Annotated in this window: 52 protein-coding genes and 2 tRNA genes (1 of these 54 running past the window's edge); 13 read left to right on the top strand and 41 right to left on the bottom strand. The window is 71.6% G+C overall.

Translation table 11 applies throughout. The features are described from left to right. Positions 1–1,337, bottom strand: a 1,337-nt coding sequence (locus tag LO931_RS17520) for an IPT/TIG domain-containing protein (protein ID WP_229055146.1), incomplete at its 3' end; no start/stop codon positions are given. Between the two features lie 101 nt (positions 1,338–1,438). On the opposite strand from LO931_RS17520, the gene LO931_RS17515 reads away from it, so the two are divergent. Both LO931_RS17515 and valS read left to right on the top strand, forming a co-directional pair. Further along, positions 1,439–2,428, top strand: coding sequence for a DUF2332 domain-containing protein (locus LO931_RS17515; RefSeq protein ID WP_229055145.1), 990 nt, complete (start codon positions 1,439–1,441; stop codon positions 2,426–2,428). A 174-nt stretch (positions 2,429–2,602) separates the two neighbouring features. Further along, entirely contained in the window at positions 2,603–5,242 is a 2,640-nt protein-coding gene (valS, locus tag LO931_RS17510; protein ID WP_229055144.1) for a valine--tRNA ligase, read from the top strand. 24 nt (positions 5,243–5,266) lie between these two features. On the opposite strand, the gene LO931_RS17505 is transcribed toward valS, so the two are convergent. From LO931_RS17505 to LO931_RS17460, 10 genes are all read right to left on the bottom strand, one after another. Continuing rightward, a complete protein-coding gene (locus LO931_RS17505; protein WP_229055143.1) occupies positions 5,267–6,439 on the bottom strand; it encodes a trans-acting enoyl reductase family protein in 1,173 nt (390 codons plus the stop codon). A 43-nt stretch (positions 6,440–6,482) separates the two neighbouring features. Then, positions 6,483–7,760 (bottom strand): ATP-dependent Clp protease ATP-binding subunit ClpX, encoded by a 1,278-nt coding sequence (gene clpX, locus LO931_RS17500; protein WP_229055142.1) that lies wholly within the window; start codon positions 7,758–7,760, stop codon positions 6,483–6,485. 89 nt (positions 7,761–7,849) lie between these two features. Beyond that, on the bottom strand, positions 7,850–8,452 hold the full coding sequence (locus LO931_RS17495; RefSeq protein WP_229055141.1) for an ATP-dependent Clp protease proteolytic subunit: 603 nt from the start codon (positions 8,450–8,452) through the stop codon (positions 7,850–7,852). Beyond that, on the bottom strand, positions 8,449–9,036 hold the full coding sequence (locus LO931_RS17490; RefSeq protein WP_229055140.1) for an ATP-dependent Clp protease proteolytic subunit: 588 nt from the start codon (positions 9,034–9,036) through the stop codon (positions 8,449–8,451). Before LO931_RS17490 ends, LO931_RS17495 begins: the two co-directional genes overlap by 4 nt. Before the next feature lie 102 nt (positions 9,037–9,138). After that, positions 9,139–9,612, bottom strand: a complete 474-nt coding sequence (locus LO931_RS17485; protein WP_229055139.1) for an SRPBCC family protein — start codon at positions 9,610–9,612, stop codon at positions 9,139–9,141. A 1-nt stretch (position 9,613) separates the two neighbouring features. Continuing rightward, positions 9,614–10,081 carry an SRPBCC family protein gene (locus tag LO931_RS17480; protein ID WP_229055138.1) on the bottom strand — a complete coding sequence of 156 codons (468 nt, stop codon included), beginning with the start codon at positions 10,079–10,081 and terminating at the stop codon, positions 9,614–9,616. Positions 10,082–10,131: 50 nt separating this feature from the next. Next, positions 10,132–11,385, bottom strand: a complete 1,254-nt coding sequence (locus LO931_RS17475; RefSeq protein ID WP_229055137.1) for a triacylglycerol lipase — start codon at positions 11,383–11,385, stop codon at positions 10,132–10,134. Between the two features lie 145 nt (positions 11,386–11,530). Next, positions 11,531–12,934 carry a trigger factor gene (gene tig / locus LO931_RS17470; RefSeq protein WP_229055136.1) on the bottom strand — a complete coding sequence of 468 codons (1,404 nt, stop codon included), beginning with the start codon at positions 12,932–12,934 and terminating at the stop codon, positions 11,531–11,533. A gap of 175 nt (positions 12,935–13,109) precedes the next feature. Continuing rightward, the gene (locus tag LO931_RS17465; RefSeq protein ID WP_229055135.1) at positions 13,110–14,747 is read right to left on the bottom strand and encodes an alkaline phosphatase; all 1,638 of its coding nucleotides are present in this window, start codon (positions 14,745–14,747) and stop codon (positions 13,110–13,112) included. Positions 14,748–14,832: 85 nt separating this feature from the next. Continuing rightward, positions 14,833–15,876, bottom strand: coding sequence for a hypothetical protein (locus tag LO931_RS17460; RefSeq protein ID WP_229055134.1), 1,044 nt, complete (start codon positions 15,874–15,876; stop codon positions 14,833–14,835). Between the two features lie 76 nt (positions 15,877–15,952). Here LO931_RS17460 and LO931_RS17455 point away from each other — a divergent pair, with 76 nt between their 5' ends. Next, positions 15,953–16,972 (top strand): zinc-binding dehydrogenase, encoded by a 1,020-nt coding sequence (locus LO931_RS17455; RefSeq protein ID WP_229055133.1) that lies wholly within the window; start codon positions 15,953–15,955, stop codon positions 16,970–16,972. An 82-nt stretch (positions 16,973–17,054) separates the two neighbouring features. Here the strand turns inward: LO931_RS17455 and LO931_RS17450 are convergent. Then, positions 17,055–17,128, bottom strand: a tRNA-Pro gene (locus LO931_RS17450). Between the two features lie 81 nt (positions 17,129–17,209). On the opposite strand from LO931_RS17450, the gene LO931_RS17445 reads away from it, so the two are divergent. Further along, positions 17,210–17,286 (top strand) — tRNA-Gly (locus LO931_RS17445). 110 nt (positions 17,287–17,396) lie between these two features. Here the strand turns inward: LO931_RS17445 and LO931_RS17440 are convergent. From LO931_RS17440 to LO931_RS17395, 10 genes are all read right to left on the bottom strand, one after another. Then, positions 17,397–18,968 (bottom strand): sigma-70 family RNA polymerase sigma factor, encoded by a 1,572-nt coding sequence (locus tag LO931_RS17440; RefSeq protein WP_229055132.1) that lies wholly within the window; start codon positions 18,966–18,968, stop codon positions 17,397–17,399. Then, positions 18,965–19,237 (bottom strand): hypothetical protein, encoded by a 273-nt coding sequence (locus LO931_RS17435; protein WP_229055131.1) that lies wholly within the window; start codon positions 19,235–19,237, stop codon positions 18,965–18,967. Before LO931_RS17435 ends, LO931_RS17440 begins: the two co-directional genes overlap by 4 nt. Next, entirely contained in the window at positions 19,224–19,469 is a 246-nt protein-coding gene (locus LO931_RS17430; RefSeq protein ID WP_229055130.1) for a hypothetical protein, read from the bottom strand. The genes LO931_RS17435 and LO931_RS17430 overlap by 14 nt, the downstream gene beginning before the upstream one ends. A gap of 116 nt (positions 19,470–19,585) precedes the next feature. Continuing rightward, positions 19,586–20,689 carry a PP2C family protein-serine/threonine phosphatase gene (locus LO931_RS17425; protein ID WP_229055129.1) on the bottom strand — a complete coding sequence of 368 codons (1,104 nt, stop codon included), beginning with the start codon at positions 20,687–20,689 and terminating at the stop codon, positions 19,586–19,588. After that, positions 20,686–21,522: an Fpg/Nei family DNA glycosylase gene (locus LO931_RS17420; RefSeq protein WP_229055128.1), complete on the bottom strand. Its 837-nt coding sequence runs from the start codon at positions 21,520–21,522 to the stop codon at positions 20,686–20,688. Before LO931_RS17420 ends, LO931_RS17425 begins: the two co-directional genes overlap by 4 nt. Further along, positions 21,515–22,000, bottom strand: a complete 486-nt coding sequence (locus LO931_RS17415) for a ribose-5-phosphate isomerase (protein WP_229055127.1) — start codon at positions 21,998–22,000, stop codon at positions 21,515–21,517. Before LO931_RS17415 ends, LO931_RS17420 begins: the two co-directional genes overlap by 8 nt. Positions 22,001–22,029: 29 nt before the next feature. Further along, a complete protein-coding gene (locus LO931_RS17410; RefSeq protein ID WP_229055126.1) occupies positions 22,030–22,905 on the bottom strand; it encodes an alpha/beta hydrolase in 876 nt (291 codons plus the stop codon). A 10-nt stretch (positions 22,906–22,915) separates the two neighbouring features. After that, the gene (locus tag LO931_RS17405) at positions 22,916–23,521 is read right to left on the bottom strand and encodes a DsbA family protein (RefSeq protein WP_229055125.1); all 606 of its coding nucleotides are present in this window, start codon (positions 23,519–23,521) and stop codon (positions 22,916–22,918) included. A gap of 61 nt (positions 23,522–23,582) precedes the next feature. Next, positions 23,583–24,725, bottom strand: a complete 1,143-nt coding sequence (locus tag LO931_RS17400) for a glutamate--cysteine ligase (RefSeq protein ID WP_229055124.1) — start codon at positions 24,723–24,725, stop codon at positions 23,583–23,585. Between the two features lie 254 nt (positions 24,726–24,979). Next, positions 24,980–26,464 carry an LCP family protein gene (locus tag LO931_RS17395; protein WP_229055123.1) on the bottom strand — a complete coding sequence of 495 codons (1,485 nt, stop codon included), beginning with the start codon at positions 26,462–26,464 and terminating at the stop codon, positions 24,980–24,982. A gap of 162 nt (positions 26,465–26,626) precedes the next feature. Between LO931_RS17395 and LO931_RS17390 the strand changes: the two genes are divergently transcribed. Continuing rightward, positions 26,627–27,757: an LCP family protein gene (locus LO931_RS17390; RefSeq protein WP_229055122.1), complete on the top strand. Its 1,131-nt coding sequence runs from the start codon at positions 26,627–26,629 to the stop codon at positions 27,755–27,757. Positions 27,758–27,801: 44 nt separating this feature from the next. After that, entirely contained in the window at positions 27,802–28,440 is a 639-nt protein-coding gene (locus tag LO931_RS17385; protein ID WP_229055121.1) for an SGNH/GDSL hydrolase family protein, read from the top strand. A gap of 4 nt (positions 28,441–28,444) precedes the next feature. Here LO931_RS17385 and rdgB read toward each other — a convergent pair whose 3' ends face one another. Both rdgB and rph read right to left on the bottom strand, forming a co-directional pair. Continuing rightward, positions 28,445–29,077 carry an RdgB/HAM1 family non-canonical purine NTP pyrophosphatase gene (gene rdgB / locus LO931_RS17380; protein ID WP_229055120.1) on the bottom strand — a complete coding sequence of 211 codons (633 nt, stop codon included), beginning with the start codon at positions 29,075–29,077 and terminating at the stop codon, positions 28,445–28,447. Then, a complete protein-coding gene (gene rph / locus LO931_RS17375; RefSeq protein WP_229055119.1) occupies positions 29,074–29,796 on the bottom strand; it encodes a ribonuclease PH in 723 nt (240 codons plus the stop codon). Before rph ends, rdgB begins: the two co-directional genes overlap by 4 nt. 89 nt (positions 29,797–29,885) lie before the next feature. Between rph and LO931_RS17370 the strand changes: the two genes are divergently transcribed. Further along, a complete protein-coding gene (locus LO931_RS17370) occupies positions 29,886–31,952 on the top strand; it encodes an acyltransferase family protein (RefSeq protein ID WP_229055118.1) in 2,067 nt (688 codons plus the stop codon). Between the two features lie 24 nt (positions 31,953–31,976). Here the strand turns inward: LO931_RS17370 and LO931_RS17365 are convergent, their stop codons facing one another. From LO931_RS17365 to clpS, 9 genes are all read right to left on the bottom strand, one after another. Continuing rightward, the gene (locus tag LO931_RS17365; RefSeq protein WP_229055117.1) at positions 31,977–32,735 is read right to left on the bottom strand and encodes an MBL fold metallo-hydrolase; all 759 of its coding nucleotides are present in this window, start codon (positions 32,733–32,735) and stop codon (positions 31,977–31,979) included. Continuing rightward, entirely contained in the window at positions 32,732–33,565 is an 834-nt protein-coding gene (murI, locus tag LO931_RS17360; protein ID WP_229055116.1) for a glutamate racemase, read from the bottom strand. Before murI ends, LO931_RS17365 begins: the two co-directional genes overlap by 4 nt. Before the next feature lie 17 nt (positions 33,566–33,582). Next, positions 33,583–34,560: a ribose-phosphate pyrophosphokinase gene (locus LO931_RS17355; RefSeq protein ID WP_229055115.1), complete on the bottom strand. Its 978-nt coding sequence runs from the start codon at positions 34,558–34,560 to the stop codon at positions 33,583–33,585. A 53-nt stretch (positions 34,561–34,613) separates the two neighbouring features. Continuing rightward, positions 34,614–34,952: a hypothetical protein gene (locus tag LO931_RS17350; protein ID WP_229055114.1), complete on the bottom strand. Its 339-nt coding sequence runs from the start codon at positions 34,950–34,952 to the stop codon at positions 34,614–34,616. Continuing rightward, positions 34,949–35,896 (bottom strand): PLP-dependent cysteine synthase family protein, encoded by a 948-nt coding sequence (locus tag LO931_RS17345; protein WP_229055113.1) that lies wholly within the window; start codon positions 35,894–35,896, stop codon positions 34,949–34,951. The genes LO931_RS17350 and LO931_RS17345 overlap by 4 nt, the downstream gene beginning before the upstream one ends. Beyond that, on the bottom strand, positions 35,893–36,177 hold the full coding sequence (locus LO931_RS17340) for a MoaD/ThiS family protein (protein ID WP_229055112.1): 285 nt from the start codon (positions 36,175–36,177) through the stop codon (positions 35,893–35,895). Before LO931_RS17340 ends, LO931_RS17345 begins: the two co-directional genes overlap by 4 nt. Then, a complete protein-coding gene (locus tag LO931_RS17335) occupies positions 36,177–36,665 on the bottom strand; it encodes a Mov34/MPN/PAD-1 family protein (RefSeq protein ID WP_229055111.1) in 489 nt (162 codons plus the stop codon). Before LO931_RS17335 ends, LO931_RS17340 begins: the two co-directional genes overlap by 1 nt. Positions 36,666–36,732: 67 nt before the next feature. Then, positions 36,733–37,320 (bottom strand): DUF2017 domain-containing protein, encoded by a 588-nt coding sequence (locus tag LO931_RS17330; protein ID WP_229055110.1) that lies wholly within the window; start codon positions 37,318–37,320, stop codon positions 36,733–36,735. Positions 37,321–37,336: 16 nt separating this feature from the next. Further along, complete coding sequence (clpS, locus tag LO931_RS17325; protein ID WP_229055109.1) at positions 37,337–37,642, bottom strand: ATP-dependent Clp protease adapter ClpS; 306 nt, start codon at positions 37,640–37,642, stop codon at positions 37,337–37,339. A 63-nt stretch (positions 37,643–37,705) separates the two neighbouring features. Here clpS and LO931_RS17320 point away from each other — a divergent pair, with 63 nt between their 5' ends. Together LO931_RS17320 and LO931_RS17315 are read left to right on the top strand one after the other, a co-directional pair. Beyond that, positions 37,706–38,989 (top strand): nicotinate phosphoribosyltransferase, encoded by a 1,284-nt coding sequence (locus tag LO931_RS17320; RefSeq protein ID WP_255658005.1) that lies wholly within the window; start codon positions 37,706–37,708, stop codon positions 38,987–38,989. 151 nt (positions 38,990–39,140) lie between these two features. Then, a complete protein-coding gene (locus tag LO931_RS17315) occupies positions 39,141–39,701 on the top strand; it encodes an isochorismatase family protein (RefSeq protein ID WP_304523527.1) in 561 nt (186 codons plus the stop codon). Here LO931_RS17315 and LO931_RS17310 read toward each other — a convergent pair. From LO931_RS17310 to LO931_RS17300, 3 genes are all read right to left on the bottom strand, one after another. Further along, the gene (locus LO931_RS17310; RefSeq protein WP_229055107.1) at positions 39,693–40,589 is read right to left on the bottom strand and encodes an oxygenase MpaB family protein; all 897 of its coding nucleotides are present in this window, start codon (positions 40,587–40,589) and stop codon (positions 39,693–39,695) included. The genes LO931_RS17315 and LO931_RS17310 overlap by 9 nt on opposite strands. 94 nt (positions 40,590–40,683) lie before the next feature. Beyond that, a complete protein-coding gene (locus tag LO931_RS17305) occupies positions 40,684–41,721 on the bottom strand; it encodes an LLM class flavin-dependent oxidoreductase (RefSeq protein WP_229055106.1) in 1,038 nt (345 codons plus the stop codon). A gap of 55 nt (positions 41,722–41,776) precedes the next feature. Continuing rightward, complete coding sequence (locus LO931_RS17300) at positions 41,777–42,331, bottom strand: NADPH-dependent FMN reductase (protein ID WP_229055105.1); 555 nt, start codon at positions 42,329–42,331, stop codon at positions 41,777–41,779. Positions 42,332–42,464: 133 nt separating this feature from the next. Here LO931_RS17300 and LO931_RS17295 point away from each other — a divergent pair, with 133 nt between their 5' ends. Then, positions 42,465–43,067 carry a TetR/AcrR family transcriptional regulator gene (locus LO931_RS17295; RefSeq protein WP_229055104.1) on the top strand — a complete coding sequence of 201 codons (603 nt, stop codon included), beginning with the start codon at positions 42,465–42,467 and terminating at the stop codon, positions 43,065–43,067. 1 nt (position 43,068) lies between these two features. Here the strand turns inward: LO931_RS17295 and LO931_RS17290 are convergent, their stop codons facing one another. The 3 genes from LO931_RS17290 to LO931_RS17280 all read right to left on the bottom strand — a co-directional run bounded on the left by LO931_RS17290 (position 43,069) and on the right by LO931_RS17280 (position 45,663). Beyond that, positions 43,069–44,757, bottom strand: coding sequence for a DEAD/DEAH box helicase (locus tag LO931_RS17290; RefSeq protein WP_229055103.1), 1,689 nt, complete (start codon positions 44,755–44,757; stop codon positions 43,069–43,071). Continuing rightward, on the bottom strand, positions 44,754–45,026 hold the full coding sequence (locus LO931_RS17285; protein ID WP_229055102.1) for a DUF3039 domain-containing protein: 273 nt from the start codon (positions 45,024–45,026) through the stop codon (positions 44,754–44,756). Before LO931_RS17285 ends, LO931_RS17290 begins: the two co-directional genes overlap by 4 nt. A 76-nt stretch (positions 45,027–45,102) precedes the next feature. Beyond that, positions 45,103–45,663, bottom strand: a complete 561-nt coding sequence (locus LO931_RS17280) for a YqgE/AlgH family protein (RefSeq protein ID WP_229055101.1) — start codon at positions 45,661–45,663, stop codon at positions 45,103–45,105. An 18-nt stretch (positions 45,664–45,681) separates the two neighbouring features. Between LO931_RS17280 and LO931_RS17275 the strand changes: the two genes are divergently transcribed. After that, a complete protein-coding gene (locus LO931_RS17275; protein ID WP_229055100.1) occupies positions 45,682–46,494 on the top strand; it encodes a MerR family transcriptional regulator in 813 nt (270 codons plus the stop codon). Between the two features lie 149 nt (positions 46,495–46,643). Here the strand turns inward: LO931_RS17275 and LO931_RS17270 are convergent, their stop codons facing one another. After that, a complete protein-coding gene (locus LO931_RS17270; RefSeq protein ID WP_229055099.1) occupies positions 46,644–47,156 on the bottom strand; it encodes a hypothetical protein in 513 nt (170 codons plus the stop codon). Positions 47,157–47,290: 134 nt separating this feature from the next. Here LO931_RS17270 and LO931_RS17265 point away from each other — a divergent pair, with 134 nt between their 5' ends. Further along, positions 47,291–47,944 (top strand): TetR/AcrR family transcriptional regulator, encoded by a 654-nt coding sequence (locus tag LO931_RS17265; RefSeq protein ID WP_229055098.1) that lies wholly within the window; start codon positions 47,291–47,293, stop codon positions 47,942–47,944. A 32-nt stretch (positions 47,945–47,976) separates the two neighbouring features. Here the strand turns inward: LO931_RS17265 and LO931_RS17260 are convergent, their stop codons facing one another. Beyond that, the gene (locus tag LO931_RS17260) at positions 47,977–48,984 is read right to left on the bottom strand and encodes a DUF3048 domain-containing protein (RefSeq protein WP_229055097.1); all 1,008 of its coding nucleotides are present in this window, start codon (positions 48,982–48,984) and stop codon (positions 47,977–47,979) included. 324 nt (positions 48,985–49,308) lie between these two features. Between LO931_RS17260 and LO931_RS17255 the strand changes: the two genes are divergently transcribed. Continuing rightward, positions 49,309–51,932, top strand: partial view of an ATP-dependent helicase gene (locus LO931_RS17255; RefSeq protein ID WP_229055096.1) — the 5' portion only. Its footprint extends 1,918 nt past the window's final position; only the first 2,624 of its 4,542 coding nucleotides appear in the window; its start codon is at positions 49,309–49,311; its stop codon lies off the right edge, out of view.

Raw genomic sequence — 51,932 nt, 5'->3', positions numbered from 1 at the left:
GTGTAGGTGAAGGTCGAGGTGCTCACCACGGCGCTGGTGCCGGCCGAGGTCGTGACCCGCACCGCCACCGGCCCCGCCGTACCCGTCGGACTGACCGCACGCAGCTGCGTCCCCGACTCGACGGTGAACGACCGCGCGGGAGCCGAGCCGAAGCTCACCGCCGTGACGTTCGCGAAGGACGTCCCCGTGACCACGACCTCGGTGCCGCCCACCGACGGACCTGACGACGGCGCGAGGGAGGAGACCGCCGGAGGCGACGGCGCGGGCGCCGTGTAGGTGAAGGTCGAGGTGCTCACCACGGCGCTGGTGCCGGCCGAGGTCGTGACCCGCACCGCCACCGGCCCCGCCGTACCCGTCGGACTGACCGCACGCAGCCGCGTCGGCGACTCGACCGTGAACGACCGAGCGGGCACCGAACCGAAGGTCACGGCCGTGACGTTCTCGAGCAGCGTCCCGGTGACCACGACCTCGGTGCCCCCGGCGGACGAGCCCGAGGCGGGCGCCAGGGCGGAGACCGTCGGCGGGGCGCACGGGCCCGTGTTCACGACCCGGACCTGGGGCGCCCCCGCCGCCACGTACTCCTGGAAGGTGACGGCTCGGTTCATCGTCGGACCTGCGTACACGACGACGTCGCTGCACGCGTCCTTGGTGAACTGGTCCCCCGGGAAGCGCTGCACCTGCTGCGGCGACGGAAAGTCCTCCCCCGCCCACGCGGCGTAGCTGATCGCCGCACCCTGCCCCGCGGAGATGCTGCTCATGCTCGCGATGCTCGGCGCCCAGGTCAGCTTCTGGTAGCCCCGGTCGGCGCGGGTCTCGTAGGGCTGCGGACCCGACGCCTGCCACTCCGTGAAGCTGAGCTTGCGGGTGACGCCGTCGGCCCCTCGGACGAACAGCTCGGGGGAGGTGGCCCACCGGTGGTAGGTGCTCCCGGCGATGTGCCCGGCGATGCGGGGCGCCGGCGACCCCGCCCGCTGCCACTGGGCCAGGGGCAGCGCCTGCCACAGCCAGGTCGTGGAGTCGTTCGACCAGAAGGTCACGGCGTAGACGGTGCTGGACCACGGGTACTTCACGTAGTCGGTCGGTGCGGCGACCGGGGACTGGTACGCGTAGACGTCGCGCCAGCGTGCGGCGTCGATGCGACGCGCCCCGCCGGTGCCGTTCGGCTCGTAGATCGCGCCGTCGTGCTGCGTGAGGTAGAGGGTGCCGGCCACCACGCTCGGGAGCTGGGCCACCACGGCCGGGGACGTGGGCGCGGCCGCCACCGGAGTGGCCTGCACCGCCGCGAGGGCGGTGGCGGTGAGCATCGCGACCAGCCAGATCACGAGACGACGACGCATGCGAGAGCAGTCCTTGAGGGGCGGAGGAGGCGTCATCGTGTCACGAGGTCGGGACGTCCGTACGAGTTTTGACGAACTGTTCACCGCGGCAGAATGGGCCCATGGACCTCTGGACCGACGTCCGCGACCAGTACCTCCGGTTCGCGGCGGAGGCGAGCGACTCCCCCTGCTTCAGCTCGTGGTCGCGGCACGTCGCCGACGACCCGGAGCTGCTCGCGTGGTTGGGCGTACTGCCACAGGTCAAGCAGCAACCCAATCTCGTGTTCGCCGCGGCGCGCTGGCACGGCGTGCAGGCGCCCGGCCCCTACACCGGCCTGCGGGACGCCCTGCTCGGCGACGACGGCAGCATCGTGGCCACGATCCTCGAGCGCTCCACCCAGACCAACGAGGCGGGCCGCCTGGCCACCCTCGTGCCCGCCCTCGCCGAGGTCTCGGCTCGTGCGGACGACCGCCCGCTCTCCCTGGTCGAGGTCGGCGCGAGCGCCGGTCTGTGTCTCTACCCCGACCGCTGGTCGTACGTCTGGGAGACCGACGAGGGGATCGTCCGGGCCGGCGACGGCCCACCGCTGGCCTGCCGGGTGAGCGGACCGGCGCCCCTGCCCGTCCACGTGCCGCAGGTCGCGGCGCGCCGCGGGATCGACCTCGGTCCGATCGACGTCCGCGACCCGGACGCCACGGCCTGGCTGGCGAACCTGGTGTGGCCCGAGCAGGAGGAGCGGCGGGAGCGGCTGGTGCAGGCCGTGGCGATCACCAGGGCCGATCCGCCGCGGATCGAGCAGGGCGACCTGGTCGAGAACCTGCCGCGCATGGTCGGTGAGGCGGCCGCCGACGGCCCGGTCGTCGTCTTCCACAGCGCCGTGATCGCGTACCTCGACCCGGCGCGGCGCACCGCGTTCGAGGCCGTGATCCGCGACCTGGTCGACGCCAGTGCGTGCCACTGGATCTCCAACGAGGCCGCCGGAGTGCTGCCGTCCGTGACCGCCACGGGCCCCGCCGTCCCACCAGGCCACCCGACCTTCGTGCTCGGCGTCGACGGGCGCGCGGTCGCCTGGACCCACGGCCACGGTCGCTCGCTGCGCTGGCACCCCTGACCCGCTCCCCCGCTTCGGTTGCCCCCGAGACCGCCGGGATCCGGGACGGACGCCGACGCGGTGCTGAGCTCGAGCGCGCGGGAGATCGACCTCTGTGGATTCCTGGGTGAACCCAGGAATCCCGCTTCGAGCGCACGAAGCTTCATGCGCTCGATGCGGGAATCGAGCGGTCTCATGGGAATCCGCGGGCGGGGCGGGGTGGGGCGCCGCCTAGACTCCTCTCTCGTGAACACCCCCGCGAACCGCGTCCCGGAGAAGCCCGTCCTCGAAGGCCTCGAGGAGCGGTGGAGCGGCGTATGGGAGGACCAGGGCACGTTCCGGTTCCACCGTCCCGCCGAGCGCTCCGCGGTGTACTCGATCGACACCCCGCCGCCGACCGTGTCGGGCTCGCTCCACGTGGGGCACGTGTTCAGCTACACGCACACCGACGTCATCGCGCGCTACAAGCGCATGCGCGGCTTCGAGGTGTTCTACCCGATGGGCTGGGACGACAACGGCCTGCCCACCGAGCGACGCGTGCAGAACTTCTACGGCGTGCGCTGCGACCCCACCATCCCGTACGACGCCGACTTCGAGCGTCCTGCCAAGCCGGACCCGAAGAAGCAGGTCCCGATCAGCCGCCGCAACTTCGTCGAGCTCTGCAACGAGCTCGTGGCCGAGGACGAGAAGATCTTCGAGAAGCTGTGGCGAACCCTCGGCCTGAGCGTCGACTGGACCCAGACCTACACGACGATCGGCGACGACGCCCAGACCACGAGCCAGCGCGCGTTCCTGCGCAACGTGGCGCGGGGCGAGGCCTACACGCAGGACGCCCCGACCCTCTGGGACGTCACCTACCAGACGGCCGTGGCCCAGGCCGAGCTCGAGGCGCGCGACTACCCGGGCGCCTACCACCGGGTGGCCTACCACCTCGCCGACGGCACGACGACGCACGTCGAGACGACGCGCCCCGAGCTCACGCCCGCGGCTGTCGCGCTCATCGCGCACCCCGACGACGAGCGATACCGGCACCACTTCGGCACCACGGCGACATCGCCGATCTTCGGCGTCGAGGTGCCGGTGATCGCCAGCACGCTCGCCGACCCCGAGAAGGGCTCCGGCATCGTGCACTGCTGCACCTTCGGTGACCTGACCGACGTGCAGTGGTGGCGCGAGCACCAGCTCCCGAACCGCACCGTGATCGGCCGCGACGGCCGCTTCCTGCGCGAGGTGCCCGAGTGGATCGCGACCGACGCCGGCCGCGACCTCTTCGACGAGGTCGCCGGCAAGACGACGTTCTCGGCCCGCGAGATCATCGTCACCGCCCTGATCGCCAGCGGCGACCTCGATGGCGAGCCCGTGCCGACACAGCGCATGGCGAACTTCTACGAGCGTGGCGACAAGCCGCTCGAGATCGTGTCGACCCGCCAGTGGTACATCGCCAACGGTGGCCGCGACGCCGACCTGCGCGCCGCGCTCGTCAAGCGTGGCGACGAGATCAGCTGGAAGCCCGGCTACATGCAGAGCCGTCTGACCAACTGGATCGAGGGCCTCAACGGCGACTGGCTCGTCAGTCGCCAGCGGTTCTTCGGCATCCCGTTCCCGGTCTGGTACCGGCTCGACGCCGACCTCCAGCCCGACTACGACGACCCGATCTTCGCCGCCGAGGACTCGCTGCCGGTCGACCCGGCCTCCGAGCCCGCACCGGGCTTCGAGGAGTCCCAGCGAGGCGTCGCGGGCGGCTTCATGGCCGATCCCGACGTCCTGGACACCTGGGCCACCTCCTCCCTGACCCCGCAGCTCGTGACCGGCTGGGAGCGCGACCCGGAGCTCTTCGCCGTGACCTACCCGATGGACCTGCGCCCCCAGGGCCACGACATCATCCGCACCTGGTTGTTCAGCTCGGTCGTGCGCGCCCACCAGGAGCTCGGCGGCGTGCCGTGGAGCCACGCGGCGCTCTCCGGCTTCGTGGTCGACCCCGACCGCAAGAAGATGAGCAAGTCCAAGGGCAACGTGGTCGTGCCCGACGAGATCCTCGACAAGTACGGCGCCGACGCCGTGCGCTGGCGTGCCGCCGGCGCACGTCCCGGAGCCGACTCCCCCTTCGACGAGGCGCAGATGAAGGTCGGGCGCCGCCTGGCCATGAAGGTCCTCAACGCCAGCAAGTTCGTGCTCGCCGCGGAGGAGGCCTACGGCCTCGGCGCGGACGCGTCGTTCCTGGACGCCGCGCAGGTCACCGAGCCGCTCGACCTGGCGATGCTCGCGGGGCTGCGGGCCGTCGTCGCCGAGGCCACCACGTTCCTCGAGGACTACGACTACGCCTCGGCCCTCGAGGTCACCGAGAAGTTCTTCTGGGACTTCTGCGACGACTACCTCGAGCTCGTCAAGGAGCGCGCTCGTCGCACGGACGCGGGCGGCACGTCGGCCAAGGCGGCCTTCGTCCTGGCGCTCTCGACGCAGCTCCGCCTTCTCGCCCCGTACCTGCCGTACGTGACCGAGGAGGTCTGGTCCTGGTGGCAGGAGGGCTCGATCCACCGGGCCGGGTGGCCCACGACCGACGAGCTGCCCGACGGTGCCGACGCCGGCGTGCTGCCGGCCGCTGGTCAGGTGCTCGCGGGCATCCGCGGCGCCAAGTCGACCGCCAAGGTCAGCCAGCGCACCGAGGTCACGGCGGCCACCGCCTCCGGCCCTGCTGCGGTGCTCGACCTGGCGGCTCTGGCGCTGGACGACGTCAAGGCCGCGGGCCGCGTGGTCGGCGAGCTCGCGCTCTCCCCCGCCGACGGCGCCACCGAGGTCACCGTCGACGCCACGCTCGCGGAGACGCCGCTTCCCTGACCAGGGTCACCTCAGCTCGAACCGCTAGTGCGGGTCGCCGTGGTGCTCCTCGCAGGTCTGGAACTTCATCGCGTCAGGGTTGAGGCGGTCGATCAGCGCCTGGCCCATCGCGACGGCCGTAGTGGTCTGGCCGCTGACTTGCGGGAGGTCGTCGAAGGCGAGGCTCTTCGCCGCCTCACCCAGGTACTTCGCCGTGCCGCCGTAACCGGGGTCCTTGCCGGTGACCCGCGTGTGGAGCGTGTCGTCGCCCGCGTCGGCGAGGATGTCGAGCTTGAACCACGCCTTCTCGCGCTTCTCGGCGTCCGGGCCGTCGCCCGGGTCCATGCGCGAGAGCAACAGCTTGCGCAGCGGCGGGATCTGCGACGTCACGGCCAGGGCGCCGACACCGACGGCTCCCGCGGCGAGCATCCGGGTCGTGCGGACGTGGGCGAAGTGGCCGTAGGTGAACTCCGGCCCGTACGCGGGCAGGGCGCGCGCCGAGCGCAGCACGATCTGCGGGTCGATCGTGGGCAGCGGCACCGCCCATCCGGTGTCGTGCGGGGCTCGACCGATGCTGCCTGCACCGCGCACCTTCCGGTCCGCCGGTCGCTGCTCGGCGCTCCGGCGCTTCTTGGCCAGCTTGGCCGACTCACGGAAGCTCGAGAACTGGCCGATCGCGGAGTGGAAGGTGCCGCCCGACGGCGAGATGCCGGCCCGCAGGTAGGCATTGACCGTGATCGGCACGTCGTCGGGCAGCTGCTGCACCGTGTAGAGCACGCCGAGGTCGTACGGGATCGAGTCGAACCCGGCCGCGTGCACCAGGCGCGCCCCGGACTCCGAGGCGGTCGCGTGGTGCTTGAGCCACATGTCGTCGACGAACTGCGGTTCGCCCGTGAGGTCGAGGTAGGCGATGCCGGCCTCGGCCGCGGCCTTGACGGCGGGCTCACCGTGCTTGAGGTACGGGCCGACCGTCGTGACGAGGACGCGGGTGCCCTCCGCGACGGCCGCGAGAGAGGCGTCGTCGGTGACGTCGGCCTCCACGATCTCGGGTCGCGCGCCGCCGGAGGCCTCGATGCGGTCAGCGACCGCCTCGAGCTTGCCGCGGCTGCGGCCGGCGATCGTCCACGTGGCGTCGCTCGGCAGCGTCGCACCGAGGTAGTCGGCGGTCAGACCGCCCGTATAACCCGTGGCACCCAGCAGGGTGATGTCGGTGACCATGAGCAGTACCGCCTTCAGTGAGGTGTCGGGGCGACCGGGAAGGCTAGGAGGCCTTCTTCTCCACCTCGTCGCGGGTCAGCACGGTGGGCGCGCTCTCGCCGCGCACGACGGCACCGTCGACCAGCACGCGGGCCGCGTGCTCGTTGCTGGGGACCTCGAACATCGTCTGCTGGAGGACCTCCTCGATGATCGAGCGCAGGCCGCGGGCACCGGTGTCGCGACGCAGCGCGAGCTCGGCCATCTCGCCGATCGCCTCGTCGGTGAACTCCAGCTCGATGTCGTCGATCTCGAACAGACGCTGGTACTGCTTGCTGAGCGCGTTGCGCGGCTCGGTGAGGATGCGCACGAGCGCCTCCTTGTCGAGCTTCTCGACGCTCGCGATGACCGGGAGACGACCGATGAACTCCGGGATGAGCCCGAACTTCAGCAGGTCGGTGGGCTCGACCCGCGAGTACACCTTGGAGGGCTCGACCTTGGCCTTCGTGAGCGACTCGTTGGGATCGGAGTTGAAGCCGACCCCGACCTTGCCCTGGCGGGCCTCGATGATCTCCTCGAGGCCGGCGAACGCCCCGCCCACGATGAACAGCACGTTGGTCGTGTCGATCTGGATGAACTCCTGGTGCGGGTGCTTGCGCCCGCCCTGCGGCGGCACGGAGGCCGTGGTGCCCTCGAGGATCTTCAGCAGCGCCTGCTGCACGCCCTCGCCGGAGACGTCACGCGTGATCGAGGGGTTCTCGCTCTTGCGCGAGATCTTGTCGATCTCGTCGATGTAGATGATGCCCGTCTCGGCCTTCTTGACGTCATAGTCGGCGGCCTGGATGAGCTTCAGCAGGATGTTCTCGACGTCCTCGCCGACGTAGCCGGCCTCGGTCAGCGCCGTGGCGTCGGCGATCGCGAAGGGGACGTTCAGCATGCGGGCGAGGGTCTGGGCGAGGTAGGTCTTGCCGCAGCCCGTCGGGCCCACCATGAGGATGTTGGACTTGGCGAGCTCGACCTGGTCGTCCTTCGAACGGCCGCCGGACTGCTGGGCCTGCACCCGCTTGTAATGGTTGTAGACGGCCGTGGCGAGCGACTTCTTGGCGCCCTCCTGGCCGATGACGTAGCCGTTGAGGAACTCGTAGATCTCGTGCGGCTTGGGCAGCTCGCCCAGGCTCAGCTCGGAGTTCTCGGCGAGCTCTTCCTCGATGATCTCGTTGCAGAGGTCGATGCACTCGTCGCAGATGTAGACACCGGGCCCCGCGATGAGCTTCTTGACCTGCTTCTGGCTCTTTCCGCAGAACGAGCACTTCAGCAGATCGGCCGTTTCACCGATGCGCGCCACGGGGTAGTCCTTTCCTCGGCTGCCGTCCAGCGTAGCCGCGGTCCGGGGTGTTCGCGACGTGCGTCACGTTGCCCCGGACCGCGTGTCGCTCAGACTGCGGGGGTCTTGAGGGTGTCGAGCACCTGGTCGATCAGGCCGTACTCCAGGGCCTGGGCGGCGGTCAGGATCTTGTCGCGGTCGACGTCCTTGCTGACGGCCTCGGGATCCTTGCCCGTGGCGTCGGCGATCATCTTCTCCATGAGGGCCCGCATGCGCAGGATCTCGTTGGCCTGGATCTCCAGGTCGGAGATCTGTCCGCCGGTGCCCTCGGTGTAGGGCTGGTGGATCAGGATGCGGGCATTCGGGAGCGCAAAGCGCTTGCCCGGTGCGCCGGCGGCCAGCAGCACCGCAGCAGCCGAGGCGGCCTGGCCGAGGCAGAACGTCTGGACGTCCGGCTTCAGGTAGCGGATCGTGTCGTAGATGGCCGTCATGGCCGTGAACGAGCCGCCCGGGCTGTTGATGTAGATGCTGATGTCGCGGTCGGGCTCCATGTTCTGCAGGCTCAGGAGCTGGGCGATGACCGCGTTGGCGACGTCGTCGCTGATCGGCGTGCCGAGGAAGATGATGCGGTCCTCGAACAGCTTGGCGAACGGGTCGACGCGACGGAAGCCGTACGACGTGCGCTCTTCCCACTGCGGGATGTAATAGCTCATGACTTCGCCTCCTTGACTTCCTGCGCGTTGGTGACGACCTGGTCGATGAAGCCGTACTCCTTGGCCTGCTCGGCCGTGAACCAGCGGTCACGGTCGGCGTCGAGCTCGATCTGCTCGATGCTCTGACCGGTGTGCACCGACTGGAGCTGGTTGAGCTGCTTCTTCAGCAGGATCGACTGCTCGGCCTGGATCTTGATGTCCGACGCGGAGCCGCCGATGCCGCCCGAGGGCTGGTGCATCATGATGCGCGCGTGCGGCAGGGCCGAACGCTTGCCGGCGGTACCGGCCGCGAGCAGGAACTGGCCCATCGAGGCGGCCAGGCCCATGCCGACCGTCGCGACGTCGTTCGAGATGAACTGCATCGTGTCGTAGATCGCCATGCCGGCGTCGACGGATCCACCCGGGCTGTTGATGTACAGGTAGATGTCGGCGTCGGGGTTCTCGGCGTTGAGCAGCAGCATCTGTGCGCAGATCGCGTTCGCGTTCTCGTTGCGCACCTCCGACCCGAGGAAGACGATGCGCTCCTTGAGCAGGCGCTGGTAGATGTGGCCGTCGAGGTCGGACGGCCCCGCCTGAGCGGACATGCTGGGGGAATCGGACTGTGGGTTCACGTCCTCGACCCTAGACGGCCGAGGGACCCGACACACGCGAGAACACGCCCTGTTCGCCCTCGGCGTACGGGAGGGTCAGGCCTGTTCGACCTCCGCCTTGAGCTGCGCGAGCGTCTCGTTCATGCCCTGCAGGAGCTCGTCGTCGTGCCTCTTCACGCCGCCGAGGAGCAGTCGCGCGGTGACGATCGAGGCGAAGGTCGCCTGGTCGTGGGCGAGCCGGCGACGCTCCGTCACGAGGGTGCCGCCGTCGGCGGTCGGCTCGAGGTCGTAGCTCCAGGTGGCACCTGGGCCGATCACGCGGAACGCCAGGCGACGCTCCGGCACCACCTCGACGTAGCGGCTGACGGTCGGCCAGAGCGCAGCCTTGCGCTTGTTCAGGTTGACGCTGACGGTGCCCTTGCGCAGCGGGGTGCCGATGAAGCCCTGCTTGTAGGTCTCGGCCGAGAAGGCGGCCATGCGGCGCTGGTCGGCGAGCACCTCCCAGACGGCCGACGGAGGGGCGTCGATCTCGATGCTGGCCTCGAACGGGGCCACGTAGGTGCGCGGCACGTCAGGCCGCCGTCCGCTCGGCCTCGGCCTTGATGCGGGCGAGGGTGTCCTCGATGCCGCGCTGCAGGCCGGACTCGAAGTTGTCGGTGCCGCCGAGGACATGCTTGGTGAGGAAGTTCGAGATGTTCGAGACCCCGTTGGGTGCCGTGCGCGACTCGGTGAGGCGTGTGCCCGTCTCGGTGGGCTCGAGCTCGTAGGTCCAGATCGTGCCGTTCTCGGCGATCTTGAGCGCCAGCGCTCGCTCGGGCTCGAAGACCTTGACGTACGAGCGCGTCGGCCACACCTTCCAGCCCTGACGGTTGATGTTGATCGTGCGGGTGCCCTGCGCCACCTCGCCGCCGCGCACGAACATGCGCCGGCACTGCGGGCTCCACTCCCCCATGCGCTTCAGGTCCGACACGATCGCCCACACCGCGGCGGGCGGAGCGGCGACGTCGACGTTGGCAGTGATGATGTCACGGTTGGCCATGCCGGGAACCTACTGGAAACCGGCTTCACATACCAGCGGTATGTGGCGGGTCACGCCTCGCCGGCGACGATGGCGCGCCGCTCTCGCGACGCCGCCTTGACCCACTCCACGAGCCAGTCGCCCACCTGCGGGTGGTTCAGCAGGGCGAAGTGGTGCGCGCTCGGGATGTACTCGAAGCGGGCGCCGTCGACGATCGGTCCGGAGCGTCCGATGCCGGCGGCCGAGGAGAAGTGCACCAGCAGGTCACCGAGCACCGTGCTCAACGGGTGCCGCTGGCTGGCCCCCATCGTGGCGACCACGAAGTGGTACTCAGCGTGTGCGAGCGGGGCGGCCGCGATGCGGTCGAGGCCCCAGCGGGCCGTGAGGTCCTGGCCCTCCCACTCGTCGGCGCTGATGTAGCCGTGGCGCAGGTCGACGATGCCGGCCGACCGGGAGTCGAGCAGGTGCCCGAACGGGCGCGACTCCGGCAGGAAGCGCAGCACGCGCGACCCGGCGTGCACGGCCTTCTCGAGCACGGCGCCACCGTGAGGCGTGCCGAGGCACACGACGTCGCGGACGAGCCCGGTCCAGGTGCCGCCCGTCGCGGTCGCGTGGTTGGTGGCGGCGCGGGCCACGAGACCGCCCATGGAGTGGCCCACGAGGGTCAGGCGGGTCACGCGGACGGGCCAGGAGTCCACGAGCTGGCGCAGCAGGGCGTCCAGGTGCTTGCCGTTCTCGGAGATGTGCAGGCCCGTGTTGTAGCGCAGGAAGACGGGCGTGCCGTCGGTCTCGGCCGTGATGCGCTCGGCGTAGGAGGTGCCGTGGGCCCGCCGGCCCTGGTTCCAGGACTCGTCGTCCTCGCACAGCCCGTGCAGGAACACGACGACGTGGCTCGAGGCGTCGCGGAACGCCTCGGCGAGCGGCCACCCGTTCGCCGGCACGTCCATGCCGTCGACGCGCACGGCCATCGTGATGGCCTGGGGGTCGTCGAGGCGACGCAGCTCGTCACCGACGAGGCCGTTCACGGCGGCGACGACACCGCGGCCGAGCCTGGACGACTCGACAGGACGGCCGACGCCGCGCGCCGACAGGGCGCGCACCGAGCCGCTGGAGACCCGCAGGACGCCGCTGATCGCCCCGTAGATCGAGGTGGCGACAGCGTCGTGCAGGGACTCCGGAACGCGCCCGCCGACGATGCGCGTGGCTCGGAAGGCTCGCTGGGCGACCGCGCGATGCACGTCGCGCACGGTGCCGACGACGAGCCGGTCGCCGTACTCGAGTGCCAGGGCGGCGACATCGGTCGTGCGGGCGGGCTCGGTGGGCATGTCACTCAGTGTGACAACTGCGTGGTCGCCTTGCCAACCGTCTCACGGCGCGTCGTTGGTCACGGACCACCGGAGGCGGGGGCGCGACGCAGGACGGGCGCCCGACCCGGAGGTCGAGCGCCCGTGCGGCGTGGTGCGGAAGAGGTCAGGCCTTGTCGGCCGACTCGTCCTCGGTCTCGGAGTCGGCCTCAGCAGCCTCGGCCTCGTCGGCCTCGGACTTCAGCGAACCGTCGGCCTGGAGGGCCTTGAGGTCGACCGTGGCACCGGACGTGGTGGTGACCGTGGCGCCCTCGACGAGCGAGGCGAGCGCCTTGCCGCGCAGGACCTCGCTGACCATCTCGGGCACGTGGTTGTGCTCCATGATGTGCTGGATGTAGGAGTTCGGGTCCTCGCCGGACTGCTGCGCGCGGCGCATGATGTGCTGCGTCAGCTCGTTGTCGTCCAGGCCGATCTCGTCGGTCGTGACGATCTGGTCGAGCACGAACTGCGACACGATCGAGTCGCGGACCGACTTCTCGAGCTCGGCCTCGAACTCGTCGGCGGTCTGCTCCTGGTCGTCGAGGTACTGCTCGAACGCGACCCCCGACATCGCGAGCTGCTGCTCGATCTGCTGACGGCGGGCCGTGATCTCCTCGGCGACGAGGTTCTCGGGCAGCGGCGCGTCGACCTGCTGGATGATCTCGTCGAGCACCAGGTCGCGGGCCGCGGCGGCCTGCTCCATGCGCTTGCCGCGCGTGATGCGCTCGCGCAGGTCGGCACGGAGCTCGTCGACGGTGTCGAACTCCGACGCCATCTGCACGAACTCCTCGTCGAGCTCGGGGAGCTCGGTCTGCTTGACCTCGGTGACCGTGACGGTGACGTCGACCTCGGTGTCCTTCAGCTCGCCACCGACCAGGGTCGTGGCGAAGGTCGCGGTGGAGCCGGGCTCCAGGCCGGTGACGGCCTCGTCGAGGCCGTCGAGCATCTCGGCGCCACCGACGCGGTAGGGCAGGCCCTCGGCCGTGGCGTCCTCGATCTCGGCGCCGTCCTTGTGGGCGGCCGAGAGGTCGATCGTGACCTGGTCGCCGGCAGCGGCGGCGCGCTCGACGCCGGTGTAGGTGGCGAAGCGCTCGCGGAGCGCCTCGAGCTGCTCGTCGATGTCGGCGTCCGTGACCTCGGCGTCCTCGACCTCGACCGCGATGGACGACAGGTCGGGCAGGGCGATCTCGGGGCGGACGTCGACCTCGGCGGTGACCTCGATGTCCTCGCCGTCGGCGAACTTGCTCAGGTCGATCTCGGGCTGGCCGAGCGGCTGCAGGTCCGTCTCGACGAGCGCCTGGCGGTACCAGTCGGGCAGCGCCGCGTTGATCGCCTCGTCGAGGACGACACCGCGACCGACGCGCTGGTCGACGACCGCTGCCGGGACCTTGCCGCGGCGGAAGCCGGGGACCTGGATCTGCGAGCCGATGGACTTGTAGGCCTTGTCGAGAGCGGGCTTGAACTCCTCGAACGGCACCTCGATGGTGAGCTTGACCCGGGTCGGGCTCAGGTTCTCGGTGGTGCTCTTCACGTGGATGACTCCTGCGGTGGACGACTCTGTGTGGGTGACGCGGTGCTGCATGACTTCGAACTGCATGACGCTGGTGGCTGGTGCTGTGCGAACAGCCGAGCCCGCGGACATCCTCACGCGGGCCAGCGACCAGTCTACGGGCCCGGCGTTCGAGGCCCGCACGCAGGTCGCGGGGTCAGACCGTCTGGATCCGCGACGATCCGGCGGTCAGCGTCCGCGTGGCCAGCCGGCGGGTCGATGCCGTCGCGTCGGCGCGGTCGCTGATGGCCCACCACTCCATCCGGGCGCCCGCGTCGTCGACCTCGAGCACGCAGTACCCGTGGTCGTCGAGGTTGACGAAGCGGACGTGCGGGTTGAGGTCGACGATCGACTCCTCCATCGCGACCGAGACCGATCGCGGAGGGGTCCCCATGTAGTCGTCGACGTTGTTGCTGGTGACCGACGCGCACACGAACTCGGCCGCGACCGGCGCACCCCCGCTGCCGCGGATCTCGTTCGCCCAGGCGGTGTGGACGTCGCCGCTCAGGAACACGACGTCGTCGATCGCCTGCTCCTCGATGCGTTGCAGGAGCGCCCGCCGCTGCACGGGGTAGCCGTCCCACGTGTCGGTGTTCGCCTCCGCGGGTCCCCACGACATGGGGTCGGTCGTCGTGACGAGTGCGAGCTGCTGGCCGCGGGGGCGCTGCGGCATCAGCATGGGCGCGACCATGACGGGATTGCCGATGAGCTTCCACCGCGCCTCGGAGGACTCGAGCTCCGAGACCAACCAGTCGAACTGCTCCGCGCCGGTCATCTGGCGGTCGGCCGCGTCGGTGGCGGGGTCGTCGGCGTCGACCCGCTCGTCGCGGTAGCCCCGCAGGTCGAGCATCAGCAGGTCCACGAGTCCGCCGAAGCGGATCCGGCGGTAGATGCGGTTGCCGTCACCGACGACCGCGGTGCCGCCGAGTCGCACCGGCATCCACTCGTCGTAGGCGCGCTGCGCCGACCAGACCCGCTCGTCGAAGCTGCCCTCCTCGGGCTGGTGCTCGAACGCGCCGCCCGGGTACCAGCCGTCGGCGACCTCGTGGTCGTCCCAGGTGACGATGAACGGCACCTGCGCGTGGAGCTGCTGAAGGTCCGGATCGGTCTTGTACTGACCGTGCCGGATCCGGTAGTCGGCCAGGGTCACCGTCTCGTGCGGCGGCTGGTGCCCCCGGACGTCGACCCAGTCGTACCCGTAGGAGTACTTGCCGTTCTCGTACTCGTAGATGTAGTCACCGAGGTGGATCACGGCGTCGAGGTCGCCCCGCTCGGCCAGGTGGCGGTAGGCGCTGAACCACCCGGCCTGCCAGTTCGCGCAGGAGACCACGCCGAAACGCAGGGAGCCCGCGTCCGCGTGGTTGGCCGGCGTCGTGGTGGTACGCCCGATCGGCGAGACGTCGGTGCCGCTCGTGAACCGGTAGTAGTAGGTCTGGCCCGGCAGCAGCCCCGTGACGTCGAGCTTGACGGTGTGGTCGCTCCGCGGATCGGTCGTGACGGTTCCGGACGTGACGACCTCGGTGAGCTCCTCGTCGGCCGCGACCTCCCAGAGCACCTCGGCGGGCTCACCCAGGCCGGAGCCGGGCACCGCCTCGATCGTCGGCGTCACCCGCGTCCAGATCACGACGGCGTCGGTCGTCGGGTCTCCGGAGGCCACGCCGTGCTGGAAGCGGTGGTGGCGGTAGCCCGTCGCGGGTGACGGGAAGGCGGCTGGTCCCACGACGCCGGCGACGGCGGCGAGACTCATGCCGCCGATCAGGACCTGGCGACGTGACGGGGCCTCGAGGCGCTGCACACGTCCATTGCGTCAGCCGAGCCGCACCGGACGGTGCCGCTCGGGTGAACGTCACCCGACCGTCCCGGCAAGAGTTGGTGGCTGGTCAGGCGCGGGCCTGGGGCAGGTCCTGGACGTTGCCCAGCAGCATCTGGACCAGGAGGACGGGCCGCTGCTCCCCCGGGAAGGTCAGGTCGACGACCACGACGGACCCGTCGGCACTCACGTCCCCGACCGTCAGCAGGTCGGACCAGGGCTGGCCCGACAGGGACGTGTCGTCGGTGAAGTAGGCCTCGACGTCGGCCACCGCGGACTCGGCCTCCTCGTCGCCGGGGTACCCCAGCACCAGGCGGGCGACGACCTCGTCACCGTCGACGGCGTACGCCGCCCCGTTCGTCGAGGGGCCCGCCCCTCCGAGGACGGTGCGCACGGCGATGCCGGCGACCGGATCGATGTCGTCGAGCGCGGTCAGCACCTGGTCGAGGTCGTCGTCGACCAGCGACCCGTCGGCGTCGGCGGCACCTCGCGCCAGCTCCTCGGTCGCGGCGATCGCGACACCGTTCTCCGTGGTCGCGAGTCGCAGGGCCTCGCCCAGCGGACGCGCGGCCGTGCGGTCCTGCAGGTCCACCTCGAGCTCCTCGCCGCCGAGCGCCCAGATCCCGTCGTCCGGCTCACCGATCGCCTCGGTCAGCTCCGACTCCCCGTGGTCGCCGTCGAGCACGGCCACGCGGTAGGGCGGGGCGGCCACCTCGGCGTACCGCGTGGTGCTCCACAGCGAGACGCCCAGCTCGTCCTCGAGCTCCTGGTGCCGGTTGAGGTTGACCTCCTGCAGCACCCCCGGGAGGACGATCGGGACGCCCTCGGTCCCGCCCGAGAGCGACCAGTCGAGCAGGCTCGGGAGGTCGCCGTCGGTGGGCGTGTCGACGCCGTTCGCGTCGGCGATGGCCTCGACGTCCCCGAAGGTGATGGTCAGCGTGTCGGCGTCCGGGAGCTCCGGCAGCGTCCGCACCAGCCCGACGAGGCTGTCGTCGGCCGGAAGGTCGGTCTCCGTGTTCTCGCTCGGGCCCGGGTCCGGGTCGTCGGGGTCTCCGCCACACCCGGCGAGCAGCACGGACAGCAGAGCCACGGACACGATCCCCCGACGAGTCATGCCTCCGGACCCTAGCGCCCCGGTTCGGGCGCGAACGACAAAGCGTATAGTTGAAGAAGTGATTACTTATGCGCGCGTGTCCGGCCCCTCCGAGGTCTCCTTCGAGACCGAGACCCCGGCGCAGCTTGCGCCGGACGCCGTCGAGGTGTCCATCACCTACTGCGGCATCTGCGCGACCGACACCCACAACTGGACCTCCGGCGGCGCCGTGCCGCCCGCCGTGTTCGGCCACGAGTGGACCGGCACGATCGCGCGACTCGGCTCCGCGGTCGACGACCTCGTGATCGGCCAGCGCGTCATCGCGTGCGTCGGCCCGGCCTGCGGCAGCTGCGCCATGTGCCGCGCCGGGCACGCCGACCACTGCGACACCGCCTTCGCGGAGGCCAACGGCGTCACCCCCGACTCCCCCGCCCACGGCGGGTTCGCCGACGCGGTCGTCGTCTCCCGGCGGCGCGTCATGCCCGTGCTGCCCGGGCTCTCCGACGTCGAAGCCGCGCTGGTCGAGCCGACCGCCGTCACCTTCCACGCCGTCCGCCGCGTGGCCCAGAAGCTGGGCGCGGTCGTCGTGGTGCAGGGCGCCGGACCGATCGGTCTCCTCGCCGCGCAGCACGCCCGGCACGCGGGAGCCGGCGTTGTCATGGTCGTCGAGCCGAACCCCGAGCGCCGCCGCGCAGCGACCGAGCTGGGCTTCACCGAGGTGCACGAGCCCGGCGACGCGTTCCGTGCGCAGCTGCTCAGCCTGACCGACGACCTCGGGGCCGACGTGCTCTACGAGTGCACCGGCGCGGCCGGCCTCTTCCAGTCGTCGGCCGAGCTGGTGCGCCGCGGCGGCACGCTGGCGCTGCTCGGCTTCCCGATGACGACCTCCGAGGTCAGCTACGGCGACTGGCAGATCCGCGAGCTCACGGTCATAGGCTCGCTCGCCTACAACCACGAGGACTTCCTCGGCGCCCAGCGTGCGATCGCGGACGGCTCGGTCAGCGTCGAGGGCCTGCACACCGGCACGATCGGGCTGAGCGAGCTCGAGACGCTGTTCACCGAGCTCGACGGCGGCGCGACCAGCCACGCCAAGGTGCTCGTCGACCCCCGCCTCTGACCCAGGCCCCACCAGATGTGTGCGCTTGCCGACCTTCAGGAGCCTGTCGGAGGCCGGCAAGCGCACACATCGTGAGGCAGGGTCGGGATGACAGGATTTGAACCTGCGACCCTCCGCTCCCAAAGCGGATGCGCTACCAAGCTGCGCTACATCCCGTGGTCCCGGCGAGTCTAGTTCCGCCGCGGCTCGGCCGGCGGACGGGCTGTGGCATCATGGTCTCGCCGCGCAAGCGGCATCGCGGATGTAACTCAATTGGCTAGAGTCTCTGCCTTCCAAGCAGAATGTTGCGGGTTCGAGTCCCGTCGTCCGCTCCACGCCGAAGGCGTCCCCTGGACCTTCGGACTCATGGGCCCACCCGACGCGCCGAAGGCGCCCGCTGGGGACCGTCGTCCGCTCCACGCCGAAGGCGTCCCTTGGACCTTTCTCAGTCGAGGTCGATCGTGGCCGAGTCGTTCGTGCGGTCGGCGCCGGCCGCGTCGACCAGGGTGACCGTGAGGGTCGCACCCGGGTCGTGCAGGACGTCGAAGGTCAGCACGTCGGTCGTCGTCTCCAGCATGCTCGGGTCGCCGCCGAGCATGAGCACGAGCTGCATCGTCGGGTACACCAGGAGCGCGTCCACGCCAGCGCCCTCGAGCTGCACCTGGGAGCCCTCGGGCACGTCGCGCAGCGGGATCGAGACCAGCGACCAGCGTTCCAGGTCGGGGTCGGGGTCCGGCGTCACCGTGATGCCCGCGGTGTCGATGCCGGCGTCGTCCTGAGCGGTCGGCCCCACCGGGTCGACCGGGGTCTCGGGCGAGGAGGGCACCGGACCCTCAGCAGGCGGCGGGAGGGTCTCGGTCGGCATCGGCACCACACCCGGCCCCGACGGCGGCGCCGGTGTCTGCGGGCCCACCGACGGTGCCGCGGCCGGCGGCGGACTCGCTGCCGGCGCGATGACGTCCTCGCCCGGCGGTCCGGCGATCTCGACGTCGACCGGCCGGTCGTCGAGCGCCCGCTCGCCGACGACGCTGGCGAGGCCGAGCACGGCGAGCACGGCGACGGCCACGACGGCGACGGCCAGACCACCGCCCGACGCGGTACCCGCCGCACCGACGGCCGCACCCACGCCGGCGGCCCCGGCACCCACGGCACCGGCCGCGCCCGCAGCCCCCGGAACCAGCCCGGCCACGGTCTCGAGGACGCTGGCGTCACCCACCAGGAGACCGCCGACGCGCTCCCGGCCGGCGACGATCGCCAGGGCGATGGCCGGCAGCAGCAGGGCACCGAGGCGCATCGACATCCCCTCGAGCTCACGCACCGCCTCGCGGCACTCGGCACACCCCTCCAGGTGCGACTCGACGCGCCGGACGCTGCGCCCGGAGGCCCGCCCACGCACGTAGGCGGCGAGGAGCGGCATGATCTCGAGGCACTCGGGGTTCTCGCGCACACCGAGGTGCTCGGTCAGGTAGGCCTGCCGCAGCCCCTCGCGCGCCCGCTTGACGAGGGCGGCCACACCGTTGGGGCTCAGTCCGAACAACCGGCCGATCTCGTCGTAGGAGACCTCGTCGACGCTCGCGAGCCAGAGCACCGACTGCCAGCGACGGGGCAGCGACGCGAAGGCCGCGCCGATGACCCCGGCCTCGGCCCGCGCGGTGGCGCCGTCGTCGACCGAGAGCAGGGGCTCGAGCCGCTCCTCGTCGTCGACCCACACGTGCCGCACATTGGCCCGCAGGTGGTCGACCCAGACGCTGTTGATCGTGGCCGACATGTAGGCCCGGAAGGTCGTGCGCGGTCCGGCGCCCCGGCGCAGCAGCGAGAGGATGCGCACGAACGCCTCGGCGACGAGCTCGGGGGCCATGTCGGTGCCGCCGAGCCGACGTGCCATCGCGGTAGCGACCCCGTGATGGCGCTCGTACAGGGTCTCGAACGCCGCGTCGGCGTCAGCGCGCTGCTCGCGCACCCGGGTGAGCAGCGTGGCGTCGTCGAGCAGCGCGAGCTCGGTGCGCTCGTCGTTCACGCACCCACCTCGCGGGCGTCGATGGGGGCGACCAGGTAGACGACCGAGTCGGACTCGGCGGTCGCCGACGCCGAGCGTCGCTCGTTCTCCGCGGCCACCACCGCGGAGAACCCGTCGGAGTAGGGACCGAGCAGCGTGATGCGGTTGCTGGCCCGACAACGGCAGACCACGACGTGCGGCTGGTCGATCTCACCGACCATCGTCTGCACCAGACGCTCGCGCAGCTGCTCGAACCGGGGGCGCGACCTCGGGTCGTCAGGCCTCGCCACGACGACCCCCTCCACCGTCGGCAGCGAGGAGGGTCAGGGCGAGGCGCTCGTCGGCGAGACCCCGCAGGAGCACGACCAGCAGCACGAGGAACAGCACCGTCGAGACCAGCAGCCCCAGCACCACCACGACCGCGATGCAGGAGACCGCGCCGTCGCCGTCACGCTGCGTGGTCGCCGTGCCCGCCTCCGCGCCGTGAACACGCGGCTCGAGCGTCTCCCCGAGATCTGCCATGACTTCCCTTCCCCCAGGCGGCCGGACTGCGGCCACACCTACTGAGACGGGAAACCCGCGGGTCGATGACGCGATTCGCGAAAGATAACTTTTCCGACCGGCGGCCCGCGGGGCGGTCAGGCGCGGCGGTCGAGAATCAGCACGGCGCGGTCGTCGCCGCCCTCGGTGACGAGCGAGAGGATGCGCTTCGGAGCGCTCTCGAGACCCGACCCCGCGATCGTGCCCGCGGTCTCGCGGAGCCACTCGATGCCCGCGCCGAGGTCGCGGGTGCGCGACTCCACGACGCCGTCGGTGTAGAACATCAGCGCGTCGCCGAGGTCGAGACGGCCGGTCGTCTGGTGGAACTCGGGGCGCTCCGCGATGCCGAGCGCCAGGCCGCGAGCGCCGTCGATGACCCACTCCCCCGTGACCGCGTCCCACCGCATCGCCGGGGGGTGCCCGGCGTTGAGGATCGAGTACTCCCCCGTCTCGAGGTCGACGAGCACGTGCACGGCGGTCGCGAAGCCCTCGTCCCAGTGCTGGCGGAGCAGGAAGTCGTTCGCCGCGGCGAACAGGCCGATCGGGGGCAGCGCACCGATCAGGCCGCCCAGGGCCCCGGCGAGCTGCAGCGACTGGGACCCGGCACTGACCCCCTTGCCGCAGACGTCGACCAGCACCATCTCGAGCTGACGCTCGTCCTTCGACAGGTTCGCGACGAGGAAGTCACCTGCGAAGTTGATGCCGCTCGCGGTCTTCATCGCCGACTGGCTGCGCCACTGGTCCGGGAGCGGAGGCACCTTGCTCTGCGACTGCAACCGGTCGCGCAGGTCGACGAGCATCGCCTGACCCAGGGGTCCCGGCAGGCCTGAGCGCTGACGGCTCGACTGGTAGAGGATGATCGCGATCGAGAGCGCCATGAGCAGGATCGAGGTCGTCCGGGCCGTCGTCAGCGGACCCTGGTCGACGACCGTGATGGCCCCGAACAGCGCGGTGACCGACACGAGCGAGACCAGCGGCCAGAAGCGCAGCAGGAGCGTCCCGAGCAGCAGCGGCACGTAGAAGCCGCTGATCGGCATCCGGTTGTAGTCGTAGAGCGACACGAGCAGGAACGCGACGTCGAGCCCGACGAGCACCGCCAGGACCTTGAGCTGACCCTCGCGGGTGCCGCTGCGCCAGCGCACGACCGTGTCGTTGACGTACTCGCGCACCGCGCGCAGAGCAGCACGGGCCGGACTGATCACGGCCCGACCCTATCCGTCCTCTGGCATGCCGGGCACCAGAACAGGCGACGTGAGTCGAGGTCCTTCGTGGCGACCGGAGTGCCGCACACCCAGCACGGCATCCCGTCGCGCCGGTAGACGTAGACCTCGCCGCCGTGGTCGTCGTCGCGGGGCGGTCGCCCCATGGCCTCGGGCTCGTGCTCGGGTCGGACCGTGTCGATGCGGTTGCGCTCGACGCCGATGCGCATCAGGCCGACCAGGTCGTCCCAGATCGCCTGCCACGTCGCGCGGTCGAGCCGCGAACCGGGGAGCATCGGGTCGACGCCGTGCCGGAACAGCACCTCGGCCCGGTAGACGTTGCCGACGCCGGCCAGGACCGTCTGGTCGAGCAGCAGGGCCGCCACGGGACGTGAGGAGCGGCGGAGCCGGGCGAACGCACGGTCCGGGTCGGCCTCGAGCCGCAGGGGGTCGGGTCCGAGGCGGGCGACGACCGCGTCGACCTCGCCGGGCGTCACGATCTCGCACACGGTGGGGCCCCGGAGGTCGGCCGTGACCGGCGCGCCCGACCTGGCCGATGCCGTCAGGCGCCAGCGCACCTGGCCCACCACGGCGTGCCGCGAGCCGGGCTGCAGCCTGAACGAGCCGTACAGACCCAGGTGCACGTGCACCTGCCACGGGACGTCCTCGACCGAGACGAAGAGGTGCTTGCCCCACGCCTCGGACCGGGCGAGCGTGCGCCCGTCGAGCCGGCCGGCCGCGAACCGACCCTGCGGACTGCTCGAGCGCACCCGACGCCCGGCGAAGGCCTCGGTCAGGTCGTCGGCCAGGCGGTGGAGCGTGTGGCCCTCAGGCACCCGCGTCGGCGCCGGGTCCCTCGGCGAACGCGCCGGTCTTCTCGTAGCCGAGCAGGAGGTCGATGCGGCGCTGGTGGCGCGCCTCGTCGCTCCAGGGGGTGGTCAGGAACGTCTCGACGATCGCCGTCGCCTCCTCGACCGAGTGCATGCGCGCACCGACCGAGACGACCTGGGCGTTGTTGTGCTGACGCGCCAACGAGGCGATCTCGGTGCTCCAGGCGAGCGCGGCCCGGATGCCCTCGACCTTGTTGGCGGCGATCTGCTCGCCGTTGCCCGAGCCGCCGATCACGATGCCCAGCGAGCCCGGTTCGGCGGCGACGGCCTCGGCCGCGGCCACGCAGAACGGCGGGTAGTCGTCGAGCGCGTCGTAGGCGAACGCGCCGTGGTCGACGGGCTCGTAGCCGTTCTCGGCCAGCCAGGTCAGCAGGTGGGTCTTGAGCTCGTATCCGGCGTGATCCGCCGCGACGTGGACGCGCATGGCCCCATCCTGTCAGGGGCCGTGACGGCTCAGGGTCGGTGGGCCTCGAGGAACCCGGCGACCATCGCGACGGTGTCGCGCGAGGCGTCGAAGACCGCCGGTTGGCGCCAGAACCCGTGGACCTGGCCCAGCACCCGCTGGGCCGTGACGGCGACCCCGGCCTCCGCCAGCGCCGTGGCATACGCCTCGCCCTGGGTGCGGAGCGAGTCGTGCTCGGCCGTCACGACGAGCGCCGGCGGCAGGCCCGCGTGCACCGCGCGGAGCGGGGAGACCTCCGGCTGGTCGCCCAGCTCGCCCGGCGCGTAGGCCTCCCAGAACCAGTCCATGCCCCCGCGGTCGAGTGCCGCGTTGTCCTCGTCGGCGAGCAGGGCTCGGCGGTCGGTGGCGGGGTAGACCAGCACCTGCAGGTCGACGGCCCGCGGATCGCGGACCGCCAGACCGGCCACGAGGTTCCCACCCGAGGAGTCGCCGATCGCGGGCAGCCAGCTGGCGTCGACACCGAGGCTCGCGCCGTTCGACCGCAGCCAGCGGGCTGCGGCCTCCACGTCGTCGAGCGGAGCCGGGTACGGATGCTCCGGGGCCAGCCGGTAGCCGACGGAGAGCAGGGCGAACCCCGTCGCGTCGGACAGGTACCGGCAGAAGGCATCGTGCGTCTCGAGGTCGTGCAGCACCCATCCCCCGCCGTGCACGTACAGCGCGACGGGGGCGCCCTCCCTCGGCCGGTAGAGCCGGCTCGGGACGCCGCCGGCGTCGACGTCGGCAACGTGCTCGACGGCCACGCGGTCGGCCGACGGCGGCACGGCGGCCCGCATCTCGGCGCGGACCGCGGCGACCGTCTCGGCCGACATCTCGTCAGGCTCGCCCATCGCCTCCAGGTAGGCGCGGGCCTGGGGATGGAGCGTCATGGGAGGAGCCTCAGCTGAAGTCGAGCTCGCCGTGGCGGGTGCGCTTGAGCTCGAAGAAGTCCGGGAAGCCGGCGAGCAGCCGCGCTCCGTCGAACACCGAGCCGGCGGTCTCGCCCTTGGGGATCGACTGCAGGACGGGACCGAAGAAGGCGATGCCGGCGATCTCGATGACCGGGGTGCCGACCTCCTGGCCGACCTTGTCGATACCAACCTGGTGCGAGGCGCGCACCGCGTCGTCGAGCGAGGCGTCGTCGGCGGCCTCGGCGAGCTCGGCCGGCAGGTCGATCTCGGCCAGGACCTCGGCGAACAGCTCGGGCGAGAACTCCCGCGACTCGTTGTGCTTCTTCGTGCCGATCGACGTGTAGTACTCACGCAGCTTCTCGGCGCCGTGCTGCTGCTCGATCGCGATCGCGAGACGGACCGGGCCCCATCCGCGCTGGATCATCTCCTTGTACTCGTCCGGCACGTCCTTGTCCTCGTTGAGCACCGAGAGGCTCATGACGTGGAAGGTCGTGCGGACGTCGCGCACCTGCTCGACCTCGAGCATCCAGCGGGACGTGATCCAGGCGAAGGGACACAGCGGGTCGAACCAGAAGTCGACGTTCTCGGTGGCCACGGGCACTCCTTGAAGGCAGGTTTGACGGCGAAGAACCGCAGGAGCCGGATCGGCTTCCTGCTCAGGACAACACGGCGCGGCCCGTGCGCATTTCCTCGACCAGGGCCGAGACGACCGAGTCCAGCTCGCCGCCGTGTGCCGCGGCGACGGCGCGCTGGCGCTGGTAGGACGCCCCCCGCTCGACGATGTCGGCGATGCCAGCCAGCTCGGCCGTGCAGCCGAGGTCGTGCGCGACGGGCTCAAGGATCTTCAGCCAGCGGGCGAGGTCGTCGCTCACGTGCTGCTCGTCGGCCTTGCGGTCCAGGATCAGGATCGAGTCCATGCCGTACCGCGCGGCCCGCCACTTGTTCTCCTGCACGAACCACGGCGGCATCGTGGGCAGCTCGCGGCCCGCGTCGAGCTCGCGCGAGAAGTGCTCGACGAGGCAGTGGATCAGGGCCGAGATGCTGAGCACCTCGGTCAGCGTCGGGATGCCGTCGCACACGCGGACCTCGATGGTGCCGAACTTGGGCGAGGGGCGGATGTCCCAGCGGATCTCGTCGAAGATGTCGATCACGCCGGTGTGGAGCATGTCGTCGACGTAGCCCTCGAGCTCGGCCCACGTGTCGAACTGGAAGCCGAGGCCGGCCGTCGGCAGCTGCTGGAACATCAGCGCGCGATTCGAGGCGTAGCCCGTGTCCTTGCCGCCCCAGTAGGGCGATGAGGCGCTGAGCGCGAGAAGGTGGCCGTAGTGGCCGAGGAGCGCCCGGCTGATCGGCAGCACCTTGTCGCGGTCCTCGATGCCGACGTGCACGTGGACGCCGTAGATCAGCATCTGGCGGCCCCACCACTGGGTGCGGTCGATGAGCGTCGCGTAGCGCTCCTTGTCGGTGACCTTCTGCATGTCCCAGCGCGAGAACGGGTGCGTGCCGGCGCACATCAGCTCGACGCGCAGGCGGTCGGTGACGGTGCGGATCAGCTCGATGCTGCGCTCGAGGTCCTGCCCGGCCTGCCCGACCGTGCGCGAGACGCCGGAGACGACCTCGACGGTGTTGACGAGCAGCTCCTGGCGGATGTGCGGGTGCTGCCCACCACCGACCGGGGCCACGGCGTCGAGCACGTACTCGGCGACCTGGCGGAGGTCACCCGAGTCGGCGTCGACCAGGGCCAGCTCCCACTCGATGCCCACCGTGGAGCGCTCGGAAACAGCGAAGGGGACGGCCATGGCTCCATCCTGCCTGAGGGGTCGGCCCGTCGACACCGGGCCCGCGGAATGGGACGGGGCGCAGGTGCGCGTCGGGACGTGCGAGTGCCGCCTGCCGGGCGGGCGTCGCCAGGAGAAGAAATGATGCTTTTCGGTCGCCCCGACGACCTCAAGGCATCATCGCCGGTCCCCGCCCCGCCGGGTCGTCCATGCCTGCTTGTCGTGCACCACCACGACCCCTCAGATTCGGTCCCGGCGGAACATCGTAAGCAGGTTCAGCAGGCCTCGGCGAGGTCGGTCGTGTCGTTGGCGAGCGTCGGGTCGGCGGCCGCCTCCTCCTCGGAGCGCTCCGGCTGCGGGAGCGCGGCGGTGACCGACTCGAAGGCCGACGGCGGCTCGTCCTGGCCCTCGGCGGCGCTGACCGCGTCGGTCACCATCTGGCGCACGGTGTCGAAGTTCGGGTCGGTGGTGTCGACGGCCGGGGGCACGATCGAGACCGTCGCGACCGGGAAGGTCCGCGCCTTGAGCGCCAGGTCGGCGAACAGGTCGAGCTCCGAGGCCGGGATGTCGGTCGAGAGCAGCGCCGCGCTGGACTCCGCGATGTCCTGCACGTTGAGCAGCACCTTCTGCGGGCTGAGCTGCGACAGCATCGCGTTCATGACGCACTTCTGGCGGCCCATGCGGGCGAAGTCGTTGTCGGCCTTGCGGCTGCGGGCGTACCAGAGGGCCTCGTCGCCGTTGAGCTCCTGCTCCCCGACCTCGATCCAGCCCTTGGTCTTCTCGTTGATGCCGCTCTTCGGCGTGCGCTGCTTGACGTCGACCGTCACGCCGCCCACCGCGTCGATGAGCTGCGCGAAGCCCTGCATGTTGATCGACGCGTGATAGCTGATCTTCAGGCCCGTGATCTGCTCGACGGCCTGGGTCGTCGCCAGCAGACCCGGGTCGGCGACGTCGCCGAACAGGTCGGCGTGGTCGTTGGCCCAGGTGCTGACACCGTTGAGGTAGAAGCCCTCGTCCTCGTCCTCGCTGATGAAGCCGTCCGGGAACTGCTCGTGCATCACGGTGCCCTCGGGGAACGGCACCCGCTGCAGGTTGCGCGGCAGGCTGACGATGACGGTGCGACCGCTCTCGGCGTCGACGCTCGCGACGTTGATGGAGTCGGGGCGCATGCCCTCGCGCCCCTCGCCGGAGTCACCGCCGAGCAGCAGCACGTTGTAGCGGCCGTCGCTCGCGTCGGCGACCTCCTCGGAGGCGAAGACCGTGCCGATCAGGTGGTTCTGGGCGGCCAGCACGTTGGCGGCGAAGAGCAGAGAACCGGCCACGACGAAGCACAGCACCCCGTTGACCGCGGTCACGACGAGCCGGCGTCGCTGCGGCAGCCGCAGCGGCATGCCGAGGCGCCACGCGTCGAGCAGCAGCAGCACCCAACCGATCGCGGCGGCGGTCACGATCCAGCGACCGAGGAAGAGGATGCGCTGGTCGAGCACCAGGCTCAGGAAGGTCGACCGGGACAGGAACAAGACGAGCAGGCCCAGCAGCGTGATGCCGAGCAGGACGGCCCAGATCCGCACCGCGATGCGGCCGACACGACGGTTGCCGGCGGCGATCTGCGCCGAGCCGGGGATCACCAGGGTCATGACCAGCAGGACGATGGCGCGACGGAACTGCACGCGTGCCGACTCCTCGGCAGCGCTGGCCCGCGTCGGGCCGGAAGAGCGAGCGGGCACGCTGGGACCCGCGCTCGAGCGATCGTCAGGCATGTCGTCCTCACGTGGGGAAGGAGCTGAGCGGCAACAGTTGACCACAAAGTCTCGACCCCGACTTGAGGGCACGCCGATGCCACGAGGAACTTTTCGCCCTCTCGACGATGACGGATCGGTGTCGTCGCAGCCGAACGCGGCGGTCGGAGATACCGTCATCCCATGCCGCAACAGCCGCCCGAGGGGTACGACTGGCTCTACGACCAGGGCCCGTCGACGACTCCCCGACGCCCCGCGCCCGCTCCGCCGTCGGAGCTGCCGCCGCCGAACCTCCCGCCGCCGGGCCGGCGTCCCGCGGGTCCGACCGGTCCGTCGGGCGGTGGCCGTCCCCGCAAGAAGCGTCGCTGGTGGATCCGCGTCCCGCTCCTGCTGCTCGTCCTGTGGCTCGTGTTCCTGGTCGCGGTCCCCTTCTGGGCGCTCCGCACGACGAGTCGTGTCGACGCCTCCTACGACGGTGACCGCCCGGCCGACCAGCCCGGCACGACCTACCTCGTCGTCGGCTCCGACAGCCGCGCCGGCCTGACCGCCGAGCAGCAGGCCGAGCTCGCGACGGGCGGCGACGCCGGCGGCAACGGGCGCACCGACACGATCATGCTGCTGCACGTCGGCGACGGACCCGCGCTGCTGCTGTCGGTCCCCCGCGACTCGATCGTCGACATCCCCGGATACGGCAGCACCAAGATCAACGCGGCCTACTCCTACGGTGGTCCGCCGCTGCTCGTGCAGACGATCGAGCAGAACACGGGCCTGCGGGTCGACGCCTACCTCGAGATCGGCTTCGGCGGCCTCGTCAACGTCGTCGACGCCGTCGGCGGGGTCGAGATCTGCCCCCAGGAGCCGATCGCCGACCCCGACGCGGGCATCGACATCGCGGCCGGCTGCCAGGAGGCCGACGGCGCGACGGCGCTGGGCTACTCGCGGTCGCGGCACACCTATGCGACCCAGGACATCCAGCGCGTCCAGGCGCAGCGCGAGGTCATGGCCGGCCTGGCCGCCAAGGTCAAGCGACCGTCCAGCGTCCTCAACCCGTTCCGCTACTGGGGCATCAACCAGGGCGCCGCGGCCTCGCTCACGATCGACGAGGACGTCAGCACGCTGCAGCTCGTGCGCTTCGCCCAGGGCCTGTCCTCGGCGATGAGTGGCGAGGGCCTGAGCTGCACGGTGCCGCTGAGGAACTTCGACGTGCGCTGGGACGAGGAGCGCTCGGCGCAGATGTTCGACCTCATCGCGAACGACAAGACCAGCGACGTGGGCGACCTCTGCACGCCCGACGGGCTCCCGAAAACCGAATGACCGTGCGGGGCCGACGCTGGTGGGGTGTCGCGGGAGCAGCCGTCGTGGCTGCTGCCGTGGGCGTCGCCCTGCTCGTCGGCTCCGGTGGAGACCGCGCCACCGCCGGGGCGACCCCGACGATGCTCGTCATCGGTGACTCGATCTCGGCGAACTACCTCGACGAGCCGGGCAGCCCGCTGCAGGCGTGGTGGAGCCTCGTCGCCGACGAGCTGGGCTACGAGCCGACCGTGCTGGCGGAGGCGGGGTCGGGCTACCAGCGCCCCGGCGCGGGGTGTCGCGGCAGCAGCTTCCCGAACCGCCCGGGGGTCTTCGCGCAGCCGCCGCCGACCGTCATCGTCGTGGAGGGCGGACGCAACGACTGGGCTCGCTGCGACGGGCTCGACCTGGTGCCCGTGCCGAGCGGCGACGTGCTCGTCGCGGCCGACACGTTCCTGCGCACCCTGACCGAGACCTACCCCGACGCGCGGATCGTCGTGCTCGCTCCGCCGTGGGGCCCGCTGCAGCAGCAGTACGTCGACAGAGTCACCGAGGCGGTCGAGACCGCGGCCGAGCGCAACGGCTGCGAGTTCGTGCGCATGGACGGGGTGCTGACGGCGGGGCGCACACCCGACGGCGTGCACCCCGACGTGAACGGCAGCCGCGCGATCGCCGAGAAGGTCCTCACCGCCCTGCAGCAGCCGTAGCCCCTCAGGACCGCTCGAGGGCCGCCGCGATGCGCGGCGCGATCGCCGCGAGGGCGTGACCCCGGTGGCTGATGCGGTCCTTCTCGCCAACCTCGAGCTCGGCCGTCGACACGTCGTGCCCGGTCGCCGCGAACAGCGGGTCGTACCCGAACCCGCCACCCCCGAACGGGGCGTGCAGGATGCGGCCGGCCATCTCGCCGTGCTCGACGACCTCGGTGCCGTCCGGGAGGCACAGGGCCACCGCGCACACGAAGCGCGCCGTGCGGCGCACGTCCGGCACGTCACCCAGCTGGCTGAGCAGCAGGTCGTTGTTCGCCCGGTCCTTGTCGGCCCCGGTCACCCCCGACCAGCGCGCGGACAGCACCCCGGGCATCCCGTTGAGCGCGTCGACGCAGAGTCCCGAGTCGTCGGCGAGCGCCGGCAGCCCGGTCGCCTCGACGCACGCGCGCGCCTTGATCAGGGCGTTCCCCGCGAAGGTCGGATCGGTCTCGGCCGGCTCGGGGTAGCTCGCGACGTCGCTCAGGCCCAGCACCGTCAGACCGGGCACGAGCGGGGCCACGATGCGCTGGAGCTCGACGAGCTTCTTGGCGTTGTTCGAGGCCAGCACGACCTGCGGCCGCGACGCGGAGCCGGTCATCGGCCGAGGGCCTCCACCTGCAGGCGGGTCAGCTCGGCGCAGCCGCCGGCCGCGAGGTCGAGCAGGGCGTCGAGCTCGGCCTTGTCGAAGGGCGCACCCTCGGCCGTGCCCTGCACCTCGACGAACGACCCCGAGCCGGTCATCACGACGTTCATGTCGGTCTCGGCCCGCACGTCCTCGACGTAGGGCAGGTCGAGCATCGGGACACCGTCGATGATGCCCACGCTGATCGCGGCGACCGACTCACGCAGCGGCTCGCCCTTGGTCGCGTCGAGCCCCTTGAGGTGGGCCACGGCGTCGGCCAGCGCGATGTAGGCGCCGGTGATCGCCGCAGTGCGGGTCCCGCCGTCGGCCTGCAGCACGTCGCAGTCGATCGTGATGGTGTTCTCGCCGAGCGCCGTCGTGTCGACCGCGGCGCGGAGCGAGCGTCCGACGAGGCGCGAGATCTCGTGCGTGCGGCCGCCCACACGACCCTTGACCGACTCGCGCGACGAGCGGTCGTGGGTGGCCTGCGGGAGCATCGCGTACTCGGCCGTGACCCAGCCCTTGCCCTGACCCTTGAGCCAGCGCGGCACGCCCTCGACGGCGGAGGCGGCGCACAGCACCCGCGTCCTCCCGAACTCGATCAGGCAGGAGCCCTGCGCGTGGTCGAGCCAGTTCCGCTGGATGGAGATGTCACGCAGCTGGTCGACGGCGCGGCCGTCCTCACGAGTCGTCATGGCGCCACTCTAGGGGGCGTCCCGCGGCACGGGACCGAGCGCCAGGTCCACGACGAGGCCCCCCGGTCGCGTATCGTGTGGGCCCGATCATGAACCCAGCAGTGACGGCCGCGGCCGAGGAGTCCACCCCTCGCGGGTCCGGGAACCGCTCCGCCGCTCGCGCCGAGCGTCGCACGGACATCGACGGGCTCCGCGCCCTCGCGATCCTGCTGGTCGTCGTCTACCACGTGTGGTTCGGCCGGGTCTCCGGCGGCGTCGACGTGTTCCTCATGATCTCCGCGTACCTGCTGACCGCCTCGCTCGTCGCCACGGCGGCCCGAGGTGAGCGCCTCCGGCTCGGCCGCCACTGGCTCAGCCGCTTCTCCCGCCTGATGCCGCCCGCAGTCGTCACGATCGGCGGGGTGCTCGCGATGACGTACCTCCTGTACCCGGAGACCAGCTGGTCGCAGATGTGGCGCGAGGCCTGGGCCAGCGTCCTGTACGTCCAGAACTGGCAGCTCGCCGCCGCCGAGGTCGACTACTACGCGCGCGAGCTCGGCACGACGAGCGCGCTGCAGCACTTCTGGTCGCTGTCGGTCCAGGGCCAGGTCTTCGTGATCTGGCCGATCCTCATCGCCGTGACCGCGTGGTGCGTGCGTCGCCGACCGCGGTGGCTGCTGCCGGCACTCGTCGCGCTCTTCACGGTGGTCTTCGTCGTCTCGCTCACGTTCTCGGTGATCTCGACCGCCGAGTCGCAGGACTATGCCTACTTCGACACCCGCACCCGCCTGTGGGAGTTCGCGGCCGGTTCGCTCGTCGCGCTGCTGCTGCCGTACCTGCGCCTGCCGTCCCCGGTGCGTGCGGTGCTGGGCTGGGTGGGCGTGGTCGCGATCGTCCTGTGCGGGGTCGTCATCGACGTGCGTGGCGGGTTCCCCGGGTACCTGGCCCTGTGGCCGGTCCTCGCGACGGCGTTCGTGCTCGTCGCGGGTGGCGAGCCGACCCGCGGCGGACCGGCAGCCCTGCTGGGGTCGCGTCCTCTGATGGCGCTCTCGCGACACGCCTACGCGTTGTACCTCGTGCACTGGCCGATCCTCATCGCCTGGACGATGCTTCGTGGCCGCGACACGGTCGGTCCGCTCGGAGGAGCCGCGATCATCCTCGTGTCGCTCGCGGCGGCCCGGCTCCTGACGCGTGACGTCGAGCACCCGGTCCGCAGCTTCGCACTCCGCCACCGGCCGGAGTGGCGCCAGGCGGTGGTCATCGCGGCCTCCGTCGTGGTCGTGGCCGGGCCGCTGGTGGCGTGGCAGGCCCAGCAGCAGGCGCGCGCGGCCGCGATCGTCGTCGATCCCACCGACCGCGAGCGCTACCCCGGCGCCTGGGCCGTCGACGACCCCGACTGGACCCCGTGGGACGTGCCGATCGTGCCGCTCGCCACCGAGCTCGACGACGAGTGGGTCTTCCGCGGCGAGCCCTGCACGGGCGACTGGGTCCCGTCCGACCCGATCCTGTCCGACGGCTGCTTCCAGGACTCCCCCGAGGTGGCGAACGACCGCACCGTGCTGGTGCTCGGCGACTCCCACGCCCAGCAGCTCGCCGAGCCGCTGACGTCCCTGGCGCTGGAGGAGGGCTGGCACGTCGTCTTCATGCTGCGCGGGGGCTGCCCGCTCGGCTTCGGCGAGGTCAGCATCAGCCAGGACGAGGAGATCTGCGAGCAGTGGCGTCGTGCAGCCCTCGACTACGCCCTCGAGAAGCGCCCGGGCGCGGCCTACCTGATCACCACCAAGGTCACCCCGCAGGAGCCCGAGCGGCTGCTGACCGGCGTGGACATCGCGGTGGCCGAGCTCCTCGACGCCGGGATCGACGTGATCAGCGTCCGCGACAACCCGCGCTTCTCGTTCAACATGTACGAGTGCGCCGTGGACGTCGCCCGCGACTGCGTGGTGCCGCGCGAGCACGTCCTCGCGGCCACCGACCCCGGTCTCGAGCTCGACGCCCGGGTGCTGCAGGTCGACTTCAGCCCGTGGTTCTGCCCCGGTGGACGCTGCGACGGCGCCGTGGGCAACATCGCGGTCTACCTCGACGACAACCACGTGACCCGCAGCTTCGGCGCGACGCTGACGCCCGTACTGGCTCAGCAGATCCGCGAGCAGCGCGAGCTCCTCATGACGCTGCGCTGAGGGGTGACGCCGGGCTGAGGGCCCTCAGGCCTCGTAGACCTCGCCCGGCCGGACGATCGAGTACGGCCGGTCGTAGACCGCGGCGAGGTCCGCCTCGACCTCATCGGCGTCGGTCCAGTCGGGGATGTGCGTGATGAGCAGCTGGCCCACGCCGGCAGCGGCGGCGCACTGGCCCGCCTCGGCACCCGTCAGGTGCAGGTCGGGCGGGTTCACCGCCGACTCCACGAAGGAGGCCTCGCACAGGAAGATGTCGGCGCCCGCAGCGAGCTCGTCGAGCTCGGGGGTCGGCCCCGTGTCGCCGGAGTAGACCAGCACCTTGCCGCCCGCCTCGACACGCATGGCGAACGCGGGCACCGGGTGCTTGACCCGCACGACCTTCACCGTGAACGGCCCCACCTGCTGCACGGGCTCGTCGTCCCACACCGCGAAGTTCAGCGCATCGAGCGGCGGCTCGCCGCCAGGGCCGCCGGCGTGCGCCAGGAACTCCTCGGCACCCTCCGGGGCGATGACCTTGATGCTCTCGTACGCGCCCTTCGGGTGGTACTTCGCGATCACGACGAGGCTCACCAGGTCGATGCAGTGGTCGGGGTGCAGGTGGCTGATGGCCACGGCGTCGATGCCCCGCGGGTCCATGTAGCGCTGCAGCTGACCGAGCGAGCCGTTGCCCAGGTCGAGCACCAGGCGCCAGGTGCGGCCCTCGTGCTCGGCCTCGACCAGGTAGCAGCTCGCTGCGGAGTCCGGCCCGGGGTACGAGCCGGCGCAGCCGACGATCGTCAGCTTCATGCCCTGACCTCCCCGCGGGCCTCGCCGCGCTCCCTGGGACCGAAGCCCTCGACGAGTCCGACCTCGGGCCCGAGGAAACGACGGCCGAGGGCCGCGAACTCCTCCGGGTCGCCCGTGGTCATGAAGTGGTGCCGCGGCGCGGGCAGTGCCGCGTCGCGCGTCAGGCCCTCGCGGGCCAGGAGGCGATAGACGTCCTTGGCCGTCTCCTCGGCGCTGGAGACCAGCGTGACGGCGTCGCCCATGACGTAGGACAGTACGCCGGTCAGGAGCGGGTAGTGCGTGCAGCCCAGCACGAGCGTGTCGACGCCCGCTGCCTTGAGCGGGGCGAGGTACTCCTCGGCGACCTGCAGCAGCTCGTCACCACCGGTCGTGCCCGCCTCCACGAACTCCACGAACCTCGGGCAGGCGCGGACGTGCAGGTCGATGCCGGGGTTGGCCGCGAAGGCGTCGTCGTACGCACGGGAGGTGGCGGTCGCGGTGGTGCAGATGACCCCGACCGTGCCGTTCCGGGTCGCGTTCACGGCACGGCGGGTGGCGGGCACGATCACCTCGACCACGGGGACGTCGTAGCGCTCGCGGGCGTCCCGCAGCACGGCGGCGCTGGCCGAGTTGCAGGCGATCACGAGCGCCTTGACCCCCTGCTCGACGAGCTGGTCGAGGCACTCCAGCGCGTACTCGCGCACCTGGCTGATCGGCCTCGGGCCGTACGGCTGGCGGGCCGTGTCGGCGACGTAGAGCACGGGCTCGTGGGGCAGCTGGTCGAGCACCGCACGGGCCACCGTCAGTCCTCCGAACCCGGAGTCGAAGATGCCGATGGGTGCGTCCGCCACAGCCCCGAGACTAACCCTTAGAGCGGAAGCTTGGGCTGCGGCGGGGCGTGCGTCGGGTCGACGCCGTCGAACAGGCTGGAGACGGACTCGCCGGCGTGGATGCGAGCGATCGCCTCGGCGAACAGCGGCGCGACCGACCGGATGCGCAGCGTGGGCCAGTCGGCCGGCGGCGGGACGGTGTCGGTCGTGACGACCTCGGCGATCGTCGGGTGGTCGCGCAGGCGCTCGACGGCGTTGCCGGTGAACAGCCCGTGCGTGCAGGCGACCGAGACCTCGGTGACGCCCTCCTTCTCCAGCATCGCGACGAGCTCGACGATCGAGCCGCCCGTCGCGATCTCGTCGTCCAGGACGATGACCTTCTTGTCGCGCACGTCACCGACGATCGCGTCGATCACGACCTTGTCGTCGGCCTTGCGCTGCTTGCTGCCGGCGGCGACCGGCAGGCCGAGCAGCCGCGCGAACTGCGAGGCCGTCTTGGCGTTGCCGAAGTCGGGCGACACGATCACGGTGTCGGTGAGGTCACGCTCGCGGTAGTAGGCCGCGAGCTCCCCGATCGCCGTCAGGTGGTCGAGCGGCATCGCGAAGAAGCCGTGCACCTGGGGTGCGTGGAGCGTCATCGTCACGACCCGGTCGACCCCCGCCGTGGCGAGCATGTCGGCCACGAGCTTGCCGCCGATCGAGATGCGGGACGCGTCCTTCTTGTCCGAGCGCGCGTAGGCGTAGTGCGGGATCACGACCGTGATCGAGGCGGCCGAGGCGCCGCGCGCGGCGTCGACCATGAGGAGCAGCTCCATCAGGTGATCCTGCGTCGGGGGCACGAGCGGCTGCACGATGTAGACGTCGCGCTGTCGGCAGTTCGCCAGCAGCTGCACCTGGAGGCAGTCGTTGCTGAATCGCGCCGTCTCGGACGGGGAGAGCGACACCCCGAGGTGGCTGCAGATGCTCTCGGCGAGCTCACGATGGGCACTGCCGGAGAACACGACGATCTGGCTCACGCTGGGAAGCCTAGGGGAGGTCGGGCCCTGCGCCTACTCCCCGTCCGCCGGCGTCAGCTCACGGCGATGAACAGGGCCACCCCGAGCACCAGGAGCACGGCGCCTCCGCCGGCCCCGACGCCCGCGGAGACGAACCCTCGCACCACGGGCCCCCAGGGCGCCTGGAGCCACCGGACCGCCGCCGAGCCGACCAGCAGGGCCAGCACGGTCCACGGCAGTCCGACGACCAGCATCATCCCCGAGAGGAACTCGTCGTCGTACCCGAAGATCTCCGGGCGCTCGCTCGGCCGGTTCGCCGCGAGCACGACGCCCCACACGACCGCGGCGACCCAGACGCTCGCGTAGACGCACAGCATCACGACCCAGCTGTGCAGCCGCGAGGAGGCACTCATGCCCAGAGCTGACCCTCGAGGGCGTCCTCGGCCTCGTCGAGCGTGCCCTCGTAGGCGCCGGTGGACAGGTACTTCCAGCCGCCGTCGCACACCACGAAGACGATGTCGGCGCTCTCGCCGGCCTGGATGCTCTTGGCGGCCTGCGCCTGGGCGGCGTGCAGGATCGCGCCGGTGGAGATGCCCGCGAAGATGCCCTCGGAGTCGATGAGCTCGCGCACCCGCCGGACGGCGTCGCGTGGCCCGACGCTGAAGCGCGCGTCGATCATCGACTCGTCGTACAGCTCGGGCACGAAGCCCTCGTCCATGTTGCGGAGCCCGTAGACGAGCTCGCCGTAGCGCGGCTCGGCGGCCACGATGCGCACCTCGGGCTTGTGCTCACGGAAGAACCGGCCGACGCCCATCAGCGTGCCCGTGGTGCCGAGGCCCCCGACGAAGTGCGAGACCTCGGGCAGGTCGGCGAGGATCTCGGGGCCCGTGCCCCGGTAGTGCGCCTCGGCGTTGGCGGGGTTGCCGTACTGGTAGAGCATGACCCACTCGGGGTTCTCGGCCGCGATGCCCTTGGCCACGCGGACGGCCTCGTTCGAGCCGCCCGCGGCGGGCGAGGGGATGATCTCGGCGCCCCACATGCGCAGCAGCTGGCGCCGCTCCTCGGAGGTGTTCTCCGGCATGACGCACACCATCCGGTACCCGCGCAGCTTCGCGACCATCGCCATCGAGATGCCGGTGTTGCCGCTCGTGGGCTCGAGGATCGTGCAGCCCGGCGTCAGGCGACCGTCGGCCTCCGCGGCCTCGATCATCGCCAGCGCCGCCCGGTCCTTGATGGATCCGGTGGGGTTCTGGTCCTCGAGCTTGGCCCACAGCCGCACGTCCGGGGACGGAGACAGGGTCGGGAGACCGACCAGCGGCGTGCCGCCGACCGAGTCGATCAGGTTGGCGTACTTCACCCGCCGGCGACCGCGGGGAGGATCACGACGGTCGAGCCCTCGGTGACCGGGGTCTCGAGGGCACCGGTGAACCGGATGTCCTCGTCGTTGACGTAGATGTTCACGAAGCGGCGCACGGCCGGGCCGTCGGACCCGTCCTCGACCAGGCGGTCCTTGATGCCCGGGTGCGCGGACTCGAGCGTGTCGATGAGCTCGGCGACCGAGGAGCCGGAGGACTCCACCGCGCGCTCACCGTCGGTGTACGTGCGCAGGATCGTGGGGATGCGGACCTCGATGGCCATCAGGCTGACTCTCTCTTCGGATCGGTGCTCGGGGCGGTGCTGTCGATGGGTGCATCTGGATAACGCTCGACGATGGTGACTTCTTCCTCGGTCACCTCGCCGTCGACGATCCGGTAGGACCGGAAGTCGACGGGGCCGGACTCGTGGGCACCGTCCCGCGTGCTGACCAGGACGTAGTGCGCGTTGGGCTCCGAGGCCAGGTTGGTGTCGGTGCGCGACGGGTAGGCCTCCGTGGCCGTGTGCGAGTGGTAGATGACGACCGGCTCCTCGTCGCGGTCGTCCATCTCGCGGTAGAGCCGCAGGAGGTCGCCGGAGTCGAACTCGTAGAACGTCGGCGACATCGCGGCGTTGACCATCGGCACGAAGCGCGAGGGACGGTCGGAACCGAAGGCGCCGGCGACGACGCCGCACGCCTCGTCGGGGTGGTCGCGGCGCGCGTGGGCCACGATCGCGTCGTGGATCTCACGCTCGATGGTCAGCACGGTCATTGATCCTATCGACGCCCGTCAGCACCGCGTTCTCGGCATCCGAGGGGCGGAACGACCGCGGCCCCCGTCAGGGCAGCGCGGCGACGAGGGACTCCTGCACGAGTCCGAGCCAGTCGTAGACGTCGCTCATGGCGGCGACGGCCGGGTCCTCCGAGTGCGCGACGAGGTCGACGTCCTCCTCGGCCTCGATGCCCAGCCGGATGGCCAGGGCGAGCCGGATGTCGGTCAGCGACTTGAGCCACGCAAGCGAGGCCTCGGGACCCAGCTCGACGTCGACCTGCTCCTGACCCCGGATGTCGGAGGCGTCGGGATCGAAGCCGCCCACGACGAGGGCCGCGATGATCGCCTCGGCGTGACTGACCTTCGCCGCGGTCAGCGACTGCTCGGTGTAGCGGCGGAACTCGCCGGACTCCTCGGCCTCGTCGCCGGAGTAGGCGTCCGGCAGCAGGCGGCGCAGGACCGGGTCCTCCGGCGGCATGACGGGACCGTTCATGCCGAGCTGCGCGGCCAGGGGGTCGGTGTCGGCGACGGACTCGCCGTGGCGGTCGCGCAGCAGCTCGACGACCTGACGGGCGAGGTTGGCGAGGAGGTCGGCCTCGGCCGGCTCGAAGGTCGCCGTGATGCTGCCCTTGCGGCGACGACGGAACGGCGTCATGCGTTCGCTCCGGCGCTCATGCCTCGTCCTTCTGGACCGTGGCCCACAGCCCGTAGTCGTGCATCGCCTGAACGTGGCGCTCCATCTCCTCGCGTCCGCCGCTGGAGACGACCGCGCGGCCCTCGTGGTGCACCGCCATCATCAGCGTCGTCGCCTTCTCCTCGGTGTAGCCGAAGTAGGTGCGGAACACGAAGGCGACGTAGCTCATGAGGTTGACCGGGTCGTTCCAGACGATCGTCACCCACGGTCGGTCGACCACGAGGTCGGGCTCGACCTCGGTGTCAGCATGCTCGACGGGAGCAGTCTTGGGCACGTCCCCCATTGTGACGCAGGCCGCCTGAGACGTCGAAACCTGATGACGTCCGGCTCGGCCTAGGCTGCGGGGGTGACCTCCACGGCGCTGTCGACCGACCGGTACGAGCTGACGATGCTGCAGGCCGCGTTGGCCGACGGCACGGCGCACCGACGCAGCGTGTTCGAGCTCTTCTCGCGCCGGCTCACCGGCGGACGCCGCTACGGCGTCGTGGCCGGCACGGGTCGCGCGCTCGACGCCCTCGAGCGGTTCCGGTTCGGCGACGAGGAGCTCGAGTGGCTGCGTGCGGAGTCGGTCGTCGACGCTCCCACGCTCGACTGGCTCGCCGACTACCGCTTCTCCGGCTCGATCTGGGGCTACGCCGAGGGCGAGGTCTACCTGCCGCAGTCGCCCGTGCTGGTCGTGGAGTCGACGTTCGCCGAGGGCGTGCTGCTGGAGACGCTGCTGCTGTCGGTGCTCAACCACGACTCGGCGATCGCGTCGGCCGGCGCCCGGATGATCCAGGCCGCGACCGGCCGGCCCTGCATCGAGATGGGCTCCCGGCGCACGCACGACGCGGCCGCCGTGGCGGCAGCGCGGGCCGCCCACGTCGTGGGGTTCGCCGCGACCTCGAACCTCGAGGCGGGCCGCACCTACGGCGTCCCGACGACCGGCACGAGCGCGCATGCGTTCACGTTGCTGCACGACTCCGAGCGGGACGCCTTCACCGCGCAGGTCGACTCGCTGGGCGTGGGCACGACCTTGCTGGTCGACACCTACGACGTCCGTGAGGCCATCCGGACCGCCGTCGAGGTGGCCGGCACCGGGCTGGGTGCCGTGCGGATCGACTCGGGCGACCTGGTCTCGCTGGCCCGTCAGGTTCGTCGCCAGCTCGACGACCTCGGGGCGACCGAGACGCGCATCATCGTCACGAGCGACCTCGACGAGCACGCGATCGCCGCGCTCGCCGCCGCTCCGGTCGACGGCTACGGGGTGGGCACCTCGCTCGTGACCGGGTCGGGGGTGCCGACCTCCGGCTTCGTCTACAAGCTCGTGTCCCGCGCCGCCGACGACGGCACGATGGTGCCGGTCGCGAAGGCCAGCACCGCCAAGACGTCGGTCGGCGGTCGCAAGTACGCCGTGCGCCGGCTCACGGACGGCGTGGCGCAGGCCGAGCTCGTCGGCATCGGCGAGCCCCCCGCCCACGACGGTGACGACCGCACCCTGCTGGTCGAGCTCGTGCGCGACGGCGAGCGCGTGCACCACGCAGCCCTCGCGGACGCCGCGGCCCACCACCGGGCCGCGATCGCCGAGCTCCCCCCGGCCGCCCTCCAGCTCTCCCCCGGCGGTCCCGTGCTCGACACCCTCCTCACCTAACCCCTGGGCGGTGACTTAGGGACCAGTCCCACACCCGGGCGGTGAGTCTGGGACCAGTGCCGGTGCTCAACAGGTCCCTCAGTCACCGCTCTCCCGTGCGAAAGGTCCCTAAGTCACCGCCCGGGCCTAGGGTGGGGGCATGACGGCTCCGGTGACGACGGCGTTGATCGTCGTGGACGTGCAGAACGACTTCTGCGAGGGCGGCTCGCTCGCGGTCGCAGGCGGGGCCCAGGTCGCGGCCGACGTCGCCGAGCTCATCGCCTCCGGCACCTACGGCACCGTGGTCGCCACGCGCGACCACCACGTCGACCCGGGCGCGCACTTCTCCGACACCCCCGACTTCGTCGACTCCTGGCCGCGCCACTGCGTCGTCGGCACGCCCGGCTCGGAGCTGCACGAGCCGCTCCGCGCCGACCTGTTCGCCGCGACGTTCTTCAAGGGCGAGTACGAGGCCGCCTACTCGGGCTTCGAGGGCCACGACCCCGACGGCACGACCCTCGCCGACTGGCTGCGCGGCGCCGGCATCACCGACGTCGACGTCGTCGGCATCGCGACCGACCACTGCGTGCGCGCCACCGCGCTCGACGCCGCCCGCGAGGGCTTCGGCGTGCGCGTGCTCGAGGGCCTGACCGCTGCCGTCACCCCGGACAACCTGCCCAGCCTCCGCGCCGAGCTCACCACCGCCGGGGTCGAGGTCGCATCGTCACGCTGAGCGCGCGGCGATCTCCTCGTCGCTGGGCATCGTGTCGGGGAACGTCCCGAGCCGCGCCACGAGGTGCCCGTTGGGGTAGCTCTTGACCCGAGCCAGGTCGCGCGCGTACGTCGGCGACCGGCGGGCGGGCATGCGCGCGATCGCCCACGCCCGCAGGCGCAGCGCCCTCCGCGTCGCCCACCGCGCGAGTGCCGGGGGCTTGCGGTAGCCGAAGGCGGCGAGCAGGTGGTCGTCCATCAGGCTCCGGGCGAACAGGTCGACCGCTGGTGCCAGCGGTCTGGGGTAGAACGACGTCAGCAGGTCAAGCGTCGCGTCGGCCACGGCGCGGGTCTTGCGGTCGGGCGTGAAGTGCTCCGTCTCGTACACGTCCAGCAGGCGACTGAACCCGGCGTAGTCCGCCGGCAGGTCCTTGATGCCCATCAGCGCACCGACCCGCTTGTAGTACTCGACCGTCGCCTCGACCTCGTGGCCGCGGAGCCTCCGGTAGCCGAAGTCGTCGACCCACCGCACGGGCATCACGACGAACGTCGCCAGGACGTAGCGCATGTCGTCGTTGCTGATGTCGTAGCTGCCGTGCATCTGGTTCATCCGGCGCACCGACTGACGGCCCTCCGGCGAGTCCGGGCCGTGCTCGACGATGCCCTCCAGGATCAGCACGGTGTCGTCGTGACGTCGCTGCGTGTCGACCGTGAACTGGCCGGTGTCGAACAGCAGCCGCCCGATGCTCGGCACCGCGTACGTCCGGAACAGCGCGAAGCTCAGCGCCTGCTGCAGGTCCCACGGGAACTCGTGCATCGAGAGGATCTGGGTGATCCGCAGGCGATCGGTCACCGGGTCGAGCCGGTCGATCTCCCGCTCCCAGTGGTCGCGGCGCAACGGCAGTCGCATGGGGTCTCCTATCGTGACAGTGCCGCTGTCACGCTAGGGCACGTCGGGGGCGGTTTCCACCCCCGACGGAGCCGGACGAGTCCTGGAACGACGCTCAGAACGCGAGTTCGGCCGCGAGCAGCTCGAGCGAGCGCTCCCGGGCCGGCGACGCGTCCGGAGCCACGCCGACGTGCTCCGAGGCGATGGGGTGGAGCATGACCTCGTCGACCCCGAACTGCTCGGCGAGGGCGCGCAGGTGTGCGGCCACCGCGGCCGGTTCACCGACGCCACCCTGGCGCAGTGAGGACGCCACGATCGCCTCCAGCTGGGGCGGCAGGTCTTCCGCGCGGTCCTCGGCCAGGGCCAGTGGCTGCATCGGCAGCCCGCCCCGCAGGCGCGCCATGTTCATGGCGTTGGGCCGGGCGAGGTCGCGCGCCTCCTCCAGGGTCGGCGCGACGGCCACGTTGGCGGTGAGGAACGTGGTCGGCTCGGTGCAGACGTCGCTGGGGCGGAAGTTGCTGCGGTAGAACGCGAGCGCCTCCTCCGTGCCGTGGCCGGAAAAATGATGCGCGAACACGTACGGCAGGCCCTTCTCGGCCGCCAGCTGCGCCGAGTACATCGACGAGCCGAGCAGCCAGAGGCGCGGCACCGTGGCCGCTGCCGGCGTGGCCTTGAGGATGTACGGGCCGCGCCCGGCCTGGGTCGGCACCGCCACCTTGACGCCCTCGGCCCCCATCAGGGCGACGACGTCGTCGAGGTACTGCGGGAACAGCCGGACGTCGGAGTCGTCACGACCGGCGGCGCCACGCAGGGCCATGGACGTGACCGGGTCGGAGCCGGGGGCGCGACCGATGCCCAGGTCGATGCGCCCGGGGTAGGCGGCCTCCAGCAGGGCGAACTGCTCGGCCACGGCCAGCGGTGCGTGGTTCGGCAGCATCACGCCGCCCGAGCCGAGGCGGATCCGCTCGGTCGCGGCGGCCAGCATCGCGATCAGCACGGGCGGGCTGGTGGCGGCGACCGACGGCATGTTGTGGTGCTCGGCGACCCAGTAGCGGTCGAAGCCGAGCCGGTCGGCGGTGCGGACCAGCCCGAGGCTCGCCCGGACGGCGTCCCCCGAACCCTGGTCGGTGCGGACGGGGACGAGATCGAGCACGGAGAGCCTCACCCCCGTCACAACAACGGACGGGGGTGAGACCTTCCCAGGAGCCTCAGGCCGCGGCGGGCGCCGGCGTGAACGCCACGATCGCGTCGACCGCGCCCTGCAGCTTCGCGATGACCTCCTCGGTGCCGAGCACGTCGACGTCGATCGAGGTCTGCGAGACCGTGACGTCCTCCAGCGGGACGCCGCCGGCGATCGTGACGGACTTCAGCGCGTGCTCGTGCGACCACACGCCGCCGTAGGGGGTCGGGGTCACACCGATGGCGGCGACGGGCTTGCCGGTGATGGCACCGCCGCCGTACGGGCGCGACAGCCAGTCGATCGCGTTGTTGAGCACGGCCGGCATCGTGCCGTTGTACTCCGGCGTCACGAGGAGCAGGCCGTCGGCGTCGGCGACCGCGTCGCGCACGTGCTGGGCCGGCGCGGGGGTCTCGCCGGCGTCGATGTCCTCGTTGTAGAAGGGCAGCTCGCCGAGGCCGTCGACCAGCTCGAGGGTCACGCCCTCCGGCGCGTGGTCGCGCAGGTACTCGGCGACCTGGCGGTTGACGGAGTCGGTGCGGAGGCTGCCGACGAGGACGGCGACGCGGGTGGTGTTCTCGGACATGGGTGCTCCTGAGGTTCTGAGTGAAACGGACTTGGGTCCGGTTAGTACCGTAGCACGTAAGCGGACCGCGGTCCGTATAGTGGACGTCACATTCCACGACCCCTGCTCCACCGCCGCCCTAGAGTGAGACTCGATGACCGATCTGCCGCTCCTGCCGCTCCCCCTCGCCGGGGAGCCCGCGAGCGAGCGCAGCGACGCGGCCCGCAACCGGGCCGCCTTGCTGTGCTCGGCGCAGGCGCTCGTGGCCGAGTGCGGCGTCGACGACGTGACGATGGACGCTGTCGCGGCTCACGCCGGGGTCGGCAAGGGCACCGTCTTCCGCCGCTTCGGGAGTCGCGCCGGCCTGATGATCGCGCTGCTCGATCAGAACGAGACGCACTGGCAGGCCCAGGTGATCTCCGGACCACCCCCGCTGGGCCCGGGCGCCCCGCCGTGGGAACGCCTCGAAGCCTTCGGCCTGTCGCGCCTGGAGACCACGATGCTGCACGCCGACCTGCTGCGTGCTGCGGGCACCGGCCCGAGCCGCTCCGCTCCGGCGATGTCGTTCGTCGTCCAGCACGTGCAGCACCTGCTGACGCAGCTGGGTGTCACCGGCGACGTCCGTCTCCTGGCGACCGCACTGATGGCACCGCTCGAGATCGGGGTGCTCGACGAGCTGCGCACGCGCGGCATCGACACCGAGCGCGCCCTGCACGGCTGGCTCGACCTGGCCCGCCGCATCGTCGCCGGAGGCTGACCTACCCGCTGGCGCGGACGGCCCACTTGCGCACCAGGTCGATGCGCTGCTGCAGCGTCTCGACCGAGGCCGAGGCGGCCGGCGGACCCCCCGTGGCGTCGCGCAGGCGCGTGTGGGTGACCCCGTGCGGCGTGCCCGTGCGATGGTGCCAGGCACCGACGAGGCCGTTGAGCTCGCGGCGCAGCTCGCTGCGGCGCTCGTGCAGCACCGCCTCCTGCGTCTGGGCGTCGACCTTCGGCCGGGCGGCCTTCGTGCGCCGCGAATGGCGCAGCAGCTCGGCGACCTGGTCAGGCTCGAGCAGCCCGGGGATGCCGAGGAGGTCGAGCTCCTCACCGTCCTCGACGAGACCGTCGTAGCCGAACTCGCCGCCGTCGTAGAGCACCTTGTCGAAGGACGCCTGACTGCCGAGCGCCTGGTACTGGTTCTGCAGCTCGGCGGACCCGGCCTCGGCCTCCTGCGCCTTGGCGAGCAGCTCGGCCTCGGCGGCGAAGAGGTCGTCCTCGTCCTTGATCGGACGCCCGATCACGTGGTCGCGCATCGTCTCGAGGTCGCTGGCGTGCCCCAGCAGGCCCGCGACGCTCGGCAGGAAGATCGTCGCGGTCTCACCGCGGCGGCGGGCCCGGACGAAGCGGCCGACCGCCTGGGCGAAGAACAGCGGCGTCGAGGTCGTGGTGGCGTAGACGCCCACCGAGAGACGCGGGATGTCGACGCCCTCGCTGACCATGCGGACCGCGACCATCCAGGGCTCCATGCCCGCCGAGAACTCGGCGATGCGCTGGCTCGAGCCGGCCTCGTCGCTGAGGACCACGACCGGGGCGATGCCGGTGATCTGCTCGAGGATGCGGGCGTAGGCGCGGGCCGAGTCCTGGTCGGAGGCGATGACGAGCCCACCGGCGTCGGGGACGTCGCGGCGCACCTCGGTGAGACGCCGGTGCGCCGCCGTGAGCACCGCCGGGATCCAGGACCCCTTCGGGTCGAGCGCGGTGCGCAGGGCCTGCGCGGTCGCGTCGCGGGTGAGCGGCTCGCCGAGCCGGGCCTGGATCTCGTCGCCCGCCCGCGTGCGCCAGTGCATGTCGCCCGAGTACGCCATGAACAGCACCGGACGCACGACGCCGTCGCGCAGGGCATTGCCATAGCCGTAGCTGTGGTCGGCCACGCTGACGAGCGTGCCGTCGTCGGCCGGGGCGTACGTCACGAACGGGATGAAGCTGTCGTCGGAGCGGAACGGCGTGCCGGTGAGGCAGAGTCGCCGGGCGGCCGGCTCGCACGCCTCGCGCACCGCGTCGCCCCAGGTGAACGCGTCGCCCGCGTGGTGCACCTCGTCGAGGATGACGAAGGTGCGCCGGTGCTCGATGCGCACCCGGTAGGCGGTGGGGTTGGTGGCCAGGCCCGCGTACGTGACGGCGAAGCCGCGGAAGTCGGTGCCGAGCACCCCGCCGCCGGCCATGGTGGGGTCGAGGGCGATGCCGACCCCGGCCGCCGCCTGGGCCCACTGCACCTTGAGGTGCTCGGTGGGAGCCACCACGACCACCCGTTCGACGACCCCTCGGTGCAGCAGGTCGGCTGCCAGGGTCAGAGCGAACGTCGTCTTGCCGGCACCGGGCGTCGCGACCGCCATGAAGTCACGCGGCTGTCGCCGGGTGTACTCCTCGAAAGCGGCTCGCTGCCAGGCGCGGAGTCGGGTGCTCACGCAGGGCCGGAGGGACCGGAGTCGTCGCCGCTGCCGTCCTGCAGCGACTCCCAGATCTCCTTGCAGTCCGGGCACACCGGGAACCGTTGCGGGTCGCGGCTCGGGACCCACACCTTGCCGCACAGGGCGACGACGGGGGTGCCCATCACCATGGCCTCGGTCAGCACGTCCTTGGGGACGTAGTGACTGAAGCGTTCGTGGTCGCCGTCCTCGCGCAGCTCAGTGCGCTCGTCCTGGACGGTCTGCGTTCCGCGGCCGAAGAATCCCACGCGTGCATCCTACGCGGCTGCGGTGACCACTCCAGCCGACTCGGCGAAGTCGGCGGCACCGAGATCGAGCGAGATGTCAGTTCTCGCTCGGGTCCTCGGGCAGCGTGGCCCAGAACCGCAGGTCACCGGGCTGCCGGCGCACGACGTCGTGCCACAGCGAGTCGGGGTGACGACTCATGAGGTCACCCGGCTCGGCATCCAGGACGAGCCAGGACCCCTCCTCCACCTCGGCCTCGAGCTGGCCCGGGCCCCACCCGGCGTACCCCGCGAAGACCCGCAGGCCCGCGAACGCCTGCGGCTCGGGTGGCGGGCCGTCCAGGTCGACCAGGCCGATGCGTCCGGCCATCGGCCGGAACCCGGCGGGAGGTCCGGCCGAAGGGGCCGGGTCGGCCAGCACGCCGACGGCCAGCGCCGAGTCGAGGCCGACGGGCCCACCCTGGAACAGCAGCGTCGGAGAGGTGACCGAGCCGCTCCACTCCGGGAGCAGGTGGTGCACCTCGGACTCGAGCGGGCGGTTCACGATGACCCCCAGCGCGCCGTCCCCGTCGTGGTCGAGCAGGATCACGACACTGCGGGCGAAGACGCCACCCACGATCGCCGGGGTGGCGACGAGCAGCCGGCCTCGCCATCCGTCCATGCCCTCTATGATGCCCGCATGGCTGACCCCGCGTCCGGAACCGGCGCCGAACCGTCGGCGGGCGAGCCGTCCACGACGCAGCCGGCCGACGTCGAGCTCACGATCGACGAGCTGGCGGGGCACGTGGGCATGACCGTACGCAACGTGCGGGCCTACGCCGGCCGCGGCATCCTCCCTCCGCCCCGTCTCGAGGGCCGCACCGGCTACTACGGCCGCGAGCACGTGCAGCGGCTGCAGCTCGTGCGCGAGCTGCTGGACCGAGGCTTCACCCTGCAGGCGATCGAGTCCAGCGTCCGCGAGGCGCGTCCGTCGGTCGCCGGGCACACCCTCGACCTCCTGCGCATCCTCGACGAGCCGCACGACGTCGAGCCCGAGATCATGACACGCGCCGGACTGGCCGCACTCGCCGGCGTCGACCACGACAACCGCCTGATCGACGACCTCGCCGCCCTCGGGCTCGTGCGCTGGATCGACGAGCACAACGTCGAGCTGCTCCAGCCCCAGATCGTGCGCATCGGCGCGACGGTCGTGAACCTGGGCCTCGACCCGAGCACGGTCATCAGCCTGTACCCGCTCATGCGCACCCAGCTGCGCATCGTCGCCGACGCCTTCGTGCGCTCGGTCTCCGCCGAGATCATCGACCCGTTCCTCGTGGCCGGGCTGCCGGAGTCGGGCTGGGACCACATCCTCGCCGTCACCGAGGGCCTGCTGCCGATCGCCAGCCAGGTCACGGTGGCCATCCTGCGCGAGCAGCTCGGCGGCGCCATCGACGACGAGCTCTCGGTCAAGCTCGAGACGCTCCGCCTCGCCTCCACGCCCCGCGACGACTGACCGCCTCCCGCCCTCCGAGGTGCGAGCTTGCGAGCCTCGAAGGGGGCACCAGACAGCACGAACCCCCGACGCGCCCGGGAGGGAGATGGGCGCAGTCGGGGGTCCGCTTCCCGCAGCCGCCGAGGGAGAGCGGCGGCGCGGGGGTCAGGTCAGGCAGCGAGCGCGTTGCGCAGCCGCTCCAACAGGCTCGGGGGTGCCACGGGCAGCGGCACGATCTCGGGCAGCACCGACTGGTCACGCGCTGCGTCGACGATCTCGCGGCCGCGTCCGGCCAGGCCGGGCGACATCGCGGGCACGCCGGCGGCGCGGGCCAGGAACTCGTTCTCCTTCTCGACCGCGCGGGCGAGCGTGTCGGACTCGCGGTGCTGGTCGAGCAGGCGGCGAGCCCCGGGGAGCGCGGCGGCGGTGTCGATCCAGGCGTTGATCACGCCGATCTCGGGGGTGTCCGCGCCGTCGCCGACCAGGAGGTCGAGCCGGGTGCTGAGGGCCGACGACCAGCGGAGCTGGACGTCGAGCAGGAGCAGGTGGTGGTCGGGGTAGACCTCGTCGGCGCCCGGCACGGAGGCCAGGGCGGACTCGATGGTCGCCGTGGCGTCGGCGTCGGCGATGGCCAGGACGTCGGCCACGATGGACTTGCGACGGTGGTAGGCATCCCAGGTCATGGTCGCGATCCTTTCGTCGGGGGGAGTACGTACCGATAGTACGTACTCTGAGTATGGCGCATTTGTGCAGGTCAGGCCATGTGAGACCCATGTGATCCCCGGCACGGGTGGACCGTCCCCCTAGGATGTGAGGCATGACTCATCCGGCCAAGGTCCTGCGCGCGGCCCGCAAGGCCTCGGGCAAGGCGTCCGGGCGGGGCTACTCCTCGGGCACCAAGAAGGCCCTCGTGCAGAGCGCGACCCGGCTGTTCGCCGACCACGGGTACGCCGGCACCTCGCTCGACGAGGTCGTGGCGGCCTCTCGCGTCACCAAGGGCGCGTTCTACCACCACTTCCCCAGCAAGCTCGCGCTGTTCGACGCGGTCTTCACCGAGCTGCAGGAGTCGGCCATCCGCCGCATCCGCTCGGCGTTCGAGACCGAGTCCGATCCGTGGGAGCAGGCGCAGGCCGGGCTGCGTGCCTACCTCGACGTCAGCCGCGAGACGGAGTTCCGCCGCATCTGCATGCAGGAGGCGCCCGTCGCCCTGGGCCACGAGGCGTTCACCGAGGCCGAGCGCGCCGCGTCCCTGGGCTTCATCCAGGACGTCGTGGACCGCCTGGTCGACACGATCGGCGCGGTCGAGGTCGATCGCGAGGCCCTCGCCGCCGTCTTCTACGGAGCGATCCGCTCCTCGGCCGAGTTCGTCGCCGACTCCAGCGATCCCGACCAGGCCAGCGCCCGGGTCGAGGAGGCGATCATCGTGATCCTCGCGGGCCTGCGCACGCTCGGCCAGCTCGTCACGGAGTAGGTACCGGGCCGAGCAGCTGCTCGGCCGAGCGGCTACTGGAAGGTGGCCGACCCGCGGTCCTGCGAGACCAGCTCGATCCAGGTCTTGCCAGCCGGGATCGTGACCGGGTTGCCCGCCGAGTCGGCGAACGTCACGGTGCTGCCCAGCGAGGGCTTGGTCCAGGTGACGTCGACCGCCTGACCGCCGATCACGACGAGGCCGGATCCGCTGCCCTCGAAGATCGTCTCGGGCACCCGGTTGCCGGCGGGATCCTTGTAGCCGGCGTCGCGCTCGGGGGCGTAGATCACCACGAGGTTGTTCGCGACGAACTCCTCGCCCGGAGCCGCGAACCCGTTGGTGCGCGCCCAGCCGCCCTCGACGAGCCCGAAGCTCGTGGTGTGGCTGCTCGAGAACGTCACGCTGCCGCTCGTGACGGGCCTCGCCCCGGCAGGCGCGGCCGGCGCCTCGCCGGCCGGCGTGAACTGGAAGTACGGACCGGGGATCGTGGTCGCCGAGGCCTGGGAGGCGACGGCCGTGAGGTCGAGGAGCCGGTTGTACGGCCGCTTCTTGGCCGAGTCGGTCGAGAAGCCGGGCGCGTTGTTGTCCTCGGTGTAGGTCGTCAGGCCCGCGGCGTTGATCACGCTGTACGCCGGGCCGGCTCCGCCCGAGGCCACGACGTGCGCGGCGACGGGGGCGGCGATGCCCGCATCGGTGCCGCGCAGGGAGCGCACGTGGCCGATCTTGCTCGGCAGCGTCGAGTAGTACAGGGCGGCGAGGCGGGTGATGCCGCCCTCGACCATCTCCTCCACGACCAGGTCGGCCTGGTTGACGCCGTACTGCGGCGAGCCGGACTTGCTGTTCTCGACCTTCACGACGAACACCGGGTTGGTGGGCGGGGCGCCGCCGGCGAACTCCTGGCCCGTCAGGGGCGACACCTGGGTGACGGTCGTGCTCTCGCCCTTGGTCGACTCCTTGTCGTCCTTCGGCTCCTCGTCGCCACCACTGCACGCGGAGGCCACGAGGGTCAGGGACATCAGCAGGGCGAGCAGGCGGAGCTTCATGCCGCACAGCATGCCAAATCCGCCCCGCCGATCCCGCCGGGACACGCGGTGCCCCCGCCCGATGCCTTCGGTGCGCACCCGCCCCCGCGGGGCGGTGACGTATCGACCTCCCGGAGCGGGGGCGGTGACTTATGGACCTTCCGGAGTCGGGGGCGGTGACTTATAGACCTTCCGGAGTCCTTGAAAGGTCGCTATCTCACCGCCCGACCACGCCAGAGGTCGGTATCTCACCGCCCGCGCGGCGGCGGGGGTGCCGGGCCCTGGGCGACGGGATCGAGCACCATCCCGCCGTGCGATGTCGGTGGGCGCTGCAACGATGGCGGGGTGTCCGATCCGCTCGCCCGCTTCGCGCCCGCCACCCGTGCGTGGTTCCGCGAGAGCCTCGGTGAGCCGACCGCGGCGCAGGAGGCCGCCTGGACGGCCCCCGACGACCGCCACCTGCTCGTGGTCGCCCCGACGGGCTCCGGCAAGACGCTCGCCGCCTTCCTCAGCGCGATCGACCAGCTGTTGCACCGTGAACCCCGTCCGAAGGACGCCCCGCCCCGCGGCACGTCGGTGCTCTACGTCTCACCGCTCAAGGCCCTGGCGGTCGACGTCGAGCGCAACCTCCGGTCGCCCCTCGTCGGCATCTCGCGCACGGCGGCGCGGGAGGGCGAGACGGTCGTCGACGTCAGCGTCGGCATCCGGTCCGGCGACACCCCGCAGCAGGAGCGCCGACGACTCGCCACCCATCCCCCGGACGTCCTCATCACGACGCCGGAGTCCCTGTTCCTCGTGCTCACCTCCGCCGCTCGGGAGTCGCTGCGCGACGTCCACACCGTCATCGTCGACGAGGTGCACGCCGTGGCCGGCACGAAGCGCGGCGCCCACCTCGCCCTCAGCCTGGAGCGGCTCGACGCCCTGCTCGAGCGGCCGGCCCGCCGCGTCGGACTCAGCGCCACGGTGCGCCCGGCCGACGAGGTGGCGCGCTTCCTCGGGGGCGGACGCCCGGTCGAGACCGTCGCCCCGCCGTCGCCCCGCCACCTCTCGCTCGACGTGCGGGTGCCCGTCGACGACCTCACCGACATCCCCGCGATCGACGAGGACAGTCCGTCCGGCACGATCTGGCCGCACGTCGAGCGGCAGGTGCTCGACCTCGTGCTCGCGCACCGCTCGACCCTGGTTTTCGTCAACTCGCGCGGGCTCGCCGAACGGCTCACCTCGCGCCTGAACGAGGCCTGGGCCGACCGCCAGGGCAACGCCCGCGACCCCGGCGCCGACAGCCGCGCACCTGCCCAGGTCTCGGGCGGCAGCAACCAGTCCAAGGGCGTCGCCGACGCCACGCTCGACCTGGTGGCCCGCGCCCACCACGGATCGGTCAGCAAGGAGCAGCGGGCCCTCATCGAGGACGACCTCAAGACCGGACGCCTGCCCTGCGTCGTGGCCACGTCGAGCCTCGAGCTCGGCATCGACATGGGCGCGGTCGACCTCGTCGTGCAGGTCGGCTCACCGCCCACCGTCGCCTCCGGGCTGCAGCGGGTGGGCCGCGCCGGCCACCAGGTCGGCGCCCTCTCCGAGGGTGTCGTGTTCCCGACCTCGCGCACCGACCTCCTCAGTGCCGCGGTCACCGCCGAGCGCATGATGGCCGGCGCCATCGAGGCGCTCCGCGTGCCCGCCAACCCGCTCGACGTCCTCGCCCAGCAGACCGTCGCCACCTGCGCGCTCGAGCCGATCGACGTCGAGGACTGGTTCACCACGGTGCGGCGATCCGCGCCGTTCGCCTCGCTCCCGCGCCGGGTCTACGAGGCGGTGCTCGACCTCGTGTCAGGCCGGTACCCGTCGGAGGACTTCGCCGAGCTGCGGCCCCGGGTCGTGTGGGACCGCGACGCCGGCACGCTCACCGGGCGCCCCGGCGCGCAGCGCCTGGCCGTCACCAACGGCGGCACGATCCCCGACCGCGGCATGTTCTCGGTCGTGCTCCCGGTCGACGAGGAGTCCACCGCGTCGCGCCCCGCGCCGCGCCGGGTCGGTGAGCTCGACGAGGAGATGGTCTACGAGACCCGCATCCAGGACGTCATCTCCCTGGGCGCCACGAGCTGGCGCGTGCAGGAGATCACGCACGACCGGGTCATCGTCGTGCCCGCTCCCGGGCTGCCCGCGCGGCTTCCCTTCTGGCGCGGCGACGCAGCGGGTCGCTCGCCGGAGCTCGGTGAGGCCATCGGCGCGGCGGTGCGCGAGCGCGCCGCGGGTGGGAGCGGCGGCTCGAGGGCGGCGGACGACTCGCCGCTGCTCGACGACCGCGCGGCCGCCAACCTCGACGCCTTCCTCGCCGAGCAGCGCGCGGCCACGGGGGTCGTGCCCACTGACCGCACCCTCGTGGTCGAGTCGTTCCGCGACGAGCTGGGTGACTGGCGCGTGGTGCTGCACTCGCCGTACGGCCGCCGGGTGCACGCTCCGTGGGCCCTGGCCGTGGCGGCCCGCATCCGGGAGCGCTACGACCTCGACGGCGCCGTGGTCGCGTCCGACGACGGCATCGTCGCGCGCCTGCCCGACCTCGACGGCGACGCCGCACCGGCGCTCGCCGAGTTGTTCGCGTTCGACCCGGACGAGCTCGAGCGCATCGTCACGGCCGAGGTCGGCGGCTCCGCCCTGTTCGCCGCCCGGTTCCGCGAGTGCGCCGCGCGCGCCCTGCTGCTGCCGCGCCGCAACCCGGGCTCGCGGGCACCCCTGTGGCAGCAGCGCCAGCGCGGGTCGCAGCTCCTCGAGGTCGCCCGGCGCCATCCGGAGTTCCCGATCCTGCTCGAGACGGCCCGCGAGTGCCTCCAGGACGTCTACGACCTCCCGTCGCTGACCCGCCTGATGCGCGGAGTCGACGACCGCAGCGTCGCGCTCGTCGAGGTCACGACCGAGAAGGCCTCGCCCTTCGCCCAGAACCTGGTGTTCGGGTACGTCGCCGCCTTCCTGTACGA

Origin of the sequence: Aeromicrobium sp. Leaf350, assembly GCF_916858655.1 — a bacterium.
GTDB lineage: Bacteria > Actinomycetota > Actinomycetes > Propionibacteriales > Nocardioidaceae > Aeromicrobium.
Note: the sequence above shows the minus strand (reverse complement) of the source record. Positions and strands in the feature narration are given on the sequence as shown.

Excerpts from the sequence above, each read along its gene's own strand:
- LO931_RS17515 (WP_229055145.1), top strand. The coding sequence starts at position 1,439 with ATGGACCTCTGGACCGACGTCCGCGACCAGTACCTCCGGTTCGCGGCG.
- valS (WP_229055144.1), top strand. The coding sequence starts at position 2,603 with ATGGGAATCCGCGGGCGGGGCGGGGTGGGGCGCCGCCTAGACTCCTCT.
- LO931_RS17505 (WP_229055143.1), bottom strand. The coding sequence starts at position 6,439 with ATGGTCACCGACATCACCCTGCTGGGTGCCACGGGTTATACGGGCGGT.
- LO931_RS17495 (WP_229055141.1), bottom strand. The coding sequence starts at position 8,452 with ATGAGCTATTACATCCCGCAGTGGGAAGAGCGCACGTCGTACGGCTTC.
- LO931_RS17490 (WP_229055140.1), bottom strand. The coding sequence starts at position 9,036 with ATGTCCGCTCAGGCGGGGCCGTCCGACCTCGACGGCCACATCTACCAG.
- LO931_RS17480 (WP_229055138.1), bottom strand. The coding sequence starts at position 10,081 with ATGGCCAACCGTGACATCATCACTGCCAACGTCGACGTCGCCGCTCCG.
- LO931_RS17475 (WP_229055137.1), bottom strand. The coding sequence starts at position 11,385 with ATGCCCACCGAGCCCGCCCGCACGACCGATGTCGCCGCCCTGGCACTC.
- LO931_RS17460 (WP_229055134.1), bottom strand. The coding sequence starts at position 15,876 with ATGACTCGTCGGGGGATCGTGTCCGTGGCTCTGCTGTCCGTGCTGCTC.
- LO931_RS17430 (WP_229055130.1), bottom strand. The coding sequence starts at position 19,469 with ATGGCAGATCTCGGGGAGACGCTCGAGCCGCGTGTTCACGGCGCGGAG.
- LO931_RS17415 (WP_229055127.1), bottom strand. The coding sequence starts at position 22,000 with ATGCGCGTCCACGTCGCGGCGGATCACGCCGGATACGAGCTCAAGACC.
- LO931_RS17410 (WP_229055126.1), bottom strand. The coding sequence starts at position 22,905 with ATGACGCTCCATCCCCAGGCCCGCGCCTACCTGGAGGCGATGGGCGAG.
- LO931_RS17400 (WP_229055124.1), bottom strand. The coding sequence starts at position 24,725 with ATGGCCGTCCCCTTCGCTGTTTCCGAGCGCTCCACGGTGGGCATCGAG.
- LO931_RS17395 (WP_229055123.1), bottom strand. The coding sequence starts at position 26,464 with ATGCCTGACGATCGCTCGAGCGCGGGTCCCAGCGTGCCCGCTCGCTCT.
- LO931_RS17390 (WP_229055122.1), top strand. The coding sequence starts at position 26,627 with ATGCCGCAACAGCCGCCCGAGGGGTACGACTGGCTCTACGACCAGGGC.
- rdgB (WP_229055120.1), bottom strand. The coding sequence starts at position 29,077 with ATGACCGGCTCCGCGTCGCGGCCGCAGGTCGTGCTGGCCTCGAACAAC.
- rph (WP_229055119.1), bottom strand. The coding sequence starts at position 29,796 with ATGACGACTCGTGAGGACGGCCGCGCCGTCGACCAGCTGCGTGACATC.
- LO931_RS17370 (WP_229055118.1), top strand. The coding sequence starts at position 29,886 with ATGAACCCAGCAGTGACGGCCGCGGCCGAGGAGTCCACCCCTCGCGGG.
- LO931_RS17365 (WP_229055117.1), bottom strand. The coding sequence starts at position 32,735 with ATGAAGCTGACGATCGTCGGCTGCGCCGGCTCGTACCCCGGGCCGGAC.
- LO931_RS17350 (WP_229055114.1), bottom strand. The coding sequence starts at position 34,952 with ATGAGTGCCTCCTCGCGGCTGCACAGCTGGGTCGTGATGCTGTGCGTC.
- LO931_RS17340 (WP_229055112.1), bottom strand. The coding sequence starts at position 36,177 with ATGGCCATCGAGGTCCGCATCCCCACGATCCTGCGCACGTACACCGAC.
- LO931_RS17335 (WP_229055111.1), bottom strand. The coding sequence starts at position 36,665 with ATGACCGTGCTGACCATCGAGCGTGAGATCCACGACGCGATCGTGGCC.
- LO931_RS17330 (WP_229055110.1), bottom strand. The coding sequence starts at position 37,320 with ATGACGCCGTTCCGTCGTCGCCGCAAGGGCAGCATCACGGCGACCTTC.
- clpS (WP_229055109.1), bottom strand. The coding sequence starts at position 37,642 with ATGGGGGACGTGCCCAAGACTGCTCCCGTCGAGCATGCTGACACCGAG.
- LO931_RS17310 (WP_229055107.1), bottom strand. The coding sequence starts at position 40,589 with ATGCGACTGCCGTTGCGCCGCGACCACTGGGAGCGGGAGATCGACCGG.
- LO931_RS17300 (WP_229055105.1), bottom strand. The coding sequence starts at position 42,331 with ATGTCCGAGAACACCACCCGCGTCGCCGTCCTCGTCGGCAGCCTCCGC.
- LO931_RS17295 (WP_229055104.1), top strand. The coding sequence starts at position 42,465 with ATGACCGATCTGCCGCTCCTGCCGCTCCCCCTCGCCGGGGAGCCCGCG.
- LO931_RS17280 (WP_229055101.1), bottom strand. The coding sequence starts at position 45,663 with ATGGACGGATGGCGAGGCCGGCTGCTCGTCGCCACCCCGGCGATCGTG.
- LO931_RS17275 (WP_229055100.1), top strand. The coding sequence starts at position 45,682 with ATGGCTGACCCCGCGTCCGGAACCGGCGCCGAACCGTCGGCGGGCGAG.
- LO931_RS17270 (WP_229055099.1), bottom strand. The coding sequence starts at position 47,156 with ATGACCTGGGATGCCTACCACCGTCGCAAGTCCATCGTGGCCGACGTC.
- LO931_RS17265 (WP_229055098.1), top strand. The coding sequence starts at position 47,291 with ATGACTCATCCGGCCAAGGTCCTGCGCGCGGCCCGCAAGGCCTCGGGC.
- LO931_RS17260 (WP_229055097.1), bottom strand. The coding sequence starts at position 48,984 with ATGAAGCTCCGCCTGCTCGCCCTGCTGATGTCCCTGACCCTCGTGGCC.